General features: G+C 55.8%; 61 protein-coding genes. 13 read left to right on the plus strand and 48 right to left on the minus strand.

Annotation, left to right across the window (positions count from 1 at the left end):
* Positions 1-537: sodium:proton antiporter (locus CVU60_16665; protein PKN40267.1), on the minus strand; the 537-nt coding region annotated here is incomplete at its 3' end.
* 68 nt (positions 538-605) lie between these two features.
* Positions 606-1,889 (minus strand): adenosylmethionine--8-amino-7-oxononanoate transaminase, encoded by a 1,284-nt coding sequence (locus tag CVU60_16670; protein ID PKN40268.1) that lies wholly within the window; start codon positions 1,887-1,889, stop codon positions 606-608.
* 87 nt (positions 1,890-1,976) lie between these two features.
* Here CVU60_16670 and CVU60_16675 point away from each other — a divergent pair, with 87 nt between their 5' ends.
* The 9 genes from CVU60_16675 (at position 1,977) to CVU60_16715 (ending at position 10,715) form a co-directional block, all read left to right on the plus strand.
* The gene (locus CVU60_16675; GenBank protein PKN40209.1) at positions 1,977-3,062 is read left to right on the plus strand and encodes a tRNA preQ1(34) S-adenosylmethionine ribosyltransferase-isomerase QueA; all 1,086 of its coding nucleotides are present in this window, start codon (positions 1,977-1,979) and stop codon (positions 3,060-3,062) included.
* Positions 3,063-3,118: 56 nt separating this feature from the next.
* Positions 3,119-3,358, plus strand: a complete 240-nt coding sequence (locus CVU60_16680) for a (Fe-S)-binding protein (protein ID PKN40210.1) — start codon at positions 3,119-3,121, stop codon at positions 3,356-3,358.
* Positions 3,355-4,416, plus strand: coding sequence for a 3-methyl-2-oxobutanoate dehydrogenase subunit VorB (locus CVU60_16685; protein ID PKN40211.1), 1,062 nt, complete (start codon positions 3,355-3,357; stop codon positions 4,414-4,416). Before CVU60_16680 ends, CVU60_16685 begins: the two co-directional genes overlap by 4 nt.
* Before the next feature lie 2 nt (positions 4,417-4,418).
* Positions 4,419-5,180, plus strand: a complete 762-nt coding sequence (locus CVU60_16690; protein PKN40212.1) for a 2-oxoglutarate oxidoreductase — start codon at positions 4,419-4,421, stop codon at positions 5,178-5,180.
* Entirely contained in the window at positions 5,177-5,740 is a 564-nt protein-coding gene (locus CVU60_16695) for a 2-oxoacid:ferredoxin oxidoreductase subunit gamma (GenBank protein PKN40213.1), read from the plus strand. The genes CVU60_16690 and CVU60_16695 overlap by 4 nt, the downstream gene beginning before the upstream one ends.
* A 71-nt stretch (positions 5,741-5,811) precedes the next feature.
* Positions 5,812-6,627, plus strand: coding sequence for a shikimate dehydrogenase (gene aroE, locus CVU60_16700; protein ID PKN40214.1), 816 nt, complete (start codon positions 5,812-5,814; stop codon positions 6,625-6,627).
* Positions 6,624-7,187 (plus strand): DNA-3-methyladenine glycosylase I, encoded by a 564-nt coding sequence (locus CVU60_16705; GenBank protein PKN40215.1) that lies wholly within the window; start codon positions 6,624-6,626, stop codon positions 7,185-7,187. The genes aroE and CVU60_16705 overlap by 4 nt, the downstream gene beginning before the upstream one ends.
* 131 nt (positions 7,188-7,318) lie before the next feature.
* Positions 7,319-8,476, plus strand: a complete 1,158-nt coding sequence (locus tag CVU60_16710; protein PKN40216.1) for an alcohol dehydrogenase — start codon at positions 7,319-7,321, stop codon at positions 8,474-8,476.
* A complete protein-coding gene (locus CVU60_16715) occupies positions 8,460-10,715 on the plus strand; it encodes a hypothetical protein (protein ID PKN40217.1) in 2,256 nt (751 codons plus the stop codon). Before CVU60_16710 ends, CVU60_16715 begins: the two co-directional genes overlap by 17 nt.
* Before the next feature lie 45 nt (positions 10,716-10,760).
* On the opposite strand, the gene CVU60_16720 is transcribed toward CVU60_16715, so the two are convergent.
* A complete protein-coding gene (locus tag CVU60_16720; GenBank protein PKN40218.1) occupies positions 10,761-12,362 on the minus strand; it encodes a lytic transglycosylase in 1,602 nt (533 codons plus the stop codon).
* A gap of 154 nt (positions 12,363-12,516) precedes the next feature.
* Between CVU60_16720 and CVU60_16725 the strand changes: the two genes are divergently transcribed.
* Entirely contained in the window at positions 12,517-13,275 is a 759-nt protein-coding gene (locus CVU60_16725) for a 23S rRNA (guanosine(2251)-2'-O)-methyltransferase RlmB (protein PKN40269.1), read from the plus strand.
* Between the two features lie 9 nt (positions 13,276-13,284).
* Here the strand turns inward: CVU60_16725 and fliQ are convergent, their stop codons facing one another.
* From fliQ to CVU60_16780, 11 genes are read right to left on the minus strand one after another with little or no spacing between them, the layout of a single operon-like run.
* Complete coding sequence (fliQ, locus tag CVU60_16730; protein ID PKN40219.1) at positions 13,285-13,554, minus strand: flagellar biosynthetic protein FliQ; 270 nt, start codon at positions 13,552-13,554, stop codon at positions 13,285-13,287.
* Positions 13,555-13,574: 20 nt separating this feature from the next.
* A complete protein-coding gene (gene fliP / locus CVU60_16735) occupies positions 13,575-14,366 on the minus strand; it encodes a flagellar biosynthetic protein FliP (GenBank protein ID PKN40220.1) in 792 nt (263 codons plus the stop codon).
* The gene (gene fliO / locus CVU60_16740; GenBank protein PKN40221.1) at positions 14,302-14,601 is read right to left on the minus strand and encodes a flagellar biosynthetic protein FliO; all 300 of its coding nucleotides are present in this window, start codon (positions 14,599-14,601) and stop codon (positions 14,302-14,304) included. Before fliO ends, fliP begins: the two co-directional genes overlap by 65 nt.
* Positions 14,602-14,650: 49 nt before the next feature.
* Positions 14,651-15,217 carry a flagellar motor switch protein FliN gene (fliN, locus tag CVU60_16745; GenBank protein PKN40222.1) on the minus strand — a complete coding sequence of 189 codons (567 nt, stop codon included), beginning with the start codon at positions 15,215-15,217 and terminating at the stop codon, positions 14,651-14,653.
* A 9-nt stretch (positions 15,218-15,226) separates the two neighbouring features.
* Positions 15,227-16,204: a flagellar motor switch protein FliM gene (gene fliM, locus CVU60_16750; GenBank protein PKN40223.1), complete on the minus strand. Its 978-nt coding sequence runs from the start codon at positions 16,202-16,204 to the stop codon at positions 15,227-15,229.
* Positions 16,205-16,222: 18 nt separating this feature from the next.
* Positions 16,223-16,735 carry a flagellar basal body protein FliL gene (locus tag CVU60_16755; protein PKN40224.1) on the minus strand — a complete coding sequence of 171 codons (513 nt, stop codon included), beginning with the start codon at positions 16,733-16,735 and terminating at the stop codon, positions 16,223-16,225.
* Between the two features lie 35 nt (positions 16,736-16,770).
* On the minus strand, positions 16,771-17,499 hold the full coding sequence (locus tag CVU60_16760) for a flagellar motor protein MotB (GenBank protein PKN40225.1): 729 nt from the start codon (positions 17,497-17,499) through the stop codon (positions 16,771-16,773).
* Positions 17,499-18,335, minus strand: coding sequence for a flagellar motor protein MotB (locus CVU60_16765; GenBank protein ID PKN40226.1), 837 nt, complete (start codon positions 18,333-18,335; stop codon positions 17,499-17,501). The genes CVU60_16760 and CVU60_16765 overlap by 1 nt, the downstream gene beginning before the upstream one ends.
* A gap of 19 nt (positions 18,336-18,354) precedes the next feature.
* On the minus strand, positions 18,355-19,110 hold the full coding sequence (locus tag CVU60_16770; GenBank protein PKN40227.1) for a motility protein A: 756 nt from the start codon (positions 19,108-19,110) through the stop codon (positions 18,355-18,357).
* A gap of 22 nt (positions 19,111-19,132) precedes the next feature.
* The gene (locus CVU60_16775; GenBank protein PKN40228.1) at positions 19,133-19,828 is read right to left on the minus strand and encodes a YggS family pyridoxal phosphate-dependent enzyme; all 696 of its coding nucleotides are present in this window, start codon (positions 19,826-19,828) and stop codon (positions 19,133-19,135) included.
* Positions 19,829-19,845: 17 nt separating this feature from the next.
* Positions 19,846-20,763, minus strand: coding sequence for a GTPase Era (locus CVU60_16780; GenBank protein ID PKN40229.1), 918 nt, complete (start codon positions 20,761-20,763; stop codon positions 19,846-19,848).
* A gap of 126 nt (positions 20,764-20,889) precedes the next feature.
* Between CVU60_16780 and CVU60_16785 the strand changes: the two genes are divergently transcribed.
* Positions 20,890-23,130, plus strand: a complete 2,241-nt coding sequence (locus CVU60_16785; GenBank protein PKN40230.1) for a type I DNA topoisomerase — start codon at positions 20,890-20,892, stop codon at positions 23,128-23,130.
* Here CVU60_16785 and CVU60_16790 read toward each other — a convergent pair.
* Entirely contained in the window at positions 23,127-24,014 is an 888-nt protein-coding gene (locus CVU60_16790) for a hypothetical protein (protein ID PKN40231.1), read from the minus strand. The two genes, CVU60_16785 and CVU60_16790, sit on opposite strands and share 4 nt — an antisense overlap.
* Before the next feature lie 159 nt (positions 24,015-24,173).
* Between CVU60_16790 and recJ the strand changes: the two genes are divergently transcribed.
* Positions 24,174-25,898 (plus strand): single-stranded-DNA-specific exonuclease RecJ, encoded by a 1,725-nt coding sequence (gene recJ / locus CVU60_16795; protein PKN40232.1) that lies wholly within the window; start codon positions 24,174-24,176, stop codon positions 25,896-25,898.
* A 59-nt stretch (positions 25,899-25,957) separates the two neighbouring features.
* Positions 25,958-26,332, plus strand: a complete 375-nt coding sequence (locus tag CVU60_16800; protein ID PKN40233.1) for a hypothetical protein — start codon at positions 25,958-25,960, stop codon at positions 26,330-26,332.
* A gap of 58 nt (positions 26,333-26,390) precedes the next feature.
* Here the strand turns inward: CVU60_16800 and CVU60_16805 are convergent, their stop codons facing one another.
* From CVU60_16805 to CVU60_16965, 33 genes are all read right to left on the minus strand, one after another.
* Positions 26,391-27,890, minus strand: a complete 1,500-nt coding sequence (locus CVU60_16805) for a hypothetical protein (GenBank protein ID PKN40234.1) — start codon at positions 27,888-27,890, stop codon at positions 26,391-26,393.
* Positions 27,884-28,930, minus strand: a complete 1,047-nt coding sequence (gene selD, locus CVU60_16810; protein PKN40235.1) for a selenide, water dikinase SelD — start codon at positions 28,928-28,930, stop codon at positions 27,884-27,886. Before selD ends, CVU60_16805 begins: the two co-directional genes overlap by 7 nt.
* Positions 28,927-29,880 carry a LysR family transcriptional regulator gene (locus CVU60_16815; GenBank protein PKN40236.1) on the minus strand — a complete coding sequence of 318 codons (954 nt, stop codon included), beginning with the start codon at positions 29,878-29,880 and terminating at the stop codon, positions 28,927-28,929. The genes selD and CVU60_16815 overlap by 4 nt, the downstream gene beginning before the upstream one ends.
* Positions 29,881-29,929: 49 nt before the next feature.
* The gene (locus CVU60_16820) at positions 29,930-30,352 is read right to left on the minus strand and encodes a 50S ribosomal protein L17 (protein PKN40237.1); all 423 of its coding nucleotides are present in this window, start codon (positions 30,350-30,352) and stop codon (positions 29,930-29,932) included.
* Entirely contained in the window at positions 30,342-31,388 is a 1,047-nt protein-coding gene (locus tag CVU60_16825; GenBank protein PKN40238.1) for a DNA-directed RNA polymerase subunit alpha, read from the minus strand. The genes CVU60_16820 and CVU60_16825 overlap by 11 nt, the downstream gene beginning before the upstream one ends.
* 12 nt (positions 31,389-31,400) lie before the next feature.
* The gene (locus CVU60_16830; protein PKN40239.1) at positions 31,401-32,027 is read right to left on the minus strand and encodes a 30S ribosomal protein S4; all 627 of its coding nucleotides are present in this window, start codon (positions 32,025-32,027) and stop codon (positions 31,401-31,403) included.
* A gap of 12 nt (positions 32,028-32,039) precedes the next feature.
* A complete protein-coding gene (locus CVU60_16835) occupies positions 32,040-32,429 on the minus strand; it encodes a 30S ribosomal protein S11 (GenBank protein PKN40240.1) in 390 nt (129 codons plus the stop codon).
* Between the two features lie 18 nt (positions 32,430-32,447).
* Positions 32,448-32,819 (minus strand): 30S ribosomal protein S13, encoded by a 372-nt coding sequence (locus CVU60_16840; GenBank protein ID PKN40241.1) that lies wholly within the window; start codon positions 32,817-32,819, stop codon positions 32,448-32,450.
* 15 nt (positions 32,820-32,834) lie between these two features.
* Positions 32,835-32,948, minus strand: coding sequence for a 50S ribosomal protein L36 (locus CVU60_16845; protein PKN40242.1), 114 nt, complete (start codon positions 32,946-32,948; stop codon positions 32,835-32,837).
* Between the two features lie 39 nt (positions 32,949-32,987).
* On the minus strand, positions 32,988-33,752 hold the full coding sequence (map, locus tag CVU60_16850; GenBank protein ID PKN40243.1) for a type I methionyl aminopeptidase: 765 nt from the start codon (positions 33,750-33,752) through the stop codon (positions 32,988-32,990).
* The gene (locus tag CVU60_16855; GenBank protein ID PKN40244.1) at positions 33,749-35,062 is read right to left on the minus strand and encodes a preprotein translocase subunit SecY; all 1,314 of its coding nucleotides are present in this window, start codon (positions 35,060-35,062) and stop codon (positions 33,749-33,751) included. Before CVU60_16855 ends, map begins: the two co-directional genes overlap by 4 nt.
* A gap of 4 nt (positions 35,063-35,066) precedes the next feature.
* On the minus strand, positions 35,067-35,513 hold the full coding sequence (locus tag CVU60_16860; GenBank protein PKN40245.1) for a 50S ribosomal protein L15: 447 nt from the start codon (positions 35,511-35,513) through the stop codon (positions 35,067-35,069).
* Positions 35,513-35,683: a 50S ribosomal protein L30 gene (locus CVU60_16865; protein ID PKN40246.1), complete on the minus strand. Its 171-nt coding sequence runs from the start codon at positions 35,681-35,683 to the stop codon at positions 35,513-35,515. Before CVU60_16865 ends, CVU60_16860 begins: the two co-directional genes overlap by 1 nt.
* An 8-nt stretch (positions 35,684-35,691) precedes the next feature.
* A complete protein-coding gene (locus CVU60_16870) occupies positions 35,692-36,183 on the minus strand; it encodes a 30S ribosomal protein S5 (GenBank protein ID PKN40247.1) in 492 nt (163 codons plus the stop codon).
* A gap of 12 nt (positions 36,184-36,195) precedes the next feature.
* Positions 36,196-36,549, minus strand: a complete 354-nt coding sequence (locus CVU60_16875; protein ID PKN40248.1) for a 50S ribosomal protein L18 — start codon at positions 36,547-36,549, stop codon at positions 36,196-36,198.
* An 8-nt stretch (positions 36,550-36,557) separates the two neighbouring features.
* Positions 36,558-37,097: a 50S ribosomal protein L6 gene (locus tag CVU60_16880; GenBank protein PKN40249.1), complete on the minus strand. Its 540-nt coding sequence runs from the start codon at positions 37,095-37,097 to the stop codon at positions 36,558-36,560.
* Between the two features lie 9 nt (positions 37,098-37,106).
* Positions 37,107-37,490, minus strand: a complete 384-nt coding sequence (locus CVU60_16885; protein ID PKN40250.1) for a 30S ribosomal protein S8 — start codon at positions 37,488-37,490, stop codon at positions 37,107-37,109.
* A 13-nt stretch (positions 37,491-37,503) separates the two neighbouring features.
* On the minus strand, positions 37,504-37,689 hold the full coding sequence (locus tag CVU60_16890) for a type Z 30S ribosomal protein S14 (GenBank protein ID PKN40251.1): 186 nt from the start codon (positions 37,687-37,689) through the stop codon (positions 37,504-37,506).
* A 13-nt stretch (positions 37,690-37,702) separates the two neighbouring features.
* The gene (locus CVU60_16895; protein ID PKN40252.1) at positions 37,703-38,242 is read right to left on the minus strand and encodes a 50S ribosomal protein L5; all 540 of its coding nucleotides are present in this window, start codon (positions 38,240-38,242) and stop codon (positions 37,703-37,705) included.
* Between the two features lie 9 nt (positions 38,243-38,251).
* Positions 38,252-38,581 carry a 50S ribosomal protein L24 gene (locus CVU60_16900; GenBank protein PKN40253.1) on the minus strand — a complete coding sequence of 110 codons (330 nt, stop codon included), beginning with the start codon at positions 38,579-38,581 and terminating at the stop codon, positions 38,252-38,254.
* A gap of 3 nt (positions 38,582-38,584) precedes the next feature.
* A complete protein-coding gene (locus CVU60_16905) occupies positions 38,585-38,953 on the minus strand; it encodes a 50S ribosomal protein L14 (protein ID PKN40254.1) in 369 nt (122 codons plus the stop codon).
* Positions 38,954-38,964: 11 nt separating this feature from the next.
* Positions 38,965-39,231 (minus strand): 30S ribosomal protein S17, encoded by a 267-nt coding sequence (locus CVU60_16910; protein PKN40255.1) that lies wholly within the window; start codon positions 39,229-39,231, stop codon positions 38,965-38,967.
* Positions 39,224-39,427 carry a 50S ribosomal protein L29 gene (locus tag CVU60_16915; protein ID PKN40256.1) on the minus strand — a complete coding sequence of 68 codons (204 nt, stop codon included), beginning with the start codon at positions 39,425-39,427 and terminating at the stop codon, positions 39,224-39,226. The genes CVU60_16910 and CVU60_16915 overlap by 8 nt, the downstream gene beginning before the upstream one ends.
* Positions 39,428-39,433: 6 nt before the next feature.
* Positions 39,434-39,841: a 50S ribosomal protein L16 gene (locus CVU60_16920; GenBank protein PKN40257.1), complete on the minus strand. Its 408-nt coding sequence runs from the start codon at positions 39,839-39,841 to the stop codon at positions 39,434-39,436.
* Complete coding sequence (locus CVU60_16925) at positions 39,841-40,479, minus strand: 30S ribosomal protein S3 (GenBank protein PKN40258.1); 639 nt, start codon at positions 40,477-40,479, stop codon at positions 39,841-39,843. Before CVU60_16925 ends, CVU60_16920 begins: the two co-directional genes overlap by 1 nt.
* 12 nt (positions 40,480-40,491) lie before the next feature.
* A complete protein-coding gene (locus CVU60_16930) occupies positions 40,492-40,824 on the minus strand; it encodes a 50S ribosomal protein L22 (protein PKN40259.1) in 333 nt (110 codons plus the stop codon).
* A 14-nt stretch (positions 40,825-40,838) separates the two neighbouring features.
* On the minus strand, positions 40,839-41,111 hold the full coding sequence (locus tag CVU60_16935; protein PKN40260.1) for a 30S ribosomal protein S19: 273 nt from the start codon (positions 41,109-41,111) through the stop codon (positions 40,839-40,841).
* A gap of 8 nt (positions 41,112-41,119) precedes the next feature.
* Entirely contained in the window at positions 41,120-41,950 is an 831-nt protein-coding gene (locus CVU60_16940) for a 50S ribosomal protein L2 (protein ID PKN40261.1), read from the minus strand.
* Positions 41,951-41,952: 2 nt separating this feature from the next.
* Positions 41,953-42,243, minus strand: coding sequence for a 50S ribosomal protein L23 (locus tag CVU60_16945; GenBank protein ID PKN40262.1), 291 nt, complete (start codon positions 42,241-42,243; stop codon positions 41,953-41,955).
* Positions 42,243-42,863 (minus strand): 50S ribosomal protein L4, encoded by a 621-nt coding sequence (locus tag CVU60_16950; protein PKN40263.1) that lies wholly within the window; start codon positions 42,861-42,863, stop codon positions 42,243-42,245. The genes CVU60_16945 and CVU60_16950 overlap by 1 nt, the downstream gene beginning before the upstream one ends.
* A 13-nt stretch (positions 42,864-42,876) precedes the next feature.
* Complete coding sequence (locus tag CVU60_16955; GenBank protein ID PKN40264.1) at positions 42,877-43,509, minus strand: 50S ribosomal protein L3; 633 nt, start codon at positions 43,507-43,509, stop codon at positions 42,877-42,879.
* Between the two features lie 18 nt (positions 43,510-43,527).
* Entirely contained in the window at positions 43,528-43,836 is a 309-nt protein-coding gene (locus tag CVU60_16960; GenBank protein ID PKN40265.1) for a 30S ribosomal protein S10, read from the minus strand.
* Between the two features lie 15 nt (positions 43,837-43,851).
* Positions 43,852-43,950: elongation factor Tu (locus CVU60_16965; protein PKN40266.1), on the minus strand; the 99-nt coding region annotated here is incomplete at its 5' end.

Raw genomic sequence — 43,950 nt, forward strand, 5'->3', positions numbered from 1 at the left:
GATGGTGTGCACCTTGTATTTGCGGTGCGAGATGGCGCGCATGAGCGGACGGATGAGCAGCATGGCCGCGCCGGTGGTTCCCATCCAGCTGGCCAGCAGGGTGCCGATCAGCAGGATGATCACGTTGACCTGAGGCTTGCCCACCAGGGAGCCGCGCAGGCACACGCCGCCGGCGATGGTGAACAGGGAGAAGAGCAGAATGATAAAGGAAATGTATTCCAGAAACAGGACATGCAGCACATTGTAGACGGCCAGATCGAAACCGTACACCAGAGCGTACGGCACGATGAAGGCCGCGCCCCAGAAAGCGGCGACCTTGCCGTAGTTGTGATGCCAGAAATGAGGAATTGCCAGCGGCATGATGGCGATGGACAAAAGCAGACCCGCAAAGGGCACTACCCAGAGCACTCCCATCTGCTTGCCAATTTCATCCGCCGCATGGTGCAGCCCCCCGGCGGCCCAGATTTCAGGCGACATGCCAAGCACTCCCAGGCCCATGACTGCCAGGCAAAAAAACCACACAGAACTTTTCCGCATCCGATGTTCTCCTTTTTGTGTTGCCGCAAGCGCGGCAGCCGGTCGTTTGTGATCAAGGCCAAGGGGCATCAACGAAAATGCTCCGCCACGACCTTGACCAAGGATTTGGTCAAAAAGGCCAGGTCCTGGTCTCCCGTGATGTATGGCGGCATCACGTACACCAAACGGCCAAAGGGACGAACCCAGACACCTTGCTCTACAAAAGAGGTCTGAATTTCGGCCATGCGCACCGGTTCCTTGAGCTCCACCACTCCGATGGCACCAAGGATGCGCACATCTTGAATGTAGGACAAATTTCGCAGAGGGGCAAGGCCGATTGTCAGCAAACGCCCGACCCGCGCCACTTGCGAGGCCCAATCATTATCAAGAAGAAGTCGCAAAGAAGCCCTCGCCACGGCACAGGCCAGAGGGTTGCCCATGAAGGTCGGACCGTGCATGAACACTCCGGGATTTCCCGTGCAGACACCCTTTGCCACGCGGTCCGTGGCCAGGGTCGCGGCCAGGGTCATGTAGCCTCCGGTCAGAGCCTTGCCCAGGCACATGATGTCCGGGCTGATCCCGGCATGCTCGCAGGCGAACAGCTTTCCCGTACGCCCGAAACCCGTGGCAATCTCGTCAGCGATGAGCAGCACGTCAAAGGCGTCGCAGAGTTCTCGCACGCGTTTGAGATACATGGGATGATAGAAATACATCCCTCCCGCGCCCTGCACCACGGGTTCAAGAATCACGGCCGCGATCTCGTGATGGTGGCGCTCAAGCGCCTCGCGCATGGGAGTGATGTCGCTCTCGTCCCACTGGTCACCGAACCGGCAGCCGGGCCTCCGCACGAAATGATGCCTGCTCAGTACGCCCGCGAAACTCTCGTGCATTCCGTTCACGGGATCGCACACGCTCATGGCCGCAAAGGTGTCGCCATGATAGCCGCCCCGGATGGTCAAAAGGCGGTTCTTTTTCCCTTGCCCCCGGCAGATCCAATACTGGAAGGCCATCTTGATGGCGACCTCCACGGCCACGGAACCGGAATCGGCCAGAAAAACCTTGGTCAGAGGCGCAGGCGTCAGCTCGACCAGGGTCCGGCAAAGCTCGACGGCCGGCGCATGGGTCAGGCCGCCGAACATGACATGGGCCATGCGGGAAAGCTGGTCGGTGACGGCAGCGTTCAGGGCGGGATGGTTGTAGCCATGGATGGCCGCCCACCACGAGGCCATGCCATCGACAAGTTCCCGGCCGTCAGCAAGGCGGAGGCGCACGCCGTGCGCTGAAACGACCTCGTGCACGGGCAGCGGACTCGTCGTCGAGGTATAAGGGTGCCAGATGTGTTCGCGGTCAAAATCAAGGATGTCGTTGGTCATGGGCTCGCCGGTGAGTTTTTTGCACTGTTCGGAGGAATTGCGCTTCGCCGTGGCTTGAGCTAGCAGCACGTGGACACGAGGACAAACATGACCGCTATTCCACCGGAATTCAATCTTCAATCATATGACTTCGACCTGCCCGAAGCCCAGATTGCCCAGGACCCGACCGAAAAACGCGGGGCCTCCAGGCTGCTGGTGCTGGACCGGGACAGCGGCGAAATGCGCGACGCCATGTTCGCAGACATCCCGAACCTTCTCCCCCCGGGCGCGCTGCTGGTGGTCAACAACACCAAGGTTCTGCCCGCCAGGCTCATCGGACGCAAGGAATCAGGCGGCAAGGTCGAATTCCTGCTGCTCACGCCCCTGGCGCTGATCGAGGCTGACGCCGGCGCGGACGGCACAAGGACCGCCACTGTTGAAGGCTTGCTCAAGGCATCAAAAGGCCCGCGCCAGGGCGACCTGCTCCTCTTCCCGGGCATCGAACTGCGCGTGCTTGAAAAGGGCGAGTTCGGGAGGGCGAAGGTTGCAATGCGCTGGAACGGCGATCTGGCCGAGCATTTCCTGAAGCAGGGGCACATCCCCCTGCCCCCGTACATCCACCGCGAGGACAAGAGCGAGGACCGCACCCGGTACCAGACCGTCTATTCCCGGGAAGACAAGCTCGGCTCCGTGGCCGCGCCCACCGCCGGACTGCACTTCACGCCGCAGATCATGGACGCCCTGGCCGCGAGGGACATCCGGCTGGCCGAGGTCACCCTCTACGTCGGCTACGGCACATTCAGCCCGGTTCGCTGCGATGATATCCGCGAGCACGCCATGCACGCCGAATATGCAGAGGTGCCCGAAGAGACAGCCCTCGCCATCGCCCAGGCCAAAAGCGAGGGCCGACCCGTTGTCGCCGTGGGAACGACCACTTCCCGGACGCTGGAAAGCATGGCCACGGCGCTGGGAGAGATCGCGCCCTACAAAGGATGGACGGACATCTTCATCAGCCCCGGCTACCGCTTCAAGGTCGTGGACCAGCTCATCACCAACTTCCACTTGCCCCGATCTTCCCTAATCATTATGGTCTGCACACTCGCGGGCAGGCCACAGATTATCGATGCCTACAATCACGCGGTCCGGCAGGGTTTCCGCTTTTTTTCCTACGGCGACGCCATGCTCATCCGCTGATCCGCCCGAAAACAAATCCCAGATCATCAACACTATCCCCCCCGTGGAGGTATTCCATGTCAAGCAGAGTCGAGTTCCGGGAAGACCGCTGCAAGGGCTGCCTGCTCTGCACCGAAGTCTGCCCGACCGGCATCATCCAACAATCGAGTCGATTCAATCAGAAGGGATACAAGGTGACCGAAATCACCCCCGACATGATGAGCGAGTGCAAGGGCTGCGCCTTTTGCGCCATGATGTGTCCGGATTATGCCATCAACGTTTACACGACGAAGTCGGCCAAAGGAGGAGAAAAATGAGTACTCCCAAACGCATCTTCGTCAAAGGCAACGAGGCCATCTCGCGCGGAGCCCTGGCCGCAGGGGTCAAGTGCTTTTTTGGCTACCCCATCACCCCCCAGAATGACATTCCCGAATTCATGTCCACGGCCATGTTCGAGGCCGGAGGACAGTTCGTGCAGGCCGAAAGCGAAGTGGCCGCAGCCAACATGCTGCTCGGTGCCGCGGCGTGCGGCATCCGGGCCATGACCTCGTCCTCGAGCCCCGGCATGTCCCTCAAGCAGGAAGCCATTTCCTACATGGCCGGCAGCGAGTTGCCCGGCGTTCTTGTCAACGTCAGCCGCGGCGGCCCGGGACTCGGCGACATCGGCCCTTCCCAGGGCGACTACTTCCAGTCCGTCAAGGGCGGCGGACACGGCGACTACAAGCTGCTGGTCCTGGCGCCGGGCACGGTGCAGGAAGCCTACGACCTGACCATCAAGGCCTTTGACCTGGCCTTCAAGTACAGAAACCCGGTTCTGGTACTGGCCGATGCCATCATCGGCCAAATGAAGGAACCCGTGGTGCCGTGGGTTCCCGAGAACCTGGACCCCGACGAGGGTCAGGACTGGGGTCTGCAGGGCGCCAAGGACCGCGACCCGCGTCTTCTGAAATCCCTTTTCCTCGATGATGGCGCGCTGGCGGGACAGAACCAGAAACTGCAGGCCAAGTACCGGGCCATGCAGGCCGAAGTGGATCAGGAACTCTTCCTGACCGAAGACGCCGAACTCATCGTCGTGGCCTTCGGCTCCATCGGCCGCATCGTCAAGAGCACGATCCGCAAATTGCGTGCTCAGGGCCATAAAGTCGGCCTGGTTCGACCGATAACGCTCTTCCCTTTCCCTTCGGAAGTGCTCCTGAACCTGGCCAAAGAGGGCAAGCGTTTCCTGACCATCGAGCACAACATGGGCCAGATGGTGGAAGACGTGCGCCTGTCCATCCGGACCGTGGCGGATTCGGCTTTCCATTGCCAGCTGCCCGGCAACCTGCCCACGCCGGATGATTTCGAAGAACCCATTCTGAAGGCGCTGGAGGGATGAGCATGACCCAGGAAATTCGCGTCACAAACTACCCGGAAGTCCTGACCGACCGGGCCTCGCACTACTGTCCCGGCTGCCACCACGGCACGGCCCACCGCCTGGTGGCCGAAGCCATCACGGATCTGGGTCTGGTCGACAAGACCATCCTCGTCGGGTCCATTGGCTGTTCGGTCTTCATTTACAACTACCTCACCCTTGATGCCATCGAATCGCCCCATGGCCGCGCTCCGGCGGTGGCCACGGGCGTGAAGCGAGCAAGGCCGGACAAGATCGTCTTCACCTATCAGGGCGACGGCGACCTTGCCTCCATCGGCATGGCCGAGATCATGCACTGCGCCAACCGGGGCGAGAACATCACCACGATCTTCGTCAACAACACCGTCTACGGCATGACCGGCGGACAGATGGCCCCCACCACCCTGGTCGGCCAGAAGACCACCACCTGCCCCGGCGGCCGCTGCCGCGAGAACGAGGGCATGCCCATCCGCATGACCGAGATCATCGCGTCCCTCGGCGGCGTGGCCTTTGCCGAACGGGTTGCGGTCAACAACATCAAAAACATCAAGAAAGCCAGAAAGGCCGTGACCAAGGCCTTCGAGTATCAAACGAAAGGAGTTGGTTTCTCCTTTGTGGAAATTCTGGCCACGTGCCCCACCAACTGGCGCATGACCCCGCTTCAGGCCAACAAGCGCATTGAAACGGAGATGATCCCCTACTTCCCTCTGGGCAACTTCAAAGACGCGCTGGCAAAGGAGGAGAAATGAGCATTTACCAGGATGCAATCATCGCCGGATTCGGCGGCCAGGGCGTCATGCTCATCGGCAACCTCCTGGCCTACGCGGGCATGAACGCAGGGCTCAACGTGACCTACATTCCCGTCTACGGGCCGGAAATGCGCGGCGGCACGGCCAACTGCACCGTCGTGGTCTCCGATGACGTCATCGGATCGCCCATCATCCGCTCGCCCGTGAGCCTGATCATCATGAACGGCCCGTCCCTGGACAAGTTCCAGCCGCAACTGCAGGACGGCGGAGTCCTGATTCTGAACTCCTCGCTCATCGATCCGGCCCAGACCGACAAGAACCGGGTCAAGGTCTACGCCGTGCCGGTCAACGAGATCGCCGATGGCCTGGGCAACACACGCATGGCCAACATGGTCGCCATCGGCGCCTACGTGCAGGCCACGGGCGTCATGCCGGTCAAACAGGTGCAGGACAGCCTCGATTCGGTCATCTCCGCACACTACAGCCACATGATCCCCAAGAACGCGGCAGCCATCCAGGCCGGCGCGGATTACGTCATCGCCAACGGCCAATACGCCTGACGATCCCCGGGGCCCTCAGGGGCCCCGTTTTTCCGCACCCATCCTTCACCTGAACCGTCAGAGGTGCGACCATGCTTCTCCTCGGCATCATCGGCCACCCCCTCACGCACACCCTGAGCCCCGTCCTGCACAACTGGGGCTTTCGGGAACTGGGCATAAGAGCCTCCTATCATGTATGGGACACCCCTCCCGAAAAGCTCATCGCCTTCATGGCCGCCCTGCGCACCCTGCCCATCCACGGGGCAAGCGTGACCATTCCGCACAAGGAGACGGTCATGACCATGCTCGACAGTCTGACGGACAACGCCCGCGACATCGGCGCCGTGAACACCCTCTACTGGCAGGACAAAATGCTCTGGGGTGATAACACCGATGTGACCGGGTTCATGGCTCCGCTCCTTGAACACGAGGCACAGCCGGGCACGGTCCTGGTCCTAGGCGCGGGAGGAGCCGCCCGCGCAGCGGTCTGCGGCCTGCATCGCGCAGGATGGAAGGTATTTCTTTCCGCGCGCACGGGAGGCCGGGCCGACCGGCTGGCCCAATCCTTCCAGGCCGAGCATGTACCCTGGTCCGACCGGCACGATATACGGCCTCACCTGCTGGTCAACACCACGCCCCTTGGCATGTCCGGACCATTTCAATCCCTCTCGCCCTGGAAGTCATCCCTGGCGGGCATCTCCCTGGTCTACGATCTGGTCTACAATCCAAGGGAAACCCAACTTCTGGTCCAAGCTCGACGCGAAGGCGTCGCCATCATCCCCGGCCTGCCCATGTTCGTGCATCAGGGTCTGGCCCAGTTCGAACGCTGGACCGGGCAGCGCTTCCCCATCCCCCGCGCCATGTCCCTCTTGGAGGAGACTCTGGCCGCCCGTGGAAAGGCATCGTGATCCGCTGCCCCTGGCTGGATCTCTCCAAGCCGGACTATGTCCGCTACCACGACGAGGAGTGGGGAGTTCCGGTCCATGACGATCGCATTCTTTTTGAGTTCCTGATTCTCGAATCGGCGCAGGCCGGGCTGTCGTGGTACACGGTGCTGCGCAAGCGGGCGGGCTACAGGGCCGCCTTCGCCGAGTTCGATCCTCTGGCTGTGGCGCGTTTCACGCCTCATGACGTGGACCGGTTGCTGCTTAACCCGGGCATCATCCGCCACCGCCGCAAAATTGAGTCCGCCATAGCCAACGCCCGTTCGTTCCTTGCCGTGCAGACCAGCCACGGCTCCTTTGATTCCTATCTGTGGAATTTTGTAGACGGCCGTCCGATCATGCATGATATCGGAAGTCTGGCCGACTATCCCGTCACCATCCCCCAGTCCGACGCCCTGGCCAAAGATCTCAAAAAACGTGGATTCACGTTTCTCGGGCCCACCACCTGCTATGCCCTGATGCAGGCTGTGGGCCTGGTCAATGACCACAGCCGGGGCTGTTTCCGCAGGCATGAAGTCGCATAGCGTCGCCAGGCTTCCTCACTGCGCATTTCATACTTCAGGAGGGTGTTGAGCAACTAATTCTGGCACTTCAATGCGCAACGTGCTAAAAAAATTTATTACATTCTTTTTCAATCCGGCTCAGGGGGATCAGCATGAACTTCACCGATCTGCGCAAATTCGTCGCTCCGGAAACAATTTTTGGAGTTGGTGCAGTGGACCTGGCCGGACAGTACGCAGGCAAATTCGGCATCAGCAAACCCCTGGTCGTCACTGACCCCGGCGTACTCGCCGCCGGATGGGCCACAAGAGTCATGGAGAGCCTGGCCGCCTTCGACATCGAGGGGGTGATTTTTTCAGGGGTCACCCAAAATCCGAAGGCCGCAGAGGTCATGGCCGGTGTCGCTGCTTACGAAGCTGGCGAATGCGATGGCATCGTAGCCGTGGGCGGGGGCAGCCCCATGGACTGCGCCAAGGGCATCGGAATCGTCGTCTCCAACGGAGGGCACATCCTGGATTACGAAGGCGTGGACAAGATCATCATCCCCATGCCGCCGCTCATCTGCATCCCTACCACGGCGGGCACTTCGGCCGACGTGTCACAGTTCGCCATCATCAACGACACGGACCGCAAGACCAAGATCGCCATCATCAGCAAGACCATCATCCCCGATGTGGCCCTCATCGACCCGCAGACCCTGATGACCAAAAGTCCCTATCTCATCGCCTGCACGGGCATGGACGCCATGGCCCACGCCATCGAGGCCTTTGTCTCCAGCGCCCACTCGCCCATGACCGATGTCCACGCCCTGGAAGCCATTCGTCTGGTTCACGGCAACCTGCTGGAATCCTTCCTGCATCCCGATGACATGGAACTCAAGGCCAAGACCATGCTGGGCAGCATGCAGGCCGGGCTGGCCTTTTCCAACGCAAGCCTTGGCGCGGTGCACGCTCTGGCCCACAGCCTTGGCGGCTACAAGGACCTGCCCCACGGCGAATGCAACGCCCTGCTTCTGCCTCATGTGGTGGACTACAATTTTTCGGCGGCGCCCGAACGATTCCGGGTCATTGCTGAAAATATGGGCATTGATTCCCGAGGCCTGAGCACCTCGGAAGTGCGCGCGTGGCTCATCGAATCCATGACAAGCCTGCGCAGTTCCCTGGGCATCAAGGACAGACTGGCCTCCAAGGGCATCCGGGTAAGCGACATTCCGGTGCTGTCCGACAAGGCCGTCCTTGACCCCTGCCTGGTCACCAACCCCAAAGCCGCCAACAAGCGCGACATTCAAGTCATCTATGAAGAAGCAACCTGAGGAGGCCAGCGCCACATCGCTGCGCGACAAGATCGTGGGGCTTAGCGAATCTTCGGGACGAAAAAGCTACTACCCCATGCTGCAGCAAAAAATCCGGGAGCTGCAAGGCGAGATCGCCGATCGGCACCGGGCCGAAGACACGCTGCGCAAAACATTGCTGCGCATCGAACGGCAGCAGGCCGTCATCGCCGAAATCTCCACGCACCCAAGCGTATTTCATGGCCGCCTGCAGGAAGCGGCCCCCATGATTACGGACAGGATGGCCCACGCCATGGACGTGGCCCGGGCAAGCCTGTGGATAATGCAGGAGGACAGGCTCTGCTGCATGGACAAGTTCGACGCGCAAGGCGGGGAACATACCTCCGGGATCTGCCTGGAATGCTGCAGGTTCGGCACCTATTTCGAGTCCATCGGAAAAGGCCCCGTCATCGTGCCCGACGTCCACCAGGATGCACGCACCCGCGACTTTTCCCCGAAATACCTCGAAGCGGGCGGGATCGCATCCATGCTCGACGTGCCGGTGCTCATCGACGCAGAACTGACCGCCGTCATCTGCTTCGAGCATGTCGGGGAACCGCACGCTTGGCAGCCGGACGAAGTCACTTTCGCCAGCCGCATCGCCGACCAGGTGGCCCTCATCCTGGCCAGCCAGCGCCGGCGCCTGGCCGAGGAGCAGCTGCAAAGCGCCCACGCAAACCTTACACGCAACCTGCGCTTCACCGAGGTGTTGCTGGACGCCATTCCCATCCCGATCTTCTACAAGGATTCGGAACGGCGCTACCTGGGCTGCAACCAGACCTTCACCGATATCATGGGCATCAGCGCCGAAGAACTCCGGGGCAAAACAGCCCGGGAACTGTGGCCGGACCTGGCCGGAGCCTATGATGAAAATGACCACAGCCTCATTCAGGACACCCGCAAAAGCACCTACGAATCCAAAATCCGCAACAAGGATGGCGAGCTGCGCGAAGTCATCTTCGCCAAGCAGATTTTTTTTGATGAATTCAAGAACGCGGAGGGCATCATCGGATCCTTCGTGGACATCACCGAACGCAACCGCGCCGCCAAGGAGACTCTGCGTTTACGCACACTGCTCGCCAACATCATCAACTCCATGCCGTCCATGCTGATCGGAGTCGATGCCGACGGCCGCATCGCCCAATGGAACCAGCAAGCAGCGGTGGTGACCGGCGTAAGCGAAGCCCAGGCACAAGGCCGCCCCTTGGCGCAGGTGATTCCCTGGCTCGGTTCCGATATGCGAAAGATCAGCCAGTCCATCGCCAGCAAAAAACCATTTTTCGAAGGGAAGTTACGCAGAGTGGAGCATGGCGAGACCCTGTTCGAGGACGTGACCATCTACCCCCTTATCACCAACGGAATGGAAGGAGCGGTCATCCGCATTGACGACGTGACCGACCAGGTCCGCATCGAGGAAATCCTGATCCAGTCGGAAAAAATGCTCTCCGTTGGCGGCCTGGCTGCGGGCATGGCGCACGAAATCAACAACCCCCTGGCCTCCATCATGGGCAATACCCAAGTCCTGGAAACCCGGCTCCTTCTGCCTTTGCCGCAGAATGAGCAGGCGGCTCTGGAAGCAGGCATCACCTTTGAAGCCTTGCAAAACTACCTGGAGAAGCGGGGAATCCCGAAGATGCTGAGCTCCGTTCGCAGTTCGGGAACGCAAGCCGCACAGATCGTCAGCAACATGCTGAGCTTCAGCCGCAAGAGCGAACCCATGCTGGCGCCGGAAAACATCGTGGAGTTGCTCGACAAGACCCTGAATCTCGCCAGCACGGATTATGATCTGAAAAGAAACTACGACTTCAAGAAAATCCGCATCGTCCGCGAATTCGAGGACAACCTCCCCAACATCCTGGGCTCGGCAAGCAAGCTGCAACAGGTTTTTCTGAACCTGCTGCGCAACGGTGCCGAAGCCATGGGCGAAAAGATCTACCCGGAAGGACAGAAGCCGCAATTCACATTGCGAGCAAAAAGGAATGCGCCATGGGTACGCGTTGAACTGGAAGACAACGGGCCAGGGCTTGAGGAATCCGTGCGTAAACGGGTGTTCGAACCGTTCTTCACCACGAAATCCGTAGGCAAGGGTACGGGACTGGGGCTGTCCGTCTCCTATTTCATCATCGCCGAAGAGCACTCGGGAATGATGGCCGTGCAGACGACCGAGGGAGAATGGACCAGATTTATCATCGACCTGCCGGTCGCGACGTCGTCAGAGTAGAAATGGCAGACCCGGGAGCCTGCCATTCTTACGCGTTGATATTTGTCAGCGGTATACCTTGAGCCTGTCTCCGGGCCTGATGTGCCCATTCTTCGCCAGCTTGTTCCAGGCCAAAAGATCGGAGGGAGTCACCCCGAAAAGCTTGGCAATGCCCCACAGGCTATCTCCCGGCTGAACCTTGTAGTTGACCAGCTTTCTGCGCAAGGCATCGGCACTGGCCTTGGCGGTCTTGATCTCGGCGCTGCCCGCATCGGGCACATAGAGTTTCTGGCCAACCCGCAGCACTGCGGAAGCACTGAGGCCGTTGGCCTTGCCCAGTGAAGACGGATCGGTCTTGAACTGCTTTGCGATGGACCAGAGCGTGTCCCCCTGGCGGACCAGATAGTTGGCTCTCTTTGATGCCCATTTTCTGGCGTCGGCCACCGAATCAGATTCAGACGCCGCACCCTGTGCGGGTATGCGCAGCGCTTGCCCCACTTTGAGAGCCTTCGACCTGCTGTCCTCGTTGGCTTGCTGCAGGACCGCCACCGAGACGTTGTATTTCCTGGAAATCCCCCACCACGTGTCCCCGGGCTTCACCCTGTGGGATGCGTAGCGGATCTCTCTTTGAGTCACTGGGCGCTTCAGGAAGTCCTGTGCCTTGGCCACAAGATGTCCGGGAACAGCGACCATGACGGAGCGGGCGGGAGGAGCTTCCTGCTTGCGAAAAGAGGGGTTGAGTTCCCGGAAAGACTTCCAGTCCATGCCCAGATCCTGGGCCAGGGCCAGGAGGTCCGTTTCCGGCTTGGCTTTCAGCATGACGGGGGCGGCGGGACGCTTCTCCATATCCAGAGGTTCAAAGCCCAATTTTTCCAGATTCCGGGCAACCTTGACCAGCGCCAAAAACTTGGGAACGTAGAGCTTGGTCTCTTTCTTAAGATCCTCGGAGGCCTCGCAAAGGCTGAAAAAATCCTCGGTTCCCGTCTTCTTCAAGGCACGGCCGATGGCGCCCTCGCCCGCGTTGTAGGCGGCCAGAGCCAAGGACCAATCGCCGAAATCCCCATACAATTTTTTCAGATAGGCAATGGCGGCCTCGGTGGACTTGTAGGGATCACGCCGCTCGTCCACCCATTTGTCCACGGTCAGTCCGTAATTGGTCGCGGTCCGCGGCATGAATTGCCACACTCCGCAGGCTCCCGCATGGGATTGGGCGAAGGGATTGAAACCGCTCTCGGCAAAGGGCAGATAGATCAGATCCTCGGGCAGTCCCTCGGCCAGAAAACGCTCCCGGATATGCGGCAGATAGAGTTGGGCCCGTTTGAGCCAACCCGTCATCGTGCCCCGCTGGACATGGGTGTAGTAGTGAAAATAGCGCTGGACATCCTCGTTTTCCTCGGTATCCAGACCGATATGAAAGGATATCTGCGTATCGAGAATTTTCTGCTCCACCGCGGACAAGGCTTCGGCTTCGGGGAGATCATCACCGTCCTGCAGGACATCGAGCGGATCAACATCTTCGACCGGCCCGCAGGCCTCCGGGGCGCCCTTGGCAGCCGTGCCATCCCGGTTCAGATCACTCCCGCCGTCCTGGCTGGCGGTGCCGGAGACACCGAACTCCGACGGACTCTGAACCTTCTTGACGGGCATGCACCCCGCCAAGACCAGCATGATTAGGAGCAGAACTCCACGTATATGAAATGTCAAAACAATCTCCTGGTCACAAGTTGGCCACTGGCCCTAAAAAAACGGGCGAGCGAGATCGAGCATTTTGACCTGCTACAGAAAAAAAAATCAAATTGCAATTCCGAACCAGAGGCTCATCATGGACCACCAAACGCACGAAAAACCCGAAAACAATACCCACCTCACCCCTGGCCGAAAACCGGTTCTTGAACTCCTTGCCTCAAGGCCCGAGACCCTGGACACGGTGTTCCTGTCCGAAGACGTTCCGGGCCTTGGGGAAGTGATCGGCAAATGCCGCGAGCTTGGGGTGCGCTTCCGCAAGGTGAAACGCCCCGAGCTTGATCGCATGTTTCCCGGAAATCACCAAGGAGTGGTGGCCCGCCTGCGCGGCCGGCAACTCGTCGAACTGGACCAGCTCATCACCCAGGCCTGCCAGAGCGCATTTCCACTCATCCTGGCCCTGGATCAGGTCCAGGATCCGGGAAACGTTGGCACCCTGGCCCGCACCCTCCTGGCCCTCGGCGGAGCGGGCCTGCTCTTCCCCAAGGACCGCACGGCCTTTATCGGCCCGGCTGCCGCCAAGGCCGCAGCCGGGGCGCTCGACAGCCTTCCGCTGTGCCAGGTGGTCAATCTGGCCCGGGCGCTCGATACGTGCGCCGAGGCCGGACTTGCGATCTACGGCTCGGGCACCGGGCCCGAAAGCCGGGACCTCTTTTCGGCCCGACTTCATTTCCCGGCGGTGCTGGTGCTCGGCAACGAGGACAAGGGTATGCGACCCAATGTGGGCAAGCGTTGTACGGAAAAGCTCTCCATCCCCATGCAGGGCGGATTCGATTCGCTCAACGTGGCGCAGGCCGGCGCCATGATTATGACGGAAATGTTGCGGCAGAGGCTTTAGAGGAAAAGGCTATTTGATGTATTGCGGGAAGTTCAAGAAAATATCCTGAGTGTATGTGATCATCTTGTCCATGATCCAGGGGAAGGAGATGAGCAGCGCCAAAAAAACGGCGATGATCTTGGGCACGAAGGTCAGGGTCATTTCCTGAATCTGTGTTGCGGCCTGAAGTATGCTGACAAAAACGCCAACGCCTAGACCCACTCCGAGCATGGGCAGGGCGATGACCAGAGTCAGCTCGATGGATTGCCGTGCGAAACCGATGACAAATTCGGGGGTCATGCGCCACTCCTGACTTGAGACTAGATAAAACTGTTGACAAGGGAGCCGATAATCAGATTCCAGCCATCCACCATGACAAAAAGAAGGATCTTGAACGGAAGGGACACCATGACCGGCGGCAGCATCATCATGCCCATGGACAGAAGGATACTTGCCACGACCATGTCCAAAATGAGAAATGGGATGTAAATCAGAAATCCGATCTGGAATCCCGTCTTGAGCTCGCTGATCACGTAAGCAGGCACAAGAACCATGGTCGGCACGTCATCTTTGCTTTGCGGCCTCTCAAGGCCTGTTATCGAGAAGAAAACGGAAAGATCCTTTTCCCTGGTATGCTTGAAAAGAAAAGTCCTCAGCGGTGTTTCAGCCCGCTCCAGTGCTTCCCCGTAGCCGATCTCTTCCTTCAGATAGGGTTGCAGGGCCGTATCATTGATGATGCGTCCCGTGGGCATCATGATGACCACGGTCATGAAGATGGCCAGGGAAGCAAGCACCTGGTTCGGCGGCATCTGCTGGGTTCCCATGGCCTGGCGCAGAAAATGGAAGACAATGATGATCCTGGTGAAGGACGTGACCGTGAGCATGAAGGCCGGAGCCATGGACAGCATCGTAAGCAGGGCCATGATCTCGAGAGCCACGGCCACTTTTTGCGGTTCAGCCTGTCCACTGGAAAGCTGCATGGAAAGGGAAGGAAGATTGGGCCCCTCGGCGGCCAGGAGCAACAGCGGGAAAAAACAGAAAAAAAGACTAGGAAGGAGGATTCTCCCCAGTTTCCTGGTCCAGTGTGGTCTGAAAATCCGGGATCGGTTCATTGTCTGCCTGGTGCTCCGCTATCAAGTTGATTCCGTTGTCGGTGACGCCCAACACCAGAAGCTTATTCAAGAAGCGGACCACCACCAGCTGCTTGCGAGGGCCCAGGGCAACTCTTTCCTCCACCCTCAAAACGCCCGAAGCTCTTCCCTGCAGCCGTGCCGCCAGCCCGAAGCGTTTCAGGAGCGCAAGCGCGAGGAAAATGAGCCCCAAAATAAGCAGCAACGCTGCTGCCATTTTGACCGATGCAAGCCCCAACCCTGCACCGGCGCCTGTCAAAGTCGCGTTACCCAAGCTGCTTCACCCTCTCGATGGGGCTGATGATATCGGTCAGCCGCACCCCGAATTTTTCATTGATGACCACGGCCTCTCCGCGTGCCACGAGCTTGCCATTGACCAGTATCTCAAGAGGCTCGCCAGCCAGCTTGTTCAGCTCTATGACCGAACCCTGCCCAAGCTGCAGCAATTCATTGATGAGCAGCTTGGTGCTTCCGAGCTGGGCTGAAACCTCAAGCGGAATGTCGAGGATGAAATCAAGGTCCTTGCGCAGCCCTTCGGGTCTGGGGGCCTTGGCTTCCGCCGTCAAATCTTTGTAATCGAAATCCTTGCTCTGGGCGGCAAGCTGCTTCTGCTTTTTTTCATGCTGGATCTTGGTCTCTTCCTCGTCGGCCAGAGCCTTGGCCCATTCGTCGGCGAGAGCCTGATCGGAACCGCCGGAGTCCTGTTCCTTCAACGCGGAACTCCAGGCATCGGCCAAATCTTTCTCGCCCCCGCCGCCTCCGGCCTCCGCGTCACCCTGCTGTTCCAGGGCTGCGGCCCATTCCGCCGCCAGCTTGTCCTGATCTTCGACCATACCGTTCCCCTAGTAATTGAGTTCCTGTTCTTTGACGATCTTGAATGCCTTGTTGCCCTTGACAAAACCTGGAAGTCCAAAAAACTTGAGTATCCCGTGGATTCGGCCCGAGAGCATGTCATCCTCATCCTGATCCAGCATGAGTATGTCGCCGGCCTTCATGTCGAGAAGCTGACGCCCGGTAATCTGCGTCGTGCCGAACGTGACATTCATGTCGACGGGCGTTTCCATGAGCCGGTCCCGGAAGCGGGAAATCCAGGCATGGTCGATTTCCAGCCGCTCGGTCTGAAATGCGGCGTACAGCTTCGACCTGATTGGCTCTATGGTTGCGTACGGCAGCGCCAGAACCATGGATCCCAGGGCGTTTTCCAGTTCCACCTCGAAAGAGATTACCACGACCACATCACTGGGAGGGACGATGGTGGCGAACTGCGGGTTGATCTCTGAGCGCAGCAGTTCGATGCTGACCTCGTGCACCGGACGCCAGGCATCTTCCAGATTGGCCAGGATGATCTTGACCACCTTGACGATGATGGACTGCTCGATGGGCGTGAAATCGCGCCCCTCGATCTTGGGCTGGCTGCCCGCGCCGCCGAAAAAATTCTCCACCAGGGAAAACACCAGCCGGGTGTCGACCACCAGCAGCGCGTTGCCGCGCAGAGGGTCGATCTTGAAAATGTTGATACTCGTCGGAACAGGCAGGGAACGCATGAAATCCCCGAACTTGGACATGTCGATGGAGATCGGGTTCACGTCCACCCGCTTGCGCATGGTGTTGGCCAGGGCGCTGGTGCAGAGTCTTGAAAAGCGGTCGTTTATGATCTCAAGCACCGGCATGCGGCCGCGAATGATCCGGTCCTGGTTGGCCAGATCAAAGGCTACGAAGCCCTTCGTGTCAACGGCCACCTCTTCTTCGGTCTCGATCTCCCCGCCCGAAATTCCACGGAGCAGGGCATCGACCTCGTCCTGATTCAGGATCTTGCTCATATACCGCCCACCAGTCGCTTACTGGACCACAAATTCCGTAAAATAGACATTGTGCACCTTGTTCTTGCCGATAATCTGGTTCAGTCGGCTGACGATGTCGTTTTTCAGCTCGATCTTCTTGTCCATGCTGCTGATATCGGCAAAAGACTTACTGGAAAGCAGGAGCAGCAGGGTATCCTTGACCTTGGGCATGGCAGCGGTCAATTCCGCCGCTGCGGCAGCGTTCGCCACCTCCACGTCAAGCGTGGTCTTCAGATATCTGCGTCCCATTGGGTCGGACAGATTGACCACAAAGGAGTCAAGGGTCACCAGTTGCCCACCCGGTTCGGCCTCGGCCTTTTGCTCACCTGCGCCCTCGGCCGTTGCGTTCTCCGCGGAGCCCTCTGCCTTTGGCTGCAGAAAGAACTTCCACGCCGCAAAACCGCCCCCACCCAGAACGCCAAGGACAAGCAGCACTATGATAATGAGCTTGAGCTTGCCGCCCTTCTTTTTTTCTACCTTCTCCGGCGCTGGCGCTTTTTTGTCGGCCATATATTCCTCCTTTGTCATCCTTGCGAAAAACGGGCCTAAAGATACGTTCGCCCCGTGGTTTTCAGTAAAATTTCCACTCTCCTGTTCCTGGCCCGGCCCTCAGGCGTGGTGTTGTCGCCCAGGGGAAATGCCTCGCCATAACCGGAAACTGAAAAACGCCGGGGATCAAAACCCTGTTGCAAAAAAAAGGTCAGTACGGACATGGCCCGCTCCGAGGACAACATGTAGTTGTCCTTTTGACCGGCCGGGACGTTGTCCGTGTATCCCGCCACATTGATCGGCATGGTCACTGTGGCCAGGAACTGGGAGAATTCCGACAGAAGCTTGCGGCTTTCCGGCGCAAGCGCGCTTTCACCGACACCAAAAAGCAGCCCGTCGGAGAGGACGAGAGCGATTCCTTCGGGACGCACCAGAATCTGCAGGTTCTCGTCAAGGGTGCTCCTGGCCATTCCCTCGGGCAAGACCTCGTCCGGGAAAAGCAAATCCTTGATGCGTTGCGGGTCGTGCAACGCTTCGGCCGGATTCTCGATGACCACGTTCATGAACTCGAACCGGGTCGCCAGCCTGCCCGCCCCTTTTTTCGGAGCCAGCCCCATGTCGCCCACGAAGTGGGAAACCACGTCGCGCAGGATCGACTTGTCCATGGACGACATGGACAGCAGCAACACAAAAAAGCTCAGCAGCAGGGTCATGAGGTCCGCAAAGGTAACCATCCAGGACGCATCCGGCGGGTCAAGCTCTGCGCGTTTTTTTCTGCGGGCCATCAGGGTCCTCCCGGCAGGTCGAAACGGAACAGGAAATCCTTGATCCGGTAGTTGTCCGAAGGTTCCCGGGCGGATTCCTCGCGCACGGCCTGCTCCGCCATCTCATGGCTCCAGCTGCCGATACGTCTGTCGAGGGTGATCTCAACCCGCCGGTTGGTCAGCCGTTCGCCCGGGTTTTCGGTGGTCACACGGGGTCGAAACCGCCCGAAAGCTTCCAGCCGCAGCTTCTCGGCATCGACGCCGGTCTCTATGAAATACCTGTACACGGCCATCACTCGCGCCAGAGAAAGCTCCCAGGAGAAGTCGACCTTGATCCACGGTTTGGCCAGGTAGTCAGGGCCAAATTCGTCCATGCCGTCCGAGGCGTGCCCCGACAATCCAAGGGGATGGGCGCTTTCCAGGACCACGGGCCGCAGACGATCCAGCAGCGACCGCCCTCTCTGCGTGAGCTCCGAGGATCCGGGAGCAAACAGCGCGTCGGCCCCAATGGACAGCCGCTGCATGAAGCGGTTCGATTCAAAACGCAGGTCCTTGTCCGGATCTTCCCAGAGATGCTCCTTGACTGCGGAGAGATCCTTGAAAACGTTGATGGGTCCCGGGTCGACCTGGGTCCTGGTGTCCACCGTGGTCAGATCATTCATGCTTGGCGCGCCGGTGCCGAAAGTGCCGGAAACGGAGCCGATGGCGACCTTGCGTTTATAGACGTCCGTGAGGGAGGCCATGGAAACGAGCACTATGAAGAATGTCATCAGCAGGGTGACCAGATCCGAAAAGGTGATCATCCAGGACGGAAGCCCTGGCTTCGATTGCTCGCTTTTCGCCTTTCTTCTGATCATGATCTTCCCCAGCCCTGGTTCAGGACCTGACCTTGCGCTCCTTGGGAGGCAGATAGCTGTTCAGCTTCTCTTCGAGAATGCGCGGGTTCTCGCCTCGGGAAATGGACATGATCCCTTCCAGGATCATGGTCCGGATCAGGACCTCCTCGCGGCTGCGCGCACGCAGCTTGCCGGCCATGGGATTGAAAACGAGATTGGCGAGGACGGCGCCGTAAAAGGTGGTCAAAAGGGCCACGGCCATGGCCGGACCGATGGTGCTCGGATCGTTCATGCGCTTGAGCATGAGCACAAGGCCGATGATGGTGCCGATCATCCCCATGCCGGGGGCCAGGGTTCCGAAGGTCAGCAATATCTCGGCGCCTTTCAAATGGCGTTCCTCAAGACACGAAATCTCGGTCTCCATGATTTCCTGGATCAGCTGCGGATCAAGGCCGTCCACGGTCAATTGCAGACCCTTGCGCAAAAAATCATCGGGAATGTTTTTCAGGTGCGCCTCAAGAGACAGAATTCCCTCGCGCCGAACCCGGGTGGCGTAGTCGACAAACTGGGCAATGAGCGCCGCCGGATCGTCCGCCTTGGACATGAATGTCTTTTTGATGATGCGGGCCACGCCGAGAACGCTCTCAAGGGGATGGGTGACCAGCACCGCGCCGATGGTTCCACCGACGACGATGAGCAGCGAGGAAAAATCCAGAAACAGAAAACCGTCACCGCCCAGTGCTGCGATGACCAGCCCGAAGGCGACCAAGATTCCGATGATTGTGGCCAGATCCATAAAACATCCGTCCCCAGGGCCGTTAGTTTGAGCCGCGTTCTCCAAATATTCTGGTGCCAATGCGCACCAAGGTCGCCCCTTCCTCGATAGCCGCCTCGAAATCCCCGGTCATGCCCATGGACAATTCCGGCAAGGCAAGACCGAAGTCTGTACGCAAGGCTTCGGCAAGTTCCCGCAAACGGGCGAAATAGGGGCGGGCCCGATCGGGATCGTCGAAAAAAGGAGGCATGAGCATAAGGCCTCGCCAACGCAGGCGCGTACCGCGAGCCAGAAATTCGGCCAGAGGCGGCAACTCTGACACCAGAATGCCGCTTTTCTGCTTTTCTTCGGCCAGGTTGACCTGCACCAGCACGTCCTGAACCACGTCCATCGCCTCGGCCTGACCATGCAACGAGCGGGCCAGTTTCAGGGAATCCACCCCGTGAATGAGGGCGAAACGCCCGACCACGCTCTTGACCTTGTTGGTCTGCAGATGTCCGATAAGATGCCAGGATATTTCACGCGGGAGGATGGCCATCTTGCCCAGGGCCTCCTGCACGTAATTTTCGCCGAACATGGACTGTCCGGCCTCAAAAAGAGTCTGGATACCGTGCGCGGAGTGCAGCTTCGAAACGGCCAGCAGACGCGCGCTGTCCGGGCTCCGCCCGGCCCTGCGGGCAGCAGCGGCCATCTGCTCCAGAACTTTTTGCCACCGCTCGGTGATGCTCGACTGGTCCATGGACTCTCTCCCTTTCCCTAGGACCCAAGGCCCAGGGACGTCATGAACTGGCCGTCCTCGGTCCAGCCTTCGCGCACCTTGACCCAGAGTTCCAGATGCACCTTTGTGCCGAGCAGCGCTTTAAGTTCCTGGCGGGCCTGTTGGCCTACAATTTTCAGATTCTGCCCCTGCTTGCCCACAATCATGCCCTTGTGACTGTTTTTTGACGTATAGATCATCGCCCCGATCATGGTCATGTTCTGCTCCGGCAATTCTTCCCAGGTCTCAATTTCGACGGCAATATTGTAGGGCAACTCCTGTTCCAGGGCCAGGAAAAGCTTTTCGCGGATGATCTCCGAGGCCATGAACCGAACCGAAGCCGTGCTCAACTGGTCTTCAGGAAAGAGCGCAGGGCTGAGCGGCAGGAATTCACGTATCACGGTCAGGAGGCCGTCAACGCCAACCCCCGTGCGGGCCGAGATGGGCACCAGTTCCACTCCGGGCCAACGCTCGGCGCAGTCGGCCAGCAACCCGAGCAGGCGCTCCTTGGGCTTGATCTGATCAACCTTGTTCAACGCCACGGCCATGGGCACGCCAAGGGATCCGATCCGGGCGGCCAGGGGACGCAGGTCGCGTTCCAGGGCTTTTTCGTTGCCCGCATAGCGGGAGCCGTCAAGGAACAGGATGACTCCGTTGGCCTCCTGCAGGGCGCCCCAGGCGGCATCAACCAGAAAACGGTTCAGCTTGCCCCGCGCGGTATGAACACCGGGGGTGTCCAGAAAAATGATCTGCTCTTCAGCGGTGGTGTGAATCCCGGTGATGCTGGTGCGGGTGGTCTGCGGCTTGGGAGAGACAATGGCGATCTTTTCGCCGAGGACCTTGTTCAAAAAAGTGGATTTTCCTGCATTAGGAGGCCCGACTAGGGCGATGAATCCTGCTCGATAGGTAGGGGACATGGGTTCCATATGATCTTTGTAAAAGGATACCGACGGGTTGAAAATCAACCACGGCGAAGCTTTCGGGATTTGCGGGAATTATCCCTTGCCCTGCGCTTCGGAATCTGGATATAGCCCCCAAACATTATGGGCAAGGACTTAATCATCGTAGAATCACCCGCCAAAATCAAAACCATCAAAAAGTTTTTGGGCGGCGGGTATGAAGTGGAAGCATCCGTGGGACACGTGCGTGACCTGCCGACCAAAACCCTGGGCGTGGACGAGGGCAACGACTTTGCCCCGGACTATCAGATCATCCCCGGCAAGGCCAAGGTCGTCAGCAAGCTCAAATCCGCGGCCAAGGCCGCAGACACGGTCTATCTGGCACCTGACCCGGACCGCGAGGGAGAGGCCATCGCCTGGCACGTGGCTGAGATCATCCGCACATCCAATGCCAACGTGAAGCGCATCCAGTTCAACGAGATCACGGCCAAGGCCGTCAAAGAGGCCCTGGCCAACCCCACGGAACTGCGCAAGCCCCTTTTTGATTCCCAGCAGGCCAGACGCATTCTGGATCGTCTGGTGGGCTACAAGATTTCTCCGCTGCTCTGGAAAAAAGTCAAACGAGGCCTGTCCGCCGGGCGTGTTCAGTCCGTGGCCCTGCGCCTCATCGTGGACCGCGAGCGTGAACGCCAGGCCTTCATCTCCGAAGAATACTGGCTCTTCAAGATCACGGTCCAGGGCGAGAATCCCCCGCCCTTTGATGCCGACCTGTGGAAAGTGGACGGGGAAAAACCCGTCATCGGCGACGAAAAGACGGCTCTGGCCCTGGAGAGCCGCATCAACGGACAGCCCTATCTCGTCCAAAACATCGTCGAAAAGGAACGCCAGCGCCACCCGCGCCCGCCGTTCATCACCTCCACCCTGCAGCAGGACGCCAGCAACAAGCTCGGCTTCAACGCCAAACGGACCATGTCCGTGGCCCAGCGCCTCTACGAGGGCGTGGAGCTTGGCGAACGCGGGACCACGGCGCTCATCACCTACATGCGTACCGACTCGGTGCGCATTTCGGACGAGGCCCGGGACGGCGCGCGCGAATGGATCACCCGCACCCTGGGCCCGGAATACTATCCCGCTGAGCCCAGGGCCTACAAAAGCAAGGGCAGCGCCCAGGATGCCCACGAAGCCATCCGCCCCGTCGATCCGAGCCTGACCCCCGATTCCATAAAAAACAACCTGCCGCCCGAGCAGTACAAGCTCTACAAACTCATCTGGGAACGCTTCATGGCCTCGCAGATGGCTTCCGCACGCTTCTGGGACACGGTTGCCACAATCGAGAGCGGCCCGGCCCTGTGGCGCGCCAAGGGCGAAAGACTCGTCTTCCCCGGTTTTCTGCAGATTTGGCCGCAGTCCTCGGACAATCAGAGCGCCCTGCTGCCGAAACTTGTTACTGGTCAGGAACTGAGCCTTCAGCAACTGCACAAGGAACAGAAATTTACCCAGCCCCCGGCCCGCTTCTCCGAAGCGTCCCTGGTCCACAAACTCGAAGAGCTGGGCATCGGCCGCCCCTCGACCTATGCGGCGATCATCTCCACCCTGACCGAGCGCGACTACGTACACATCGAGGATAAACATTTCCTGCCCACGGATCTGGGCGTCATTGTCTGCGACCTTCTGGTGGAACATTTCGCCCACCTCATGGACGCCGGATTCACGGCTCGCATGGAAGAAAGCCTCGACCATGTCGCGGAAGGCGAAACCGACTGGGTCGCCCTGCTCCGGGATTTTACCCTGGACTTCAATCCGACCCTGGACAAGGCCCGCGAAAACATGACCCAGGTCAAGGCCGGCATGGACACCGGGCTGTCCTGTCCCCAGTGCGAAGACGGCCGGCTGGTGGTCAAATTCGGCAAGAACGGAACCTTTCTGGGCTGTGCCAACTATCCCGCCTGTTCCTTCACCAGCAACTACATCCGCAACAGCACCGGAGAAATCGAGCTGGTCAAAGAGGAGGCTCCCGAAGAGCTCGGGCCCTGCCCCAAATGCGAAGACGGACGTTTGGTTGTCAAGAAAACCAAGACTGGCGGCAGATTCGTGGCCTGTTCGAACTATCCCGCCTGCCGCCACACCAAATCCGTGAGTACCAAGGTGCCCTGCCCCAAGGATGGATGTGACGGCGAACTGGTCGAGAAAACCAGCCGTCGCGGAAAGCCTTTCTATTCCTGCAGCAAATATCCCAAATGCGATTACGCAGTATGGGATTTCCCCGTGGCGAAGCCTTGCCCCCTTTGCGAGTCAAAGATCCTGGTGCGCAAGGAGACCAAGGCCAGAGGAGTGCACCTGGCCTGTCCGGTCAAGGATTGCGGATACTGGGAAAAAGAGGACTAGACCTTTCGTCCGCGCATGCAGACCCTGTATTTCTTCAGAAACTCCACCGGGTTATAGCTGAGCTTGGCCTTGCGAAGCCCCTCGTCGCCAAGGTCCTGTTCACGATTGACAATCTTGAATCCCTGACAGCACCGCTCCAGAAAAATCTGGTTGATGGCCTGGTAGACGCCCTTGAAATTGGGGCATCCCTTTTCAAAATGGATGACCACGGTCGCATCGTCCAAGGCCTCGGCGATGGCGTAGGCGATCATCTTCTCATCGACCACAAGCCCGCCGCCGATAAGTCCGTCAAGCCTTGACCAGTCATGCATGACCTTGACGATGGCCCGGTTCTCCGCGTCCAGGGTCTGGTCGTTTTCGCTGTTGCGCCACAAAAACCAGTCAGTCTGCAATGCAAGGGCGAATTCCACGGTTTTTTCATCCAGGGGCACGAACCTGGCGTCATGATCGCGCATGAACTGGTTGAGCAGATTCTTCTTATTGTGAAATTTGCGCCCTTTGAGCTCGGTCAATTCGCCCACGTCGTAAAGATAATCCCAGTGTTCCCTGCATTCCTCCACTTCAACCCCACTCAATCGCTGCTCCCAGATGAGCTTCAATTCCTCGGGGATGCGGATGAAGCAGGTGTCCTGCGGCAGATCGTCCTGCAAGGCGACCCAGTCGGCCTTCTCCCAATCCCCGACGGGAGCCCAGTACAAGGTCTGAGGAAAGGTTTGCCGAATGAGAACATAGTCATCCCTGAAAGACCATTCCAGGCCATATTCCCGGCCCCAGCCCCAGAGATTGATAAAGCTGTAATCCGACGGTTTCTGGCTGCACTGCGCCAGACGCCGATTATATTCTTTCTGCCCGTCAAGGGTGATTGGGCGAAACGTTTTTTCCATGAGCCCTTCCGATATAAGTTACGCAACAATTACGGCCATTTTGGTCAGATTTAAAAACTCAAGAAATCAAAGCTCTTGCAGTTGAGGCAAAAACAATTATACTTTGTAACCCGTGGATGTCAAAGCACGTCACCCCAATTTTCCGGAAGCATGAAACTTATGTCAGATACCCAGGCCGACTGGAAACTCAAAACTCCGGCTCCCGAAGCCGCGCAAACCTCTGCCCAGCAGCGAGGCATCGCCGAACGCCTTGAAGTGAGCCCCCTTCTGGTTCACCTGATGTCCCTGCGCGGTCTGGTCTGTGAATCCGACATGGACAAGTTTCTGAGTCCCGGCCTTCGTTATATGCATCCGCTGGAAAAATGGCCCGGCATCGAGGCCGGTGCGACCCTGATCTGCAAAGCCGTCGAGGAAAACCGCAGGATCGCGGTCTGGGGCGACTACGACGTGGACGGGATCACGGCCACAACGCTGGTCAAGGACTTCATGGCCCGCCGTGGCGTCGAAATCAGTCATTACATCCCCGACAGGCTCGACTTCGGGTATGGGCTGCATGTGGACGGCATCCGCGAACTGGCCGCCCAGGGGGTCGGGCTGCTTTTGACCGTCGATTGCGGCATCGCCAACAACGAGGAGATTCGCGAAGCCAGGGCGCTGGGGATGCAGGTCATCGTCACCGACCATCATCTCCCCGGTCAGGAACTGCCCGAGGCCGAGGTCATCATCAACCCCAAGCTTGAAGGATGGCCCACTCCCAACCTTGCGGGGGTAGGTGTGGCCTTCCTGCTCATGGGCGCGGTCAACCGGCTCCTTCCCGGGGATGCGACTGACATCCGCGATTTTCTTGATCTGGTCGCCCTTGGTACCGTCGCCGATGTTGTGCCCCTGGATGAACAGAACAGAATCCTGGTCAAGAACGGGCTTCTGCTGATCAAGGAAGGCCGCCGTCCCGGCATCCAGGCCCTCAAGGAAATCAGCGGCCTGGCGCCGGACGACAATGTTGGCACGGGCTCCATAGGCTTTGCCCTTGCACCCCGCATCAATGCCGCAGGCCGCATCGGCGACCCGGACCTTGCCGTGCGAATGCTGCTGGCGCAAGACCCGGAAGAAGCCCGCCAACTCGCCACAAAACTCGACAAGCTCAACGCCAAGCGCAAACTCGAAGAACAGCGCATCCTGGAAGAGGCCATCGCCCAGGCCGAATCGCAACTTCACCTGCCAGGGCTGGTGCTGCACTCCGAACACTGGCACTCCGGCATCATCGGCATCGTGGCCTCGCGCATCGTGGAGCGCTTTCATCGCCCCTGCCTGATCCTGACCAAGGAGAACGGAATCTTCAAGGGTTCGGGCCGGTCCACCCCGTCCTTCGACCTGTACCAGGCTCTCTTGTCCTGCAAACAGTGTCTCTACAAATTTGGCGGCCACCGCCAGGCCGCAGGGCTCAAGCTCGAACCCTTCCAGCTGGCAAATCTGAAAAACCTTTTTGCCTGGGCCGTGGAAGAACAGTTGGGCTCAAACCCCGCGCCGCCGGTCCTGGAACTGGACGCGGAACTGCCCTTTGCCTTGATAACGGCCACATTGCTTAAAGAACTCGAGCTCTTGCAGCCCTTTGGTCAAGGCAACCCGAGGCCCATTTTCCTGTCCCCTCCGCTCAACATCCTCAAGCATCGTTTTTTCAGTCAGAAAAAACATCTGGAGCTGCACCTGTCTGATTCCAGTGACGGCACGAACATGCGTGCCGTAGCCTGGCGACAGGGTGAACGCTGGCAGGACGCCTCTTTCACGGGCAGGCAAATCAAAATCGCCTACACTCCGCGTCTTTCGAAATTCAACGGACTGCAACAAATCGAACTGGCCGTGCAGGATATCCTCTCACTGGAATGAGCAGACTTTTCTTTATCGCCAAAAGCACGTAGACAGCTGCAAAAATCATGGAGGAATATATGAAACGCCTCAGGAGTTTATTGATTGTTCTCGTACTGTTGAGCACGGGATGCGCGGCATTGGTGGTCGGAGGCGCGGCAGCGGTCGGAACGTATACATATGTTGCAGGACAGTTGCAGCGGACCTACAACGCCAATCTCGACGCCACGTACCAGGCCACGCTGGCCGGATGCGAAGCGCTTGGGTTGCCCGTTCAGGACAGGCAAAAACAGCTCAGCAAAGCTTTGGTCAAGGTCATAGACGGAGACCGTGATGTCTGGATATCGCTTACCGCTCAAAGCTCCACAACCACCGAAGTCTCCATCCGAGTGGGCTATCTTGGTGATGAGCTTGCGTCGCGGCGCATCCACGAAGCAATTCAGGCCCGGCTCTAAAAACGTTAAGCCCCCGACCAGCGGGGGCTTAACAGTATATTTTGGGCCGCTACGCCCTTCAAACCCAGGCAAAACGCATGGCCTGCATGAAAGCGGGGCCGAAATCATCCCTTTCGATCAGCCCTTCCAAGACCACCCGACCCGGCAAGCAGGCAAGCCAGTCGCGGATATCCTCCCGCTCCAGCGCCAGAAGAGTTCCAGCCAGAGCCGTGTTTCCGGCCACCTCTATTTTCTCCCGCCATGCCTCCGGCAAAAAACCCAGCGTGATCAAGTCGGAAGGCTCCGCGTGCTCTCCCAAAGCCCCGGCCAGATAAATCCGAGCCACATCTGCTTCCTGCAGGCCCGCACGCCGGACCAGGCTTCTCAGCGCCACGTTGACTCCCGCCTTGGCCTTCAAAAATTCTTCGACATCACGCTCCGCCACGAACACCCCTGGTTCGAGGTCGAGAATACGGCCGACCCTGTGAGTGCGGATGCGCTGTGATATCTTGCGGGCCAAGGGCATCGTCGCGTCCCGAAAATGGCCAGCCTCATCGATCACGCCAAGACGCCGCAGCAGAGCCAATATGGACGCGTAGCCCGTCCCGGAGACGCCGCTCAAAGGCGTCCCGAACCATTGAAGACCCGTTGGCCCAAGAGAGACGCGACTGAGCACGTGCTCTCCCGCCGCGGCTCCGCAGCACAGGCCCACGCCTTCGATGGCCGGCCCCATGGGCACGCTGCAGGCAAAAAAATGTTCTGCGTCCAGCGCCAGGACGAATTCACCGTTCGTGCCCAGATCGGCAAGAAGAAAAGGGTAGTCAGGCTCGAGAGTTGAAATATAAGCGAGGCCAGCGCTGATGTCGGCACCGATAAAGGGGCCGAGCAGGGGCGGAATATAGGCGGCAGGCAAATTGTCATCGATACGGACAGTCTCGCCGCCGCGCCATGGCAGACTGTACGGCGCATAGGCCAAGCCGTTAAGCGATACGTCCAGGAGGAGCCCTATCATGGTGCTGTTCCCGCAGACGGCCAGGGAAAGGGCTCCGCTCTGTCGCACCAAATCCTGCATCAACTGAATGGCCGATTGACGCAGATGATCACGCGCCGCATCCGAAGAGAGCGCGTATCTCAGCCTGGACATGACCTCGCTGCCAACACCCATCTGCGGATTGATCGTGGCAAACTCCGGACTATGGCCCGCACTGGAGCACAACGACCATTTGATCCGAGTGGTGCCGATATCAACGGCAAGGCCCTCACCGCGCACACCGCCAAGCATGACCGGAGCAGACACGGGCACTTCAATACTGCAAGGCTCAGTCACCAGATGCTTGCAGCCCAGTCGCCAGCCATCCGCCAATTCTTCAGCGCCAAGCCTCGTCTGGTCATCAGGGCACGGCAGAGGGGGGGCTTCAAGAAATCGAATCCTGCATTTGCCGCAAAGCCCGGTGCCTGCGCACAGTTCGCGGCCCCGACTGATGCCGGTCTCAAAAAGCAGGTGCAAAAACGGCTGACCGGGTCGGGCCTGGACCGAAACCGCAATTGCACCGGCCTGATGGATGTCGACTCTCAGCACAGCATAAGCCTTTTTCCATCAGCTCGCGGCGGCTCCACAACCCCGATCTCGGCAACCATCTCGCCTCGGTCACGCAGCCACTCCCGCACATCACCAAGCACGTCAGATGGCACGCCGAGGAGCATTCCGCCCGAGGTCTGAGCATCGTACATGAGGTCAAGCAGGACGGGATCAAGAGCCGTCGAGGCTTCAACCGTCTTGTGACAAAAATGCTTGTTGGCGTGACTGCCAAGCGGCAAAAGACCGACGCGGGCGAGATCCAGAGCGTGATCCATGATGGGAACGGAAGAGACATCAATGGATATCGAGCAGTCAGAGGCTGTCGCCATTTCAAGGACATGTCCCCCAAGACCGAAACCAGTGATGTCCGTTGCGGCCTTGAGACCGAATCTGGCGACCGCTTCGCCCGGAACGCGGTTGAGGCGTGCGGCCCAGCGATACACGTCTTCCTCAAATCCGTCGCATCCCTCCCACTGTGCCTTGATGGCTGTGGCCAGAACGCCTGTGCCTATCGGCTTGGTCAAAAGAAGCACGTCCCCGGGCCTAAGCCCGGCGTTAGTGGCGTATCTGTCTGGGTCGACGATGCCCGTAACCGACAACCCGTACTTGATCTCTTTGTCCTGAACGCTATGGCCACCGACCAGCATGGCACCGGCTTCCTGGACCTTGAGCAGTCCTCCGCGCAGGATTTCGCGAAGAATCGAAACATCCATGGTCGCGATGGGAAAACACACTATGTTCATGGCTACATACGGGACGCCGCCCATGGCATAAACATCGGAAAGAGAGTTGGCAGCCGCGATTTGGCCGAACCTGAACGGGTCATTTACTATGGGCGTAAAGAAATCCAGCGTCTGGACCAGCGCCTTTCCAGCAGGAAATCTGACAATGGCGGCATCTTCGCTGTTTCCCATCCCGGTAAGAATCCGTTCATCGCCCTCGAAATTCAGTCCGAGCAATGCCTGCTCCAAGTCCCCTGGAGCCAATTTGGCAGCTCAACCGGCGGCGCTGACCGTTTGAACCAATGGAGTGTTTTTCACGATTTTGACCTCACAGCAATGTTCTGAGCGTTGTTCTTCAAAAAGTCTATGAGCTTGATTGCGGCAGGAAACAGGGATCTCTTCTTGTTGAAAACAACATGGAAGGATCGCTCCAACTGCAATCCGGGCAGGTCAACGGCCATAAGGGATCCCGTTTCAAGCTCATCATGGATGGTGATGGCGGAGGTGATGGACGCCCCCATGCCAGCGGAAAGACAGCGAGACATGGCACCGGCGTTTCGGACCATGATGACCGTTCGCAAGGAATGGATGTCGATCCCGAACTTTGCGAGACTCTCAGCCATGGCCACACGCGTTCCTGAGCCCTCCTCACGCATGACCCAGGGCAGGGATCGCAACAAATCTTCCACCGTCTGATGACGGTGTTTTTCATACAGCGACGGTGTCATGGCCAGAACAAGAGAATCGCTGGCGATCTTTTGATAGTGAAGATCGGGAGATTCAAATACAGCGCCAACCACACCCAGCATCAACCCGTTGTCACGTACCTGCGTAACGATATCTTCGGAATCGCCTATGCGCAGATCCATTATCACTTCCGGGTACTTCTTCCAAAATTTTGCGAGGATTTCCGGCATGATGTAATTCGCAGGAATGGTGCTTCCGCCCAGATCAAGCTTGCCGGTAATGCGGTCCTGAAGCTTTCTGAGCTCGGAAATCGCCAGTTCGGATGCTTCAAATATTTTCTTGGCGTGTTCGTAGAGCACTTCGCCTGCCTTGGTAGGAACTACACTGCGCCCAATTCGGTCAAATAACTGGACTTCAAGTTCCTGTTCAAGCGAGGCCACATGTGCACTGATTGTCGGTTGAGAGAGATAGAGTGACTTTCCTGCCTTGGAAAAACTGCAGTGCTCGTAAACCTTCGAAAAAGCTTCGATTTTGCGGATGTCCATATATGCCCATTCCTGGTATAGATAAAAACGATACATCAGGGCAAAAAATAAGGCAGCTTGGCTGCCTCATTTTCTTTCGATATATCTATGCTTCTTCAGTAGATGCTGAGGCTGCTGCCTCGGAACCTGCTGTTTCAGCAAACTTGTCACTCAAACGTGTGAATTCGATAAGCGCCATGGGGGCACTGTCGCCGACACGAGGAATACCGAACTTGACGACTCTTGTGTAGCCGCCGGGGACATCCTTGAAGCGGGGACCAATCTCATCAAACAGCTTTTTGACGCTGTGATGACTGCCCAGAACCGTATAGGCCTGTCTGCGAGCATGCAGAGTGTCCTGAAGTGCCATCGTGATGAGCTTGTCAGCAAAGATGCTCAGTTCCTTGGCCTTGGCTTCAGTCGTACGAATCCGCTCATGTTCAACCAAGGAGCGAACCATATTCTTCATCAGGGCTTTGCGGTGTTCCCACGTACGCCCCAGTTTTCGACCAGCTTTTCTATGCCTCATCTTCTTCGTTCCTCTTTAACCAATCCTGGTACAATTCGTCAAAATTATCGACTCTGATTCCGAAATCAAGTCCCATGCTCTCAAGAACCCGGCGAATGTCTTCCAGAGACTTCCGACCAAAATTCTTGGTCTTCAGTAAATCGGCCTCGGTCTTCTGGACCAGTTCGCCGACGATATGGATCCCTGCGCTTTTAAGGCAGTTGCTCGCTCTCACGGGAAGTTCAAGATCTTCGATGTTCTTGAAGAGATTTTCGTTGATCTTGTCCTGGGGCTTGGATTTGGCCTTCTCAATATCAGCGGAGCCTTCATCGAAATTGATAAAGACGGTCAGCTGCTCTTTCAGAATCTTGGCGCTGAAAGCCAAGGCATCGTCCGGAGTGAGGGAGCCGTCGGTCCAAACCTCGATGATCAATTTGTCATAATTGGTCATCTGGCCGACACGAGCCTGCTCTACCGCATAAGCAACCTTGCGGATGGGAGAAAAGCTCGAGTCCAGGGTGATAACGCCGATCTCGTTGTCCAGATCCTCGTGCATCTCGGCAGGAACATAGCCCTTGCCCATGCGGAACTCGAGATTCATGACCAAATCGATATCTTCGGAAAGAGTCGCGATATGCAAATCAGGATTGAGAATCTTAATATGCTGATTTTCAACAATTGCAGACGCCGTGACCTCGCCTTTGGCATTGGCAATGAGCTGAACCCGCTGTGGCTCGGGAGTGTTCATAGCCACACGCAATTGCTTCAGGTTCAGAACAATGTCGGTAATATCTTCATTGACCCCGGGGATGGTCGTGAATTCATGCTGAATGCCCTGAATATTGACCGAAACCGGAGCCGCGCCCTGAAGAGAAGAAAGAAGAACCCGGCGCAGTGCATTTCCGATCGTGGTACCGAAACCTCTTTCCAGAGGTTCGCAGATAAATCGACCGTACATGTCATCGCATTTCGGATCTTTTTCAAGTTGTTCCGGCCTGACAAGCTCTGCCCAATTTCGGACGTAAACTTTTTTGTCTCCGCTATACGTAGAACTCATGTTTACCGCCCTTTATTTGGAGTAGAGTTCAACAATCAACTGCTCTGTCATGGGGAACGTGATATCTTCTCTGGTGGGAAGAGCCTTTACAGATCCCTTGAGGGCAGGTGCATCGATCTCGAGCCATGCAGGTACGCCACGACGAGCGACAACTTCCAGAGCCTCGGTGATTACAAGGTTCTTCTTGGTGCGATCCCGCACCTCAAGAACGTCACCGGACTTCATCTGAATCGAAGGCACATTGATGCGACGTCCGTTGAGGGTGAACAGACCGTGACGAACCATCTGACGAGCCTGGCTGCGCGAATTAGCAAAACCGAGCTTGTAGGCAACGTTGTCGATACGCGTTTCAAGCAACATCAACAAATTGGTGCCGGTGATTCCCTTGCGACGCTCGGCTTCCTCGAAATATCTGCGGAACTGACCTTCAAGGATACCGTACATCTTTCTAACTTTCTGCTTCTCACGGAGCTGCAAGGCGTAATCACTAGGCTTTTTGCGAGCCTTTCCATGGTCGCCGGGCGCATAGGCGCGACGCTCGAAAGCACACTTATCAGTATAACATCTATCGCCTTTGAGAAAAAGCTTTCCGCCTTCTCTTCGGCATATTCTGCACTTAGGGCCTGTATATCTAGCCAAGGTAAATTCCCCCTATACTCTACGACGTTTGGGCGGACGGCAGCCGTTATGCGGAATGGGTGTCACGTCGCGGATAAAAGCGACGCGCAAACCTACAGCATTGATTGCACGCATTGCGGACTCGCGTCCAGAGCCAGGTCCTTTCACGAGAATGCCTACAGATCGCATTCCGCATTCCATGGCCTTGCGGGCAGCGGTTTCAGCGGCCTTCTGGGCTGCGAAAGGGGTGTTCTTACGGGAACCCTTGAAACCGGAAGCGCCGGAACTTGCCCAGCTGATTACGTTACCCGTCGGATCTGTGAAGGTAATAATCGTATTATTGAAGGTGCTGTTCACATGAGCAATACCCGTGGGGATATTTCTCTTTTCCTTTTTCTTGATTACTCTCTGCGGTCTTGCCATTTGTCTGTCTCCACCCAGTTACTTTTTCTTCTTACCAACAATGGCTCTGCGTGGGCCCTTGCGAGTGCGCGCATTGGTATGCGTGCGCTGACCACGACATGGCAAGCCGCGCCGATGTCTCAAACCTCTATAGCAACCGATATCCATCAGACGCTTGATATTGGCCACGATCTCACGGCGCAAATCGCCTTCGACCTTATGACTGGCTTCCAATTCTTTACGAAGCGTGTTGATATCGTCACTAGTGAGATCGTCACTGTTTTTAGTCCAATCAATACCTGTAGCATCAAGGATTTTAAGAGCTGTAGCTCGGCCGATGCCATAAATATATGTCAATGCAATATCTAGCCTTTTGTTTCTCGGCAAATCTACACCAACTAATCTTGCCACAATATCCCCCTATCCTTAACCCTGTCTTTGTTTATGCCGCGTATTGTCACAAATCACTCTAAGCACGCCTTTGCGCTTAATAACTTTGCATTTGGGACAAATTTTGCGAACTGAAGGTCTAACTTTCATTGAATCCCCCGAAGATTTTCAATTGAAACTCAAGCCATTTTACATGTGGCTGAGAATAAATGGTCCGTCCTTGGTAATAGCCACCGAATGTTCAAAATGAGCAGATAGGCTTCGATCTTTGGTTACTGCTGTCCAACCGTCGGAGAGGATTTCGACCTGGTCGGTACCAATTGCAACCATTGGCTCAATGGCAATCACCATTCCCGGCTTCAAAGGCAATCTTGAGCTATTCTTGGGCACGTAATTGGGGACTTCTGGCTTCTCATGAAGCATCCGGCCTATCCCATGACCAACAAATCGCTTTATAACGGAAAACCCTTGAGCCTCAACCCGTTCCTGTACAGCCCGTGAAACATCGTAAAGGTCATTTCCTGGAACGGCCTGCTCGATTCCCAATCTGAGGGAATCCAAGGTAACTTCCAGTAAATGGGCCGCGCCCTTACTAATGCTTCCTACAGGAAAGGTCCTTGCGGTATCTCCGTAAAAACCCTGAAACTTAACGCCAAAATCAATGGATAATATGTCACCCTCAAGAAGTTCTCGCTTGGACGGAAATCCATGCACGATCTCTTCATTGACAGAACAGCATAGGGCATACGGGAAACCCAAATAGCCCTTGAATGCTGGAATAACATCAAAAGTAGCGCAAAGCTCTATAGCTTTTTCTTCCAATTCCCAGGTTGTTACTCCGGGGACAACCAAGCAGCCAACTTCATGAAGAATATTGGCCGCTATACGGTTGGCTTCTCGCATGACGGCAATCTCCTGTGCGTTTTTCAGGAAAATGCCTCTATGTTTTTTCAACCTTGCCTGCCCTTGATTTTCGCCTTGGCAAGCAAGCCGTCATATCTGCCCGAAATAAGATGCGACTGCACCTGGGACATGGTGTCCATGGCCACACCGACAACGATCAGCAGGGATGTTCCACCGTAATAGAAGGGAACATTGAACTGCTTCATCAAGACCATGGGCAAAACACAGACGAGCGAGATATACAAAGCGCCCCACAAAGTCAAACGGGTCAGAACCTTGTCGATGTACTCGTTGGTCTTGAACCCGGGGCGAATGCCGGGGACAAAAGCCCCTTGTTTCTTTAGGTTTTCGGAAATTTCCTTTGGATCAAAAACAATGGCCGTATAGAAAAAGCAGAAAAATACGATGAAAGCTACGAAACAAATATTGTAAATGATTGAATCTGGCCTGAAATAATCAGACATCTTGTTCAATATTTCAACATTTGAAAAGTTAGCAATCGTCGCGGGAAACATCAGGATAGAAGATGCGAAAATTGGCGGAATAACTCCTGCCGTATTTATACGCAACGGCAGATGACTCGTCTGCCCTCCATACATTTTCCGTCCGACCATACGCTTGGCGTAATGGATGGGAATTCTCCGCTGAGCTCGCTCCATGAAGGTGATGCCTACAAGAACCCCGGCCATGACGACCACAACCAGCAGCACCGTGAAAAGAGAAACGTCACCGGCCGTGAAAAGCCGATAGGATTTCCCAATACCGCTGGGAAGTCCGGAGATGATGCCCGCGCATATGATCAGACTGATACCGTTTCCGATTCCCTTCTCCGTGATTTTCTCACCCAGCCACATGATAAACACGGTGCCGGCCGTAAGAGTCAGAACGGTGATGATCCGAAATCCCCAACCAGGCATATACACGATGGAAGCCCCGGTGGGGCTTGTCATCGTTTCAACACCAATGGAGATCCCAAGACCCTGGATAACGGATATCAGCACCGTTCCATATCGCGTATACTGGGTAATCTTCTTCTTCCCTGCAGCGCCTTCTTCCTTGCTCAGCCGTTTGAGTTCCGGGCTGACAACCGTCAAAAGCTGCAGGATGATCGAAGCGGAGATGTAAGGCATAATCCCAAGTGCAAATATGGACAGATTCATCAAGCCGCCGCCCGAAAACATATCGAACAGCCCAAAAAGGGTGTTTTGTGCGTTGGCAAAAAAATCTGCTAGAGCATTCCCGTCAACACCTGGTATCGGCAGATGAACACCTACTCGGAAAACAGCTAACAGGAGAAAAGTCCAAATAAACTTGCTTTTCAGCTCTGACATACCCGTGTTTGCGCCTTTGGATATACTCACAATGCTATCCTTCGATCGAAATGGCTTCGCCACCTGCTGCAGTGATTTTTTCCACAGCCTGTTTGCTGAACTTGTGTGCCGTGATCTTAAGCGCCTTGACGGCTTCTCCGTCGCCAAGAATCTTGATCGGCTGATCACGATCGACAAGGCCAGACAAGTACAAATCTTCGATCTTTACTTCGGTCATGTCAGCAAAGGCTGAATAGACGGTCGAAAGATTGAGAGTCTGGTAGACGACGCGAAAAGGGTTCTTGAAGCCGCGCTTAGGCAGTCTGCGGTAAAGGCGCATCTGGCCGCCTTCAAACCATGCAGGAACTCCACCACCACTGCGGGCATTCTGACCCTTGTGACCTTTGCCTGAAGTTCCGCCCTGACCCGAAGCTGTTCCGCGGCCCAGTCTTTTCACCTTGGCGCGTTCCTCGGGGTATGGATACAATTCATGCAGGTTCATTATTGAATAACCTCTACAAGATGCTTGACTTTATTGATCATCCCTCGAACACATTCATTGTCGGGAAGAGTGCGGACCTGGTTGAGCTTGGTAAACCCAAGAGCCTTGACAGTTCTTCTCTGCACAGGACTCTGGGTAATCAGGCTCTTAGTCAGTTTGATCTTAATCATAACTTCACCTATTTTCTCTTGATGGTGAGAGTTTTGCCTCTCATCCGTCCGACGAGTTCGGCGCTGCGCAGTGAGCGCAGTCCCGCAAATGTAGCTCGAAGCACATTGTGGGGGTTGTTCGTGCCGATGGCCTTGGTCAGGATGTCATGAACGCCCGCAGCTTCCATGACAGCACGTACAGGTCCGCCAGCAATAATCCCGGTACCTGCGGAAGCAGGCTTGAGCATAACGTGGCCGGCACCAAAATTCCCCAGAACTTCGTAAGGAATGGTTCCATCGAGAAGTTCAACCTTCTGCATGTCCTTGCGAGCCCTGTCGGTGGCCTTTTTGATGGCATCAGGCACCTGATTGGCCTTACCCAGGCCGAATCCAACAGTTCCCTTGCCATCACCAACCACGACTAAAGCGCTGAAGCTGAATCGACGGCCACCCTTGACAACTTTGGCGACGCGATTGAGATAGACAATTTTCTCAATGAGTTCAAATTCGTTTTGTTGCATGGATGTCCTCGATTAAAAATTTAAGCCGCCTTCTCGGGCTCCATCGGCAACGGCTTTTATCCGGCCATGGTATACGAAGCCGTTGCGATCAAAGACCACGGAAGTGATGCTCTTCTTGATCGCTTCTTCGGCAACCTTCTTTCCTACCAACTTCGCATTCTCGACGTTCAGACGGATATTGTCGCCTTCAAGGCACAGCGTTGAAGCGGATGCCAATGTTGCGCCGGCCAGATCGTCGATTATCTGCGCGTAAATATGCTTGCTGGAGCGAAAAACAACCAGTCTCGGCCTTTCAGGCGTACCGTTGATCTTTTTACGAATCCGCATTTTGCGCTTTTTACGGGCTTCATCTCTTGATAATTTCATAGCTTATCCTATTTCTTGCCGCCGGATTTGCCGGCCTTGCGACGGATAGTCTCATCAGTATATTTGATACCCTTGCCCTTGTACGGCTCAGGCGGACGGACCCGGCGAATCTGAGCCGCGACTTCACCGACGGCCTGCTTGTCACATCCGGAGATGGTAAGCTTGTTGCCTTCGGCCTTGGCCTGTATTCCGGCGGGCAACGCAAAGTTGACCGGATGAGAAAAACCGACATTCAGCACAACGGTATTGCCCTGGACATTGACCTTGTAACCAACGCCAATGACTTCGAGAGTCTTCTCGAAACCATTGGTGACGCCGGTGACGGCATTGGCAAGTAATGTTCTGCGCAACCCATGCTGCTGGCGGGCGATCCGGCTGTCGTCAACTGGATTAACGGAAACCGTATTGTTGTCGACACTGACTGCAATGGCAGGATGTGTAGCGAGAGTAAGAACCCCCTTGGGTCCTTTCACTTCTATCCCGCTTTCCGCGATTTTAAGATCAACACCACCAGGGATGCTGATCGGCATTTTTCCTACTCGAGACATAGCGATCTCCTACCAAATCTCACAAAGAAGTTCGCCGCCAACGCCGATTTCGGCAGCCTGTTTTCCCTCGAGCACACCCTTGGATGTGGACAAAATGCAAATTCCAAGACCATTTTGCACAGAAGGAATGCTCTTCGCACCCACATAAATACGACGACCAGGCTTGCTGATTCTCTTCAAGCCGGCAACGACAGCCTTATTTTCATGGTATTTCAAATTAACCAGTAAGGCATCATTCTCAAGGGCATATCCATTGATATAGCCCTCTTCGTTCAATATTTTGAGCAGCGCCTCGCGGGTGCGGCTGGGAGTAATGGAAACAGTTGAATGCATCGCTTTGTATGCATTACGAATTCGAGTCAATAAATCTGCAATAGGATCTATGACAGACATGAGCGTACCTCATTTACCAGCTAGATTTTCTTACGCCAGGCAGTTCACCGGCAAGGGCCATATTCCTGAAGCAGATTCTGCAAATGCCGAACTTGCGCATGAAGGCTCTTGGCCGACCGCAAATGGGGCATCTGTTATACTGGCGTGTGGAAAATTTGGGCTTCCGCTGAGCCTTGACCATCAAAGATGTGCGAGTCAAGTTACACTCCTCCTTACTTCTTGAAGGGCATTCCAAGAAGCTTCAAAAGCATCTTGCCTTCTTTGTCAGTCTGGGCAGTAGTTATAACAGAAATATTCATACCCACTGCTTTTTCAATCCTATCGATCTCGATTTCGGGAAAGATAGTATGTTCCTTTATGCCAAGGGTATAATTTCCGCGGCCATCAAAACCTCTGTCCGGTACGCCCCGGAAGTCGCGGACTCTGGGAAGCGCTATCGTCAGAAGCTTCTCCAAAAAAGCCCACATCCTGTCTCCTCGAAGCGATACCCGGCAGCCTACAGGCATACCCTCACGCAGCTTAAAAGCAGCGATGGATTTCTTTGCCCGAGTTACAACGGCCCGCTGACCAGCAATCAGAGACAAATCGCGTACAGAATCCTGTATGATTTTGTTATTCTGGCTACCTTCACCCAGCCCCATGTTCAATGAGACACATTTAATCGAAGGAATCTGCATCACTGACGTGTAGTTGAATTCCTTCGAGAGTTCAGGAGCGACTTTATCTTTGTAGATCTTTTCGAGACTACTCATTGCTGCACCTTAACTGATCGTTTCATTGCATTTTTTGCAATAACGAACTTTCTTGTTATCGTCGGTAAACTTATAACCCACTCTTGTCGGCTTTGAGCAAGCATTGCACACCAGCTGAACGTTAGAGACGTTCACAGGCATTTCCTTCTCAACTATTCCGCCAGGCTGGTTGTTATAAGGATTGGGCTTGGTGTGTTTTTTCACCATATTAGCCTTCTCGACAATAACCTGCTTTTTGCTGCGAAGAATTTTGACAATCTTGCCGATCTTACCTTTGTCTTTTCCGACAAGAATCATCACATTGTCATCTTTGTGAATTTTCCAGACATGAGTAGACATAGATTACAACACCTCTGGGGCTAAAGATACAATCTTCATAAAGTTCTTTGCCCGCAATTCACGTGCAACAGGCCCAAAAATACGAGTGCCCATCGGCTCAAGGTTTTTATTCAGCATAACAGCTGAATTATTGTCGAAGCGGATAAAAGTTCCATCAGGACGGCCGATCTCTTTTGTTGTTCTTACAACTACTGCCTGGAGAACATCGCCCTTTTTGACTTTTCCATGAGGAATCGCTTCTTTGACTGACACCATGATGATGTCGCCAACACGAGCATAACGCCTCTTGCTTCCGCCCAGCACCTTGATGCAGGCAACCTTCTTGGCTCCGGAATTGTCTGCGACATCCAAAGTCGTCTGCATTTGAATCATTTTACAATCCCCTACAAAGCTCTTTCAATGATTTTCATCAGATGCCAGTTTTTCCGCGCACTTAAAGGACGGGACTCGACGATCTGAACTTTATCCCCAATGTGACATTCATTGTTGGGGTCATGAGCCATGAATTTCTTTCTGCGGCGGATATATTTTTTAAGAACAGGATGTTTGACCAGTGTTTCGACACGCACGACAATGGTCTTGTCGTTCTTATCGCTCACTACGAAGCCAACAAGAGTTCTCTTGTTTGATGTCTTTCCGCTGTTACTCATCACCTGTCTCCATGTCCTTCGCTTTCAAAATCGTCAAAATCCGAGCTATGGATTTCTTAACAAGCGGTATTCTCTGACTATTTTCAAGCTGCGCGGTTGCATGCTGAAAACGAAGATTCATCAATTCCTTACGAAATTCACCAAGTTTGACCTGGAGCTTCTCAGGACCCAATTCCCGTAATTGTTGAGCATTCATCCTGTCTTACTCCTTTTCGACTATGGTAGTCTTTATAGGCAGCTTGTAGGCAGCTCTCTGCAATGCTTCTTTAGCCAGCTCCACGTCGACACCCTTGATTTCATAAAGGATGCGACCTCTCTGAACTGGTGCGCACCATCCGACTGGCGAGCCCTTGCCTTTACCCTGACGAACTTCCAAGGGTTTGGCCGTAATCGTCTTGTCGGGAAAAATACGAATGAAAACCTTACCGCCTCTTTTAATGTGCCGCATCATCGCGATACGGGCGGCTTCAATTTGCTGACTCGTGAGTTTTCCGCATTCCATAGCCTTCAAACCGATTTCACCAAAAGCAACCGTGGTCGCGCGTCCTGCAAGACCGCGTATACGACCCTTCTGCTGCTTCCGAAATTTGACCTTTTTAGGACTCAGCATCAGCTATCTACCTCACTCAGGATCTCACCCTTGAACACCCAAACCTTTACGCCAATGATACCGTAAGTGGTTTTGGCAAGCGCAACACCGTAGTCGATGTCGGCACGCAGGGTATGCAAAGGTACGCGACCCTCTCTCGCCCATTCTGTACGAGCGATTTCCGCTCCACCAAGACGTCCGCCACACTGGACCTTGATCCCGAGTGCACCGAACTTCTGGGCCATGCCCAGGGTCTTCTTGATGGCTCGACGAAAAGCTACCCGGCGCTCGAGCTGCTGCGCAATTGATTCCGCAACGAGCTGTGCATCTGTTTCCGGGCGGCGAATTTCGTTAACCTCTATCACAAACTCACGAGCAAACTTGCCTTTGAGTTCAGCCCGCAGCTTTTCAATTTCAACGCCCTTTCGTCCGATAACAATACCGGGGCGTGCAGTGAAAAGAATCAAACGAACCTTGTCGGCAGCTCTCTCGATTTCAATCTTGGAAATACCGGCGTGAAACAGCTTTTCTTTTACATACTTCCGAAGCTTACTGTCTTCGAAAACATACTCAGCATATTTCTTGTCGCTAAACCAACGGGACTTCCAGTTTTTATTGTATCCCAGACGGAATCCGTAAGGATGAACTTTATGACCCAAAGCACTGCCCTCCTAGAGTTCATCGACAACCACAGTAATGTGGCTGCTGCGCTTGATAATTCTGTAAGCCCGGCCCATTGCCCTCGATTGAATCCGCTTCCAGCTCGGGCCGCCATCGATGCGAACTTCCTTCACATAGAGGTTGTCGACGTTGAGCTTGGAGTTGTGTTCAGCGTTGGCAATTGCAGTCGTCAGAACCTTCTCAATCAGACGGGCAGCTTTCTTGGGGGTGAATTTCAGGACATTCAACGCATCTTCCACGTGTTTACCGGTCACGTTACGTGCGACCAACCTGGCTTTCTGCGGGGAAACGCGTATAAACTTGGCAACTGATCTTGTTTCCATTTGAAACTTCCTGTCTATTTCTTCTTCTTATCAGCAGCGTGGCCAAAATAAGTCCTGGTGGGTGCAAATTCACCAAGTTTGTGTCCGACCATATTCTCAGAGACAAACACCGGGATAAATTTCTTTCCATTATGAACTGCAAAGGTAAGTCCGACCATCTCGGGTAAAATCGTAGACCGGCGAGACCAAGTCTTGATCACCTGACGGCTTCTATCAGCGTGGGATTTTTCCACCTTGTTAAGCAGATGGCCATCCACGAAAGGGCCTTTTTTCAGAGACCTAGGCATAGAAACTCCTACTTACTTCCACGGCGTTTTACGATTAACTTGGACGAAGGCTTCTTCGGCGAACGGGTCTTGTATCCCTTTGTAGGCTTACCCCAAGGGGTAACGGGATGACGTCCACCAGAGCTTCTGCCCTCGCCACCACCCAACGGGTGATCGACAGGGTTCATCGCTACGCCACGAACCTTAGGACGCTTGCCCAACCAGCGGTTACGTCCGGCCTTACCGATAGAGACATTCTCATGCTCGATATTGCCGACCTGACCGACGGTCGCGATGTTCACGGCCAAAACCTTGCGAACTTCACCCGACGGCAATCTGAGCAGAGCGTACTTGTCTTCCTTGGCGATAACCTGAGCATAAGCTCCGGCGGAGCGGGCCAGCTGGCCTCCGCGACCGGGGTACAGCTCAATGTTGTGCACCAGGGTGCCAAGGGGGATACGAGCCAAAGCCAAGGCATTGCCCGGCTTGATGTCAGCTTTGTCGCCGGCTAGAATCTGATCGCCGACATTGAGTCCAAGCGGACAGATTATGTAACGCTTATCGCCATCGGCATAATGCAGCAGAGCGATGCGCGCACTTCTGTTCGGATCGTACTCGATGGTGGCAACCTTGGCCGGAACATCAATTTTGTTACGCTTAAAATCAATCAGGCGATACAAAGACTTGTTTCCACCGCCACGGCGGCGCATGGTTACACGGCCGTTATTATTGCGACCGCTTTTTTTATTCAAACCCTTGGTCAGGGACTTTTCAGGAGTTGTGCACGTGATCTCATCAAACGTGAGAACCGTCTGCGACCTGCGTCCGGCAGATGTGGGTTTAAGCTTTCGAATTGCCATGATTACACCCCTTCAAAGAAATCAATCTTTTCGCCGGCGGCAAGAGATACGTACGCTTTCTTGTATCCGCTGATCTTGCCAACCACGCGACCGAACTTCTTTCTAGTACGCGGGCGGTAATTGACAATGTTCACGGCGGTGACTTTCACGTTGAATACGTTCTCCACTGCACGCTGCACATCGATTTTGTTCGCGGCAGAATGAACAAAAAAAGCAACTTGGTTTCCAAGTTCCTTGAGGCCCGTGGATTTTTCAGAAATCAACGGCCTGAGTAATACTTGCGTGCTTTCCATTATTTCAACCTCTCCTGCAGGGCCAAAACAGCACCCTGGTCCAGGACCATCTGGGGATACTTGAGGATTTCGTAAACATTGATCGACTGCGGATCCAACACGAGAATACCAGGAACGTTCCTGGCCGAAAGAGCAAGGTTGGTATCTTTTTCAGCAACAACAATCAAGGCTTTTTTCAACCCAAGGGTATCCTTGCAGGCCACAAAGTTCTTGGTCTTGATCTCGTCGAACTGGAGCTTGTTGACAACAAGCATGTTCTCGGAGGTAAACCGCGAGGAGATGGCCATCTTCAGAGCAAGCTTGCGGATCTGCTTGTTGATCTTGAAACTGTAATCACGGGCCTGAGGTCCGTGAATCACTGCGCCGCTTCTCCAGAGAGGGGAGCGACTGGATCCGGCACGGGCACGACCGGTGCCCTTCTGGCGCCATGGTTTTTTGCCACCACCCCGCACCAGACCGCGGGTTTTAACACCGACGGTTCCGGAGCGAAGCTTCGCCAAATGAGACTTCACAGCCAGATGAAGCACTTCGGGTCTGACTTCGACCTGGAAGATATCATCAGCCAGGGAAATCTCGCCGACTTCCTTCCTGTTTTGATCGTATACTTTCGCGTTTGCCATTATCTATACCCCTTTACTTCATCTTGCTGAGGACGACGATCCCCTGCTTGGGTCCTGGAACTTGGCCGCGTACAAGCACGACATTTTCTTCCGGGCGGACGTCCACAATCTCGAGATTGAGCATCGTGGCGGTCTTGTTTCCAAGCTGACCCGGCATTTTCTTTCCCTTGAAAACCTTGCTCGGCCATGCGCACTGGCCGATCGAGCCGGGCTTTCTGTGGACCTGTTCGTGTCCGTGTGAGGCAGGAGCGCCGCCAAAATTCCAACGGCGGATGACACCTGCGAACCCGCGGCCCTTGGAGGTACCGGTAACGCGAATTTTTTCGCCGGGAGTGAACATTTCTACGGTCAGCTTCTGACCGATTTCATATTCATCAACGCTGCCAAGACGGATTTCCTTCAGCATTTTGTAAAAGCCACAATTTGCCTTTTGCTGATGGCCCTGCTCGGGTTTGGTCAGTCGATGTGCTGCCACTTCTTCAAAACCAACCTGTAAAGCGGTGTAACCGTCTTTTTCGCTGACCTTTTTTTCAATTACTGGGCAAGGACCGGCCTGAATGACCGTAACGGGGATGACGTTTCCGTCAGCTCCGTAGATTCTGGTCATACCGATCTTGCGCCCAACGATTCCCAAAGTCTTTTTCATGATAGCCTCTCGTTATCCCTACAGCTTGATTTCTACATCAACGCCAGCGGGAAGATTCAGCTTACCCAGAGCATCAACCGTCTGTTGGGTGGGTTCAAGAATGTCCAAAAGGCGTTTGTGTACACGCATTTCAAACTGTTCCCGAGATTTCTTGTCCACATGCACAGACTTCTGAACCGTCTGCTTGTGGATACGTGTCGGCAACGGAATGGGGCCGGCAATGGATGCACCGGTATTACGTGCGGAATCGACAATCTCAGCTACAGCCTTATCCAAAATGCGGTAGTCGTACGCTCTCAATTTTATGCGAATTTTGTCACTATTCATGATGACCTTGCCTCATTACTCCACGATTTCGGAAACAACACCAGCGCCAACGGTACGTCCACCTTCGCGGATTGCGAAGCGAAGACCCTTTTCCATGGCGATCGGGTTGATCAG

Source organism: Deltaproteobacteria bacterium HGW-Deltaproteobacteria-18 (genome assembly GCA_002841885.1).
GTDB lineage: Bacteria > Desulfobacterota > Desulfovibrionia > Desulfovibrionales > Desulfomicrobiaceae > Desulfomicrobium.

What these genes read in the sequence shown, in the direction of transcription:
- CVU60_16670 (PKN40268.1), bottom strand. Translation starts at nt 1,889, where the DNA reads ATGACCAACGACATCCTTGATTTTGACCGCGAACACATCTGGCACCCT.
- CVU60_16675 (PKN40209.1), top strand. Translation starts at nt 1,977, where the DNA reads ATGACCGCTATTCCACCGGAATTCAATCTTCAATCATATGACTTCGAC.
- CVU60_16680 (PKN40210.1), top strand. Translation starts at nt 3,119, where the DNA reads ATGTCAAGCAGAGTCGAGTTCCGGGAAGACCGCTGCAAGGGCTGCCTG.
- CVU60_16685 (PKN40211.1), top strand. Translation starts at nt 3,355, where the DNA reads ATGAGTACTCCCAAACGCATCTTCGTCAAAGGCAACGAGGCCATCTCG.
- CVU60_16690 (PKN40212.1), top strand. Translation starts at nt 4,419, where the DNA reads ATGACCCAGGAAATTCGCGTCACAAACTACCCGGAAGTCCTGACCGAC.
- CVU60_16695 (PKN40213.1), top strand. Translation starts at nt 5,177, where the DNA reads ATGAGCATTTACCAGGATGCAATCATCGCCGGATTCGGCGGCCAGGGC.
- aroE (PKN40214.1), top strand. Translation starts at nt 5,812, where the DNA reads ATGCTTCTCCTCGGCATCATCGGCCACCCCCTCACGCACACCCTGAGC.
- CVU60_16710 (PKN40216.1), top strand. Translation starts at nt 7,319, where the DNA reads ATGAACTTCACCGATCTGCGCAAATTCGTCGCTCCGGAAACAATTTTT.
- CVU60_16715 (PKN40217.1), top strand. Translation starts at nt 8,460, where the DNA reads ATGAAGAAGCAACCTGAGGAGGCCAGCGCCACATCGCTGCGCGACAAG.
- CVU60_16720 (PKN40218.1), bottom strand. Translation starts at nt 12,362, where the DNA reads ATGCTGGTCTTGGCGGGGTGCATGCCCGTCAAGAAGGTTCAGAGTCCG.
- CVU60_16725 (PKN40269.1), top strand. Translation starts at nt 12,517, where the DNA reads ATGGACCACCAAACGCACGAAAAACCCGAAAACAATACCCACCTCACC.
- fliQ (PKN40219.1), bottom strand. Translation starts at nt 13,554, where the DNA reads ATGACCCCCGAATTTGTCATCGGTTTCGCACGGCAATCCATCGAGCTG.
- fliP (PKN40220.1), bottom strand. Translation starts at nt 14,366, where the DNA reads ATGAACCGATCCCGGATTTTCAGACCACACTGGACCAGGAAACTGGGG.
- fliO (PKN40221.1), bottom strand. Translation starts at nt 14,601, where the DNA reads ATGGCAGCAGCGTTGCTGCTTATTTTGGGGCTCATTTTCCTCGCGCTT.
- fliN (PKN40222.1), bottom strand. Translation starts at nt 15,217, where the DNA reads ATGGTCGAAGATCAGGACAAGCTGGCGGCGGAATGGGCCGCAGCCCTG.
- fliM (PKN40223.1), bottom strand. Translation starts at nt 16,204, where the DNA reads ATGAGCAAGATCCTGAATCAGGACGAGGTCGATGCCCTGCTCCGTGGA.
- CVU60_16755 (PKN40224.1), bottom strand. Translation starts at nt 16,735, where the DNA reads ATGGCCGACAAAAAAGCGCCAGCGCCGGAGAAGGTAGAAAAAAAGAAG.
- CVU60_16760 (PKN40225.1), bottom strand. Translation starts at nt 17,499, where the DNA reads ATGGCCCGCAGAAAAAAACGCGCAGAGCTTGACCCGCCGGATGCGTCC.
- CVU60_16765 (PKN40226.1), bottom strand. Translation starts at nt 18,335, where the DNA reads ATGATCAGAAGAAAGGCGAAAAGCGAGCAATCGAAGCCAGGGCTTCCG.
- CVU60_16770 (PKN40227.1), bottom strand. Translation starts at nt 19,110, where the DNA reads ATGGATCTGGCCACAATCATCGGAATCTTGGTCGCCTTCGGGCTGGTC.
- CVU60_16775 (PKN40228.1), bottom strand. Translation starts at nt 19,828, where the DNA reads ATGGACCAGTCGAGCATCACCGAGCGGTGGCAAAAAGTTCTGGAGCAG.
- CVU60_16780 (PKN40229.1), bottom strand. Translation starts at nt 20,763, where the DNA reads ATGTCCCCTACCTATCGAGCAGGATTCATCGCCCTAGTCGGGCCTCCT.
- CVU60_16785 (PKN40230.1), top strand. Translation starts at nt 20,890, where the DNA reads ATGGGCAAGGACTTAATCATCGTAGAATCACCCGCCAAAATCAAAACC.
- CVU60_16790 (PKN40231.1), bottom strand. Translation starts at nt 24,014, where the DNA reads ATGGAAAAAACGTTTCGCCCAATCACCCTTGACGGGCAGAAAGAATAT.
- recJ (PKN40232.1), top strand. Translation starts at nt 24,174, where the DNA reads ATGTCAGATACCCAGGCCGACTGGAAACTCAAAACTCCGGCTCCCGAA.
- CVU60_16800 (PKN40233.1), top strand. Translation starts at nt 25,958, where the DNA reads ATGAAACGCCTCAGGAGTTTATTGATTGTTCTCGTACTGTTGAGCACG.
- CVU60_16815 (PKN40236.1), bottom strand. Translation starts at nt 29,880, where the DNA reads ATGTATCGTTTTTATCTATACCAGGAATGGGCATATATGGACATCCGC.
- CVU60_16820 (PKN40237.1), bottom strand. Translation starts at nt 30,352, where the DNA reads ATGAGGCATAGAAAAGCTGGTCGAAAACTGGGGCGTACGTGGGAACAC.
- CVU60_16825 (PKN40238.1), bottom strand. Translation starts at nt 31,388, where the DNA reads ATGAGTTCTACGTATAGCGGAGACAAAAAAGTTTACGTCCGAAATTGG.
- CVU60_16835 (PKN40240.1), bottom strand. Translation starts at nt 32,429, where the DNA reads ATGGCAAGACCGCAGAGAGTAATCAAGAAAAAGGAAAAGAGAAATATC.
- CVU60_16845 (PKN40242.1), bottom strand. Translation starts at nt 32,948, where the DNA reads ATGAAAGTTAGACCTTCAGTTCGCAAAATTTGTCCCAAATGCAAAGTT.
- CVU60_16860 (PKN40245.1), bottom strand. Translation starts at nt 35,513, where the DNA reads ATGAACCTGCATGAATTGTATCCATACCCCGAGGAACGCGCCAAGGTG.
- CVU60_16865 (PKN40246.1), bottom strand. Translation starts at nt 35,683, where the DNA reads ATGATTAAGATCAAACTGACTAAGAGCCTGATTACCCAGAGTCCTGTG.
- CVU60_16870 (PKN40247.1), bottom strand. Translation starts at nt 36,183, where the DNA reads ATGCAACAAAACGAATTTGAACTCATTGAGAAAATTGTCTATCTCAAT.
- CVU60_16875 (PKN40248.1), bottom strand. Translation starts at nt 36,549, where the DNA reads ATGAAATTATCAAGAGATGAAGCCCGTAAAAAGCGCAAAATGCGGATT.
- CVU60_16880 (PKN40249.1), bottom strand. Translation starts at nt 37,097, where the DNA reads ATGTCTCGAGTAGGAAAAATGCCGATCAGCATCCCTGGTGGTGTTGAT.
- CVU60_16885 (PKN40250.1), bottom strand. Translation starts at nt 37,490, where the DNA reads ATGTCTGTCATAGATCCTATTGCAGATTTATTGACTCGAATTCGTAAT.
- CVU60_16895 (PKN40252.1), bottom strand. Translation starts at nt 38,242, where the DNA reads ATGAGTAGTCTCGAAAAGATCTACAAAGATAAAGTCGCTCCTGAACTC.
- CVU60_16900 (PKN40253.1), bottom strand. Translation starts at nt 38,581, where the DNA reads ATGTCTACTCATGTCTGGAAAATTCACAAAGATGACAATGTGATGATT.
- CVU60_16905 (PKN40254.1), bottom strand. Translation starts at nt 38,953, where the DNA reads ATGATTCAAATGCAGACGACTTTGGATGTCGCAGACAATTCCGGAGCC.
- CVU60_16910 (PKN40255.1), bottom strand. Translation starts at nt 39,231, where the DNA reads ATGAGTAACAGCGGAAAGACATCAAACAAGAGAACTCTTGTTGGCTTC.
- CVU60_16915 (PKN40256.1), bottom strand. Translation starts at nt 39,427, where the DNA reads ATGAATGCTCAACAATTACGGGAATTGGGTCCTGAGAAGCTCCAGGTC.
- CVU60_16920 (PKN40257.1), bottom strand. Translation starts at nt 39,841, where the DNA reads ATGCTGAGTCCTAAAAAGGTCAAATTTCGGAAGCAGCAGAAGGGTCGT.
- CVU60_16930 (PKN40259.1), bottom strand. Translation starts at nt 40,824, where the DNA reads ATGGAAACAAGATCAGTTGCCAAGTTTATACGCGTTTCCCCGCAGAAA.
- CVU60_16935 (PKN40260.1), bottom strand. Translation starts at nt 41,111, where the DNA reads ATGCCTAGGTCTCTGAAAAAAGGCCCTTTCGTGGATGGCCATCTGCTT.
- CVU60_16940 (PKN40261.1), bottom strand. Translation starts at nt 41,950, where the DNA reads ATGGCAATTCGAAAGCTTAAACCCACATCTGCCGGACGCAGGTCGCAG.
- CVU60_16945 (PKN40262.1), bottom strand. Translation starts at nt 42,243, where the DNA reads ATGGAAAGCACGCAAGTATTACTCAGGCCGTTGATTTCTGAAAAATCC.
- CVU60_16950 (PKN40263.1), bottom strand. Translation starts at nt 42,863, where the DNA reads ATGGCAAACGCGAAAGTATACGATCAAAACAGGAAGGAAGTCGGCGAG.
- CVU60_16955 (PKN40264.1), bottom strand. Translation starts at nt 43,509, where the DNA reads ATGAAAAAGACTTTGGGAATCGTTGGGCGCAAGATCGGTATGACCAGA.
- CVU60_16960 (PKN40265.1), bottom strand. Translation starts at nt 43,836, where the DNA reads ATGAATAGTGACAAAATTCGCATAAAATTGAGAGCGTACGACTACCGC.